Genomic DNA, 57,671 nt, shown 5'->3' on the forward strand with positions numbered 1-57,671 from the left:
GTATTCTTTTTAATGCGTCAGCCCTGCTCACTAGAGTGATACGTTCGTATCACTCTAGTGAAGAGATGTCTTCACTGGAGTGATGTAATCTCCTCACTGGAGTGAAGAGGTTGGTGTGCCTCAGACTTTTATGCGGACAAAGGCTTGTCTTTTACGGAAAATCCTTATTTTTGTCGGTGAAACTTGGGGATAGTTGACCTCCTCTTTGCGCGAATGCGTTTATGACTACAATTTGTAAATAATTAATGATATGATGAAACATTTGTTTGTTGCCACGGTATTGGCGGGAAGTCTGTGTGCCGCACCCTTTGCCTATGCGCAGGAGCGCCTTCCCGAATACCTTCAGGCTGAAAAGTTTACCAAATCCAAACTCGACCACATGCTGTTTTCTACAACGGTCGATCCGCATTGGTTTCAGAAGGGCGATTCTTTCTGGTTTACCTATAAGACCAGTGAAGGCACGTTCTGGTATGTAGTGAATCCCTCGGCTCGCTCGAAAGAATTGCTTTTCGACCGTGAGCAGCTTGCCTCCGAGCTGACGGCAATCATGCACGATCCTTTTGAGGCTCGCCAGCTCCCTATCCGCAACTTGAAGGCAAAGGAGGACGGGCGCACCTTTACGTTTGAAGTGGTGTCTTCGCAAGACGAGAAGCCGGAAAAAGGAAAGAAGTCCGGCAAGAAGGAAAAGAAGGTATATTATTTCTCGTATGATTACCCGACTCGCAAGCTGACCCATCTGGAAAAGGCGGAAAAAGAACCGAAGAGGCTGGGATGGGCGTCGGTTTCTCCGGATGAAAAGACGGTGGTTTACGCCAAAGACTGCAACCTTTACCGGATGAGCATTGAGGACTACCGCAAGGCGCAGAAGGACGAAAAGGACAGCACCATCGTTGAAGTGCAGCTTACCAAGGACGGTACTCCCGATTTCGGCTATGGAATCCCTTACAGCATGTTGAACACTGATACGTTGTGCAACGGAAAGCGCAGGGGTGTGTGGGGTGCCTGGTCGCCCGATTCGCGGTATTATGTGACCATCGTTCTTGACCAGACTGATGTGAAGCCTCTGTGGGTTATCAACTCTGTTGCCGAGCCGCGCCCTACGCTCGAAACTTATAAGTATGAGATGCCTGGCGAAACGGGCATGCCCGAATATCATCTGTATCTGTTTGACATGCAGAACAACACGCGGAAGGAAATCAAGACATCGGCCTGGAAGAACCAGTCGCTCGACCTTTCGTTCAAGCCTCGTGAACAGAAGCAGCGCGACAAGGAGTTCGCTCCCTCGGTGTGGCAGGGCGACAACAACCGTTTCTTCCTCACCCGCAGCAGCCGCGACCTGCACCGCATAGACGTGTGCACCTATACGGTCGGGCAGGATTCGATTGTGCCGATCGTGGAAGAACGCATGAACACTTATCAGGAAACCCGTCCGATTGAGGTGTTCAACGGAGGCAAGGAGTTCATTCAGTGGAGCGAACGCGACGGATGGGCGCATCTGTATCTGTATGATGACAAGGGAAACCTGAAGAACCGCATCACTTCGGGACCTTGGCACGTAGAGCGTGTGCTGAAGGTGGACGAGGCGACACGCACCGTTTATTTCATCGCAAACGGGCGCGAGAAGGATGAGAATCCGTATTATGAGCACCTCTATAAAGTGAATGCTGACGGAAGCGGACTGAAGCTGCTGACGAAAGGAGATTATTTTCATCAGGTGAAGGCCGATGATGACGCCCGTTTCTTTGTTGACAACTATTCGCGGGTAAATACCGTTCCCTGCGCCGATCTGATTGACCGGAACGGAAACAAGGTGATGACTATTCAGGAAAGTGACTTTTCGCAGCTTAAGCTCGCCGGGTATCAATTCCCCGAACTGTTCAAGGTGAAAGCGGCTGATGGAGTGACTGACCTGTATGGAGTGATGTACAAGCCGTTCGACTTCGACTCGACCAAAGTTTATCCGATTATCGACTACGTATATCCGGGCCCGCAGGTTGAGGCGGTTTATTACCCGTTCACCCGCATGAGTGTGCGTACCGACCGTTTGGCGCAGGCTGGTTTCATCGTGATATCCGTAGGCCAGCGCGGAGGTCATCCCAGCCGTTCGAAATGGTATCATAATTACGGCTACGGCAATATGCGCGATTATCCGCTGGCCGATCATAAGGCAGCCGTAGAGCAGCTTGCTGCACGTTACTCCTTTATTGACATCGACCGAGTCGGCATCCACGGACATTCGGGAGGCGGCTTCATGTCGACCGCAGCCATCTGCCAGTATCCGGACTTCTATAAGGCAGCCGTTTCGTGTGCCGGAAACCATGACAACCGCATCTATAACCGCTGGTGGAGCGAAACCCATCATGGAGTGAAGGAAGAGATCTCGGAGAAAGGGGATACTACCTTTGCTTACCGTATCGCCACCAATCCGGATATTGTGAAGCAGCTGAAGGGACATCTGATGCTTGTGCACGGTGATATAGACAATAATGTGCATCCCGGGAATACGATTCGCGTGGTCAATGCCCTGATCCGTGCCAACAAGCGTTTCGACATGCTGATTCTTCCCGGCCAGCGTCACGGATTCGGCGACATGGATGAATATTTCTATTGGAGGATGGTAGACTTCTTCTCAGAGCATCTGAAAGGGAAAAAAGAAACTTCGGTTGACATACCGCGGAGGTAACGGCCATCGCAGTATGTTTATATGACAAGGGCTTGCGGTTCATGACGGAATTCAGTTTCCTGAATGTGCTGCAAGCCTTTTTTCTTCGGGCAGGTGCATAAAAAAAGCGAGGTTCAGATTCATGAACATCGCCGACATCCTAAAGAACCCCCTTTACGGGTTCTTTTCATCTTTTGTCTAGTCATTTTTGTTTGTGTTATCCTTTTATCAATCTCTTCTTTACCAAGAGAAAAAACAATTAATCTTTGAAAACTTTACTTCTTTGTTACCTTAATCTAATACCTTTAAAACCTTAAATTAATACCTAAATGTAAATTGCTTTTTACCTTAAAAATATTAATATAAATCTAATACCTGATTTTTTATCTTTTTACCTTCTGGTTTCACAACCACATTGCAAATGTACGTTATTTTCTTTATATGGCAAGCATTTGGTAGCTGTTTTTTGGTGATTTGCTTGTTTTCATGACATAAATCAAGAAAACATGTGCTTGTCTGGCTTCTGGCTGCTTCTGGAGCGTGTGCGATAACGGAATTTCTCATGAAATGCAGCGGCTGAAAATGTCCATTCTCCTGTATGTGTCAAATGGGTAACTTCAGCCGTGTCATTTGGCTGTTATTGTTAAATCTGTATCCGGATGCTCCCGCTTGTTCTTACAGGCGCATGCCGTTTATTCTCAGCACACGCTGGTTGCTGCTTCCCTTGAACTCCAGATGCGGCGAGTATTGTTCTTCGATGAACCGGCCGTCTACCAATACGTCGATGTGTTTCAGGAGCGGGCTCCGCAAAGGGTCGTTCTGTATTTCTTCCAGCGTATATCCCGTATAGCACCAGATGTTCATGCCGGTCTGCTGCTTGACTGCTTTCAGCACTTCGGCAAATTCCTGGGGATTGAAGAAGGGGTCTCCCCCGGTGAATGTCACTCCGTCCAGCAGCGGGTTGGAGTTTATTTCGCTGATAAACTTTTGCAGAACTTTCCCGGTGAGCGGGAATCCGGCGGCCGGATTCCATGATTCGGGGTTGTGGCAGCCTTTGCAGCGGTGAGAGCATCCGGCAAGATAGATGGAATACCGGATGCCTTCACCGTCGACAATCGTTTCGGGATAGGTGTACAGGTAGTGCAGCATTCTTATGAATGTTTTACTCTGTCGCTTTCTTCTGCCCGCTTTGCCGAGTTCCAGCTGTTCAGGTCACCGGTAAGATAGCCGGTGATGCGGCGCATGCGGAGTATGTTGTCGCTGTTGCATACGGGGCATTTGCTGTAAATCACTCCTTTGTATCCGCAATTGTGGCATGTGTCTACCGGGTGGTTGATTGAGCCGTATCCGATCTGTTCGTCGTGCATTGCTTTGACGATTTTCACGATGGCTCTGACATTCTTCTGCGCTTCGCCGTCCAGTTCTACGTAGGTAATGTGCCCTCCGCGTGTCAGTGCATGAAAAGGTGCTTCGCATTTGATCTTTTCAATGATGCTGATCGGCTCCTTTACATCCACATGGAACGAATTTACATAATAGTCGCGGTCGTTCACTCCCTCGATAATGCCATATTTCCGTTTGTCCATGCGGGTGAAGCGCCCGGACAGTCCTTCGGCGGGAGTGGCGAGTACGGAATAATTCAGGCGGTATTTCTGCTTGTATTCGTCGGCCACCTTGTTCATTTCCTCTACCGCTTCGTAAAGCGTGTCCCATGCTTTCCTGCAATGCCCGTGCCCCTGTCCGTACAGTGCGGCCATAGCGTTGTGCCCGCCGATAAAGCCGATTCCCAGCGTGCCTTGATTCAACACGTCGCCTACTTCATCGTTGGGATTCAGTCTGCCTCCTCCTTTCCATACGTCGTTGCTCATCATAAAGGGGAATTGGCGTGCCAGCGCTGTACGCTGGTACTGGTAGCGCGCGTAGAGTTGTTCTGCGATGAATCTTGACATTCTGTTGACGGCCTGCAGGAACAGTTCTTTCGCCTTTTTTTCCTTGTCTTCTCTGTCTGTTGACAGTAATTCCGCCTGACGGACAGCTTCGATGGCCAGGCGCGGAAGGTTCATGGTTGTGAAAGAAAGGTTTCCCCGCCCGAGCGAAGTCTTTTCGCCGTTGATGTTTTCAAAGACACGTGTGCGGCATCCCATTGTCGCCAGTTCATAGCGGTAGCGTTTGGGGTCGTCTGCCTTCCATTTTTCGTTTTTGTTGAATGGCGTGTCAAGAAACATGAAGTTGGGAAACAGTGCCTTGGCCGTGGTGCGGCAAGCCTTCAGAAAAAGGTCGAAGTTGGGTGTTTCAAACTTTATTTTTCCTTCTATGGCTGCGTCGAGATCCTGCATGGCAAGGTTATAGTCGGCTTCGGAATACGAAACCCCGTCCTTTACCTTGAAAATCTGGATAGGAAATACCGGCACTTCGCCTTGGTTTCCAAGTCCTTCTGTGGTAGCTTTCAGCAGTTCCTCCATGACCATGCGTCCTTCTGCCGAAGTGTCTGTCCCGTAATTGATGGAACTGAACACCACCTGGTTTCCTCCACGCGAGTGCATGGTGTTTAGGTTGTGTATGAATCCTTCCATCGCCTGATGGGTTTCTTTCCGTGTCTGTTGGAGTGAACGGTGCAGCAGATGTTCCAGCTCTTCCATTGAAACCGTTATCCCGGCAGATTCGAGCGTGTGGAGCAGCGCGGACCTGGATTGTCTGTCGGGCTCAACTGTGGTGAGCAGTTCGCCTGCGATGGCATGAAGTTTCTTCTCGTCGTGCTCCGTTCCTTTCATCTCCAGGAAAAACGAAAGGTTGGCCGCCACGGCTTTCTGGAAAGATTTCAGCACGCCTTTCGCCATGAAGAAGTCAAAGGCGGGGATTGCCTGGCCGCCATGCTGCTCGTTCTGGTTTGTCTGGAATATGATAGTAGCCAGCGTTGCATAGCTTTGAATTGACTGAGGTGTGCGGATACTGCCGTTTTTGGTGTGGAAGCCCCTTTCAAACAGATCGTCCAGGTCGTATTGGATGCATGTGGTCGTTTTGGTCGGATAATAGTCGAGGTCATGTATGTGAATGTCCCCGTTCCGGTGGGCTTCCGCATACTGTGACGGCAGCAAATATTTGTATGTATAATCCTTGGTGATTTCTGATGCGAATGTCATCATTTGTCCGGCGGGCGTATGGCTCGACATGTTGGCGTTGCTCAGGTTCACGTCATTTTTGTCGATGGCCACGATGCCGTCCATGATGTGTTTGATTTGTGTTTTCCGCTCACGTTCGGTGTTTCTCCATTGGCGGTAGATGATGTACTTTTTTGCCACTTCAGGCTGGTCCTTCATCAGTTCGGTTTCTACCATGTCCTGGATTTCTTCCACTCCGATGGTAGGCTTTGCGATGCGTTTCACCACGTTGCGGGTGATTGATTCGATTTGTTTTTCCCGGTTTTCCATTCCGGTCGCCAGAAATGCCTTTCTGATGGCGTTGCTGATTTTGTCGCTCGAAAAGTCTTCCCGCTTTCCGTCGCGCTTGATGATACAGGTTCCGACTGTGTTCATTTTTTTCTGTTTTTAGTTGATGTACAATAGTTGTTTTCTTGAAGGCAGGTCTTCTGACTGATCTTTCCCCTATGGCGCCTTCCCGGTCTGTCAGACCAGTGGCTGTGGTTTACGTGCCAAGGTTCGTTAAGAATTACAGCAGCGGGTACTGTCGCCGATTCGCACGGCGTTCCCTTTTGAAACGTTTCCGCTACCTTCGGAAAACGAGTCAAAGATAAGAATAAAAAAGAACACTTTGAAAATCGAAAATTTCGTTTCTGTCTAAATTTGGGAAACTTTATCGGAGTAAAAATGCTTTGTGGTATGTTGTATAACGGTTATTTGGGTAACTGTAATTTATAATGATTTTCTTGTTTTGAAATATTGAACAAACTTCTTATGACTTATTCGTCTGATTTCTTCGGCTTCGGATCCGGGAGATTCACGGGTGTCAGACCCATTTTTTTTGCTTTCTCCAGCATGTAATTGAAGGCGGCGTCATGCTCGTTGGGTATTACTCCGTCAAGTATCGCATCTTTAATGGAACTTTTCAGGCTTCCGATCTCCCGGCAAGGCTGCAAGTTGAACACATGCATGATTTCACTCCCGTCTACTGGCGGCTGGAAGTTGCGGATGCGGTCTTTTTCTTCAAGGTCTTTGAGTTTCTGGCGCACCAGCCTGAAGTTGTCGAGGAAACGTTGTTTGCGTGCCTCGTTTTTTGATGTGATATCTGCTTCGCACAGCATCATCAGGTCGTCAATGTCATCTCCGGCCTCGAAAAGCAGGCGTCGTACGGCCGAGTCGGTCACTTCCTCATCGGCAATTACAATCGGACGCATGTGAAGCCCTACCAGTTTCTGCACGTATTTCATTTTCTCGTTCATCGGGAGTTTCATCTTGCGGAAGAGTTCGGGAACCATTTTTTCTCCGATGAAGTTATGGTTGTGGAACGTCCATCCGTTTTTCGGATCCCAGCGTTTGGTGCGTGGTTTTCCGATGTCGTGGAGGAGAGTGGCCCATCGCAGCCATAAGTCGTTGCTTACTTTTGCGATATTGTCCACCACTTCCAGCGTGTGGTAGAAGTTGTCTTTGTGAGCCCGTCCGTTGCGTATCTCTACGCCTTGCAGCGCAACAAATTCTGGGAAGATAAGTTCCAGCAGGCCGCAGCGGTCCAGGTCGATGAATCCTTTTGAAGGAATGGGAGAAAGCAGGATTTTGTTCAGTTCGTCGGCTATCCGTTCGCGCGAGATGATTTTGATGCGCTCTTTGTTGCGTTCAAGCGCATTGAATGTTTCGTCATCGATATAGAAGTTCAGTTGGGTGGCAAAACGGATGCAGCGCATCATCCGCAGCGGATCGTCGCTGAAAGTGATGTCCGGGTCGAGCGGCGTGCGGATGGTGCGTTCCTTCAAATCCTTGAGTCCGTTGAACGGATCTACAAGTTCGCCAAAACGCGCCTTGTTCATGCATACAGCCATGGCGTTGATGGTGAAGTCTCTCCGGTTCTGGTCGTCTTCCAGTGTTCCGTTCTCTACCACCGGCTTCCGGCTGTCGTGGCTGTATGATTCTTTGCGCGCTCCTACAAATTCCACTTCCGTGTCCCGGTATTTTACCTGCGCTGTTCCGAAGTTCTTGAAGACAGACACTTTGGCTCCGCGTCCCAGCTTCTGGCCGAAAGCCTGCGCCATGCTGATTCCGCTGCCCACCACCACAATGTCAATATCTTTGGACGGGCGGTTGAGAAAAATGTCGCGCACGTACCCTCCCACGATGTAGCATTCCAGTTGCAGCTCATCGGCAGTTTCAGATATCAGTTTGAATATTTTGTCCGTAAAGTGTTCTTTAAGTTCCATCTGTCTGTCTTTTGAATTCGGGCTGCAAAGTTAGACATTTTTTTTGAAAGGTGGAAGCCGCAGGTGTTCAATGGAGCGCGGGAAACAGAAATGCTTTTGAATGATTTTGTCTGATGTTTGTTCGGTTTTTGCTGAAAATTTGTATTTTTGCTTGATATATAAAGGCTGGATTATATGAGAAAGACATGTTTATTGGTTTTGCCGTTGGCTCTGATGCTGGCGGGCTGCGGCAGCGATGAGAAAAAAGCTGATGCGCTGTACAGGCGCGCCGAGGCATCGTATGCCGGAGGCAACTACAGTCAGGCCAAATTGCAGATTGACAGCATACGCAATCTTTATCCGAAAGCTTTCGAGGCGAGAAAGGCCGGCATCAGGCTTATGCAGCAGGTTGATCTGGCAGAACAGCGGAAGACGCTGGCCTATCTCGACAGCATGATGGCCGTCAAGAAGGCTTCACTTGATTCGATTGTCGGAAAATTTGTATTGGAAAAGGATACGGCCTATCAGGAAATAGGCAACTATTTTTATCCTACGCAGGTGGTAGAGAAGAATATCGGGCGGACTTTTCTTCGCGGCCAGGTCAGTGAAGCGGGTGAAATGTCGTTAACTTCCATTTATTGTGCCGGGGGCAACATTCATCATACGGCTGTAAAGGTGAGTGTGGGAGATAATTTCGCGCAAACTCCTCCTTCGAGCGACAGTTACGAAACAACCGATTTGGGAAGACCCGTCGAGAAGGCTGATTACAAACAGGGCAGTGACGGAGGTGTGATTGCTTTCATTGCGGCCAACAGTGACAAGAAATCCATGCGTCTGGAGTTTATAGGCGACCGTAGCTATACCACCACGATGTATGCCAATGACATCAAAGCCATTGCCGAGTTGAGCGGTCTGGCGCGGGTATTGTCAAGTATTGAGGAGATAAAGAAAGAGCAGAAAGAAGCGAACCTGAAAATCCGCTTCGTTACCCGAAAGATGCAGGAAAGCGCCGCTGGTGATTAAAGCGGCGCAGAAAGTTCGTCAAGCGTTTTCCCCTCGAAGGCGCAGATGGCTTTCTTGTAGCTTAAAGGAATATCTACGGGTTCTTTTGTCGCGATGTCGTAGCCGACAAGTACGGTACGGCATTGGCATTTCAGCACGCCGCTGGCCTGGTTGATGGCGCGCTGGAGGAGCGTGAAGCTCTTGTGCCCCAAATGAATTACGGCAGTTTCTATAATCAGCTTGTCGGAAAAGAATACGGGAGCCAGAAAGTCTGCGTTTATGTTGGCCACAACCACGCTGAAATCCTGCCATTCTTTCTCTCCGAACACTTCCCGGAAATAGGAAGTCTTTGCCAGATCGTAAAGTGAAAAATAGACGGAGTTGTTCATATGTCCGTACTGATCCACATCACTGAACCGGATCTGAACGGGGGTTACGTGCTTAAATTGGACATCTTGTTCCATAGTATAACTTTTTGTTAGTGCTTTTCGGTTTTTATATTTTCCAAATATATATCTTTTTTGTTGAAAAATGCCAGCGTTGATGGATATTTTTTTACTTTTGTCTGTCATTATCTGATGAAAGTTCAAAAACAGTTTTAAATATGGAACATAAATTTAGCAAAGAAACGCTCTGCGTGCAGGGCGGTTGGACTCCCAAAAACGGTGAGCCTCGTGTGTTGCCCATTTATCAGAGCACCACATTCAAATACGACAGCAGCGAACAGATGGCACGTTTGTTTGATCTGGAAGACAGCGGATATTTTTATACCCGTCTGCAGAATCCTACGAACGATGCGGTAGCCTCCAAAATAGCGGCGCTTGAAGGAGGCATAGGCGCAATGCTTACTTCGTCGGGGCAGGCCGCCAATTTCTATGCGGTATTTAATATCTGTGAGGCGGGCGGGCACTTTGTCTGTTCTTCGACCATTTACGGCGGCACATTCAATTTGTTTGCCGTGACAATGAAGAAGCTGGGCATCGATTGTACGTTTGTTGATGCGGATGCTCCTGAAGAGGAAATTGACAAGGCTTTCCGTGAAAACACGAAGTGTCTGTTTGGTGAAACGATTTCCAATCCGAGCATCAATGTGCTGGATATTGAGAAGTTTGCACGGATTGCGCACAAGCACGGAGTGCCTCTGATTGTGGACAATACGTTTGCCACACCAATCAATTGCCGTCCGTTTGAGTGGGGGGCAGATATCGTGACGCATTCAACGACCAAATATATGGACGGACATGCCACTTGCGTGGGAGGTGCTGTTGTTGACAGCGGAAATTTTGACTGGGAGGCTTATGCGGACAAGTTCCCGGGACTGACTCGTCCTGATGAGTCGTATCATGGGCTTACTTATACCAAAGCGTTTGGCAAGATGGCTTATCTGACTAAAGCTACCGCTCAGCTGATGCGTGACCTCGGTTCGATTCAGTCACCCGAAAATTCGTTCCTGCTGAATCTGGGACTGGAAACGTTGCATCTGCGCATGCAGCGTCATTGTGAAAATGCGCAGAAGGTTGCCGAATGGCTGGAAGCCAATCCGAAAGTGAAATGGGTGCATTATAGTGGACTGAAGAGCAACAAATATTATGCGCTTGCCCAAAAATATATGCCTAACGGTTCATGCGGCGTAATAGCATTCGGCCTTCAGGGAACCCGAGAGGATGCCATCCGGTTTATGGACCACCTGAAGATGATTTGCATTGTGACTCATGTGGCAGACGCGCGTACTTGTGTGCTTCATCCTGCCAGCCATACACACCGCCAGCTTTCGGACGAACAGTTGATTGAGGCCGGCGTGGCTCCCGACCTGATTCGTCTGTCGGTAGGCATTGAGAATGTGAATGATATTATAGCTGACCTGGAGCAGGCTATGGAGCAAATATAGTTGCTGTCCGGGTTTGTCCAGAATGGAAAGTAAAGCACGAGGTTCACAGAGAGGTGAAATGACAGAAACTCTGTGGCTTCGTGCTTTGTTTTTCAGAATGAGCAGAAAAATGTTACCAGAAACGGGACGCTGAAATCAACCAGAAAGCCGTGAAAAATCGACACGACAACAAACTCTTGCCCGGCGCTGCGGGTAATGATGGGGAGTGTGGTGTCCATTGTTGTAGCTCCTCCGGCAGATATGGGAGCCAGGTTGCCGAACCAGCGCACCAGTAGCGGAGCGCAGAGCAAAGTTATCATTTCGCGCATGATGTTTGAAAGCAAGGCTACGGTGCCCAGTTCCGGCCCTTTATATTCGGTGATGAAGATGCTGGATAAAGAGTAGTAGCCGAATCCCGAACCGATTGCCATACAGTCGGCCGCACTCCGTTCCGGCAGAATCAGGCTTGTCAGTGCAGAAGCAGCCAGTGTGCCGAGTATCGTCATGATCGGAAGGAAGGCAAGCCGCGGGTTGAGCGAACGGAAGTTGTTGAGCGTCTGCGGGTTGTTTCCTACGCTGAGCCCTACGCTGAACATCAGTGCGCAAAGCGCATAGAAACTGATGTCGCTTTGGGTTATGTCTATGGGGCATAGATGGAAAAGTCCGGCCAGTACCCCGATTGTGAAAAATCCGACAATAATCAGGCTTCCTTTCATTTCGCAGATTCTTTTTTCCTTGTTTTGTTAAGCCGGGCCCATAGTATTTTGGCTGCGATGCAGCTTCCTGCTACGGCTGCCACTGTAATGACAAACGCTTCGATGCCCAATGTGCCCAGGCCTTGTATGATTTTTTCATTTTCTCCCACTTCTATTCCGAGCAGGAACAGCAGTATCCAGATGAGCACTGTAATGATTCGGTTGAGTTGCGGCAGCTGACGGTTGCGGAGCAAGAAACCGAGGCACATCCCCCCGAGCATGAATCCGATGACTGTAAACATTTCTTATAGCGTTGAATGGTGCATGCACAAAAACACAGAAACACCCGCCGCACAATCTTCATTCCCGAAGCTTTGGCTTTGTGTTTCTGCGTTTTGGTTGAGATCGTAAAATCTGAGATTACTTAAACGACTTTTGGTAGATGTTCAAAACCTCCTCATCCGTCAGCGGACGCGGGTCGAGCGTGAAGAGTGCTCCCATCGTATCCCTTGCGTTCTGTACCATCTTGGGGAAGTCTTCCATTTTGATTCCCCAGTCGCTGAGCTTCAGCTCGTGTACTTTGCATTCCTTCTGCATGCGTACCAGCGCATCGATGAAATCGCTCGGGCGGTTGCTCTTCAGCTGGGTCATCACTTCCGCCATCTTCATGTAGCGTTTCATGCAGTCGTTCCGGAATGTTTCGAAGTAAGCTTCGCTGATAGCGATGAGGCCGGCTCCATGAGGCAGTTGCGGATAATAAGCACTCATGGCGTGCTCCATGGAATGTTCCGACGTGCAGCTTGAGGTTGATTCAACCAGTCCTGCCAGCGTGCTTGCCCAAGCCACTTTGGCGCGCGCTTTTATGTTGCGCCCGTCAGCTACGGCTACAGGCAGGTATTTGTATAGCAGGCGGATGGCTTCCAGGGCATACAGATCGCTTATCGGTGTCGAGCAGTTGGCGATGAAGCCTTCTGCTGCGTGGAAGAAAGCGTCGAATCCTTGATATGCCGTAAGGTGCGGAGGTATGGAAAGCATCAGCTCCGGATCGATGATTGACAGGGCGGGGTAGGTCAGTTCGCTGCCGAATCCGATTTTCTCTTTTGTGTCTTCGTTGGTGATGACGCTCCAAGGGTCAGCTTCCGTTCCGGTTCCGGCGGTTGTGGGAATGGCTACAACAGGCAGCGCTTTGCTGACCGGCCGTCCTTTCCCTGTGCCGGCAGGTATATAGTCCCAATAGTCGCCCGGATTGCATGCCATCACGGCTATGGCTTTTGCCGAATCGATGCTGCTTCCTCCGCCCAGTCCGACTATGAAGTCGCATTTTTCGTCCTTGCAGAGCGCTGCCGCCTCCATGACATGCTTTTTGGTGGGATTGGGAAGTATCTTGTTGAAAACAACCGATTCGGTTTCATTCTCTTTCAGCAGTTCGATGACCTTGTCCAGGTAACCGTATTTTTTCATGGATGTGCCTGAAGAGATGACAATCAAAGCTTTCTTTCCGGGGAGCTTTTCCGTTGCCAGCCTCTTTATTTCTCCGCATCCGAACACGATGCGTGTCGGGATGTACAAACTGAATACCGGATTTGTGTTCATAATGCTTAATGTTTAAAGTTTGTTTATTCAAATGTACGAAAAGAAACGCATAAACCGTGGTGAATAGTGTTAAAAATAATGATACCTCCCATTACTTGGCCGAGAGCGGTTGGCCGACGAAACGCGGACGCGCGAAAGGCTTGCCGCTCAAGGTTGTCCGGCTGGATACGGCACGCTGCCGCGACTGTTTGGTCTGCAGGTCAAAAGTCACGAATGTGTCGAAGTCGGGCGAAGTGTCTGTGCCGTCTTTCATCACCCGGTCATAGATCGCTTTTCGTGACGGCGCGTTGAATCCGGCGTTGTTTTCGTTCATCATGCTGTTTTCTGTGGGGCGGTAAGCACCGTAAGCATACGTGCAGGCACCTTCAAAGATACCCAGTCCCTCATCGCCGTAGTTTTCGTTTTCAAGGAACTGATGCCAGAGTACCTCGCTTCTATCGTCTGTGAAGTCCACATTCTGTGCCCATCCGTATTGCGACTGGAGGTTCTGGATCTGTTCTTTTTCTGCCTTCGGGATCGAATTGCTGTAAGCGTATTCATCTTCGAGTTTTGCGAATCCATGTCCTACGGCTTCATGAACAAGCACTTCTCTGAAATGCTCGCTTTCAAGGCTGTCTATCACCGGGCAGTAAGCGATGGCGAAATCCGTCATATCAGGGTTGGTGAAGCCGTAATAGGTAGTTCCGGCATATTGGTTTGTGTTCAGAATGACTACAGCGAGAACCTTGTCATAATCGATGTCCTTGACACAGTGCGTATAGCTGATGACTGCAAAGCTTTCGCCCGTGATGAGCGTGCTCCCGCCCCCTTCCAGGCTGCATCCGAAAGCTGTTTCATAGCCGCTCCCGAAGATATTGTTTTTTGATACGGCGGTTACCGTATACACGTCAAAATAGTCTTTCAGCGATGTGAAAGGTTCTTCCGTGAAAAGATTTTCATAGGCCTTTTCCATGGTCTGGTCGTAAGTCCCGTTGCTTATCTCCGCATCAATGAAGCCGTCGCCCATCAGCACGATAGGAATCCCGTTCCCTATTGTTGCCGACTGCAGCGTCTTTACCTTTCCGTCTTCAGAATAGTCGGTTGACTCGCTTCCGGTGCTTCCTTCCTGGATGATAGTGACTGTGGCCAGGATTATCTGCTGCCTGCTTTCTTCTTTTACAAAGTATAATGAGCAGACGCGGCTCTGCACTGCCGGGTTCGGGTCGACATTCAATGTCAATGTGTATTGGGTGAGCGCGCGTGAATCGGAATCTTGGTTGATCCATGAACTGTTGCCGATAATCATCAGTTTGTCGGCACTGATGGACGTGGAGAATTCGATGTTCAGTTCGCCCCCTTCCGAGTCTATCTGATATACGTTTTGCGTCAAGTGCACGTAGTCGGAAGTTTCCTGCCTGATGGTAATTGTCCGGCTGAGTCCTTCCGAAGTCAGTATCAGTGAAGCAATGCGGCTTTCATCCGAGTCGTTTTCCGTGAGGGCCATGATGGTGATCGCGTTTGTTCCGGCGGTACCCTCTGTCGCCGAAATGGTCAGCCAGTCGGCTGAAACCTCGGCTTGCCAGTTGAGTTCGCTGGTAAAGCTGATTGTGGACAGGGAGCCGGCTTCCGATGCCAATACGATATCTTCCGTGATGCTGAAAGAAAATCCGGGTTTTACGTCGTCTTCGGAGCATGAAGTGAATGCTATGGCAATAGCGATAGCAATGAGCTGGATGGCAGAATGCAGGTATTTCATTGTCGTATAATTAAGTCTGCCCAAATGTAGGAAATATTCGTGAATTGCGGAATGTTTTTGACTGCTGTTTGATAAAAAAATGCGTCGGTCGGATTCGGGAGCTTTTATTCGGATTCTGCTTTCTCCCTCAAGCCAAATCGCGTGTGTGGCCGCATGTTTTATGTTTTCAAAGTCTGGAATGTGCATTCCACGTTTTGGAACGTATATTCCACAGTGTGGAACATGCATTCCACAACGTGGAACGTAGAATGTATCCCGGATTCGTGAAAAAAATGGCGGGCCGGACGGGAAAACAGATGGGCGGAAGCGAAAAAAATCCGGAGCCTTGGCCGCGCCCGCTCCGGATTGTAGTCACGAAAGGTGAGTGATGTTGCGTGCTCATTGCTGTTTCTTGTAGCTTATGATAGCCCACCCGTAAAAAGTTACGGCAAATGCGGAGAGTATGCCGAGTTGGGGCAGGATGTCCGTCAGACCGCTTCCTTTCAGATAAACCATGCGCATGACTTCCATGAAATGGCGCAGCGGATTGGCGTATGTGATGACCTGTGCCCATTCAGGCATACTGCTGATGGGGGTGAAAAGGCCGCTCATCAGAATGAAGATCAGCATGCAGAACCACATAACGAACATGGCCTGCTGCATGGTGGCGGAATAGTTGGATATGACGAGCCCCAGCCCCGAAACCACAAAGATGAACACCAGAGCGGCGAGATAGATGTTCAGCAGGTTGCCTGCCGGTGTCAGGCCGTAAACCGCCCACGCCAGCGCCATGCACAGGCTCAGGACGATGAACCCGATCAGCCAGTAGGGCAGGAGCTTTGCCAGAATAAAGGTGAAGCGGCTGACGGGGGTGACGTTGATCTGTTCGATTGTTCCTGCTTCTTTTTCGCCCACAACGTTTAGTGCCGGAAGAAACCCGCACAGCAGGACAAGCACCATCGTCATCATTGCCGGAACCATAAACACTTTGTATTCCAGGTGGGGGTTGAAAAGGTAGCGCACGGAACTTTGGGATGGCTGCGACTGCAGAATCTGGGTGAGATAGACATTTCCCAGTCCGCCTTTGGTTCCGTTTACAGCATTCACTGCAATCAGTGCAGAGGCGTCGCGGCCGTTTATGATGTCTTTCTCAAAGTCGCGCGGGATTTCGAGAAGTATGTCTGCCTTGTCTTTCTCTATCAGTTCTATGCCTTTCCTGTAAGTGGAAGGAAAACCAGTCAGAACAAAGTAGCGTGACGCTTCAATCCGGTGCGTCAGCCGTTCGGATGTCGTACTGCGGTCGTGGTCGATCAAGGCGATGCGCAAATCTTCTATTTCGAGCGTAGCGGCCCATGGAAGAACCAGCATGATCATGCACGGGAATACCAGAATCAGTTTCGGCAGAAAGCTGTTGCGTTTCAGTTGGCGGAATTCTTTTTCTATCAGATAGCGTAACATCATAGTCGTTCTCCTTTCTTTTAGTCCAGGCGGTTGTTGAATTTGCGTGCGGTGAGAACTGTCAGCGCGATGCCCATGGCCAGAAGTATGCAGGTTTCTTGCCAGACGTAGCCGAACGGTACTCCTTCGATCATGAGCTTCCGTACAATGTCAACATACCATCGTGCCGGAATCAGGCAGGAAATGGCTTGCAGTATGGCTGGCATGCTTTCTATCGGGAAGATGATGCCGGACAGCACGATGGTTGGAATCATCATGACCATGCCCGACAGAAGCATGGCCGCTACTTGAGTCCGCACGATGCAGGAGATGAGCAGTCCCAAAGCCAGGGACACGAAGATGAAGAGCAGCGATACGCCCAATAACGCTCCCAGGTTTCCTGCGACAGGCACATGCAGCACGAAGACTGAAAGCAGCAGGATGGTGGTCAGATTCACGACCGACAGCACAAAGTAAGGTACAGCTTTCGAGAGGATGACAAACAGCGGATTCATCGGAGATACCAGCAGCACTTCCATCGTGCCGGTTTCCTTTTCCCGTACAATCGAGATCGAAGTCATCATGGCGCATATCAGCATCAGAATAAGCCCCATCACTCCGGGCACAAAATTGTATGCGCTCTTCATCTGAGGGTTATACAGCAGTTTGGTTGACAGCTTCAGGCCGCCGGACTGCCGGATGACAGACTGGGCCGATGCGATGACTCCTTGCGCATATGAACTTCGGGTTATCGCCTGGTTAGGGTCTGTCGCGTCGGCAATCAGCTGGATTGATTCGGAGTCAAAGCGCATCCGGTTCATGTCGCTCGGGAAAATGACCGCAAGGTCTATCCGGTTGCGCAGGAACAGCTCTTCGACTTCCTTCATTGAATAGACTCTGTAGCGCACCTCAAAATATTCGCTTGCGTCCAGGTGGTCGATGATGCGCCGGGTGTCTGAGTCGACGGAAGGAGCCAGCACTGCCGTCTTCACGTTTTTTACTTCGGTAGAGATGGCAAATCCGAACAGTATGATCTGTACGATGGGCATCCCTATGAGAATCAGCATCGTGCGGCGGTCGCGCAGGATGTGGTGGAATTCCTTTATGACAAAAGCGAGAAACTGTTTCATCTTTCGTGTTTTTGCTGTTTATTTCTGTTTCCTTGCCAGTTTTTGAAACACTTCGTCCATGTTGCTTGCCTGGAAACGGGCTTGTAAGGCTTGGGGAGTGTCAAGCGCCTTGATTTGTCCGTCTACCATCATGGAAATCCTTCCGCAATATTCGGCTTCGTCCATGTAGTGTGTCGTGACGAAAATCGTGATGCCCTGATCGGCTGCCTGATAGATCAGTTCCCAGAACTGCCGGCGTGTGGCAGGGTCTACTCCTCCAGTCGGTTCGTCAAGAAAAACGAGCTGCGGGCGGTGGAATATCGCTACGGAAAAGGCAAGCCTCTGTTTCCATCCCAGCGGGAGATCTTTCACCAGCGCTTTCCGGCTTTCGTCCAGTCCGATGCGCTGGAGCGTTTCATCCGCCCGTTTTCTGATTTCTTTGTCCGGTATGCCATAAATGCCTCCGAACAGACGGAGGTTTTCTTCTACGGTCAAATCTTCGTAAAGAGAAAATTTCTGGCTCATATATCCGATGTGCTTCTTGACCTCTTCGCTTTGCGTGCCGACATCATAGCCCAGCACTTCGGCTCTGCCTTCGGTCGGGACGCTCAGTCCGCAAAGAATGCGCATGGCTGTTGTCTTTCCGGCACCGTTGGCTCCTAAGAAGCCGAATATTTCTCCTTGCTTCACCTCAAACGAAATATGGTCTACGGCTGTAAAATTGCCGAACCTTTTCACCAGTTTTTCCACGCGGATAACGGCCGGCCTGCCTTCCGGATCTTGTTTCCTTGAGAGTCCGGGCGGACAGAGTATTTCTTTGAAACGTTCGAGAATGATTTCCGGTGCGTCGGTTCCCTGTATGCTTCCTTCGCGGATAAAGGCAATCCGGTCGCACTGCCGCGCCTCGTCCATGAACGGCGTGGATACCACGATGGTCACTCCCCGTTGTTTCAGACGTTTGAGCATCTGCCAGAATTCTTTTCTTGAAACCGGGTCCACGCCGGTTGTAGGTTCATCAAGGAACAGAATCTCCGGGTTGTGCACCAATGCGCAGCAGAGAGCCAGCTTCTGCTTCATACCTCCCGATAAGGCACCGGCACGGCGGTCGCGAAATGGAGCTATCTGCTCATAAATCTCCCGGATTTGCCCGTAGTTCTCTTCAACGGTTGTCTGAAATACCGTGGCGAAGAAGTTCAGGTTTTCTTCTACGGTGAGGTCTTGATACAGAGAGAAACGTCCGGGCATATAGCCGACACTTCTGCGTATCTGCTTGTAATTGTCCGTTATGTCGAATCCGTTCACAGCAGCTTTCCCTTTGTCCGCCTTTATCAGGGTGGTCAGTATCCGGAACAGGGTGGTCTTGCCTGACCCGTCCGGACCGATGAGGCCGAAAATCTCTCCTTTCCGCACGCTGAGTGAAACGTCGGTCAGGGCTGCTGTATTGCCGTAGCTTTTATACAGGTGGCTTGTTTCGAGGATGAAAGGACTGTCCATGCCGTTAAAACTTTACTTCTCCGTACATTCCCAGTTTGATGACGCCGTCGTTTCTTACCGCGATTTTCACGGCATACACCTGGTTTGCCCTTTCATCGTCAGTCAGAATGGTTTTGGGGGTAAACTCCGCTTCGTCGGCAATCCATGAAACCGTGCCTTCGTATTCTTTTCGCTGCTTGTCGCCGAAATCGGCAAAGACCTTTGCTTTTGCTCCAATTTTTATTTTTTCAAGCTGGGTGGAAGTGACGTATGCGCGTAAAAACACATACTGCATGTCGGCTATCTTAAACAGCGGTTTCCCGACTGATGCCAGTTCGCCCGGTTCGGCGTATTTGGCGAGTATCGTACCGTCAATCGGTGACAGGATGTGGCATTTCTTGAGCTGGTCCTCGATTTGCGCCACTTGTATGGCTACGGAAGAGCTTTGTTCGTTCAGGCTTGCCGTGCTGTTGTGCAGCGTGGACAGTTGGGCTTCCAACTGCTTGTTCAGCACAGCCAGTTGGGAATCCCAGTCGTCCAGCTGTTTGCGGTTTGCCGCGTTTGCTTCCAGCAGCTTTTTCACTCTTAGTCTTTCGCGTTCGGCTGTAGCGATCTGTTCTTTGGTGGCAGCTATCTGCTTGCGTATGTCGGGCCGTTGGCTGTCCACCGATTTCCGGCTGGCTGTCAGTTGCAGTTTTTTCAGATGAAGCTGCACGGTATCAATAACTCCCACTTCTTCTCCCTGTTTCAGTATGCGCCCTTCTTCCGCATTGAGGAAGAAGAGTTTTCCGTTGTTTTCTGCTGATACGATGATTTCGGTTGCCTCAAACGTACCGGTCGCGTCGTAATCTTGGTCAGACTGGCAGGCGGTTGCTGCCAACATGCTTGCCAGAAAAAATAGCTGGATGCGTTTCATAACAGTTCAATATTTAGGTATGGTTCTTTTTCAAAAAAGGTTGGTTTGTCAGTTTGTCAGATGCTTGAGCTCGTATTGCGCTTTCAGCAGTTCGATTTTGCGGACTGCCAGATCTTGCTTCGCCAGGCTCTCGCGCGTCAGTTCACGGAGCATGTCGGTAACGGACATTGTGCCGTTGGCCACTTTCGCTTCGGAAGCCTTGCGGATATTGGTGCGCAGCTTCACGATTTCTTCGTCGCTTTCCATCTGGCGTTGCAGTGTGGCTATGTTCCCTTTCTCCTCGGTCAGTTTCAGCCGGGTGTTGAAGAGAAACAGTTCACGGTCGTTTGCGATTTGTTTTCTGCGTGTTTCCAGTTTGCGTTTGTCGTCCTTCAGTGTATAAAGACTTCCGAAGTTCCAGTTCATGCGGGCACCTACAATATAATAAGGCGAGAATTTGTCTTCCAGCATGTTCAGTCCGGGATTGCCGTATCCTCCTTGGGCGAACAGGCTGAACTTAGGCATGAATCCGGTGCGCAGCCGCTGCCGTTCTACATCAATCGTATGTCCTTGTGCTGCATATAAAGCCAGTTCGGGACGATTGATCAGTTCGCCGGCATTCAGTTCCGGCGTTTCGGGCACAGCCAGTTGCGTGTCGTTTCCTAATTCTTTTCCTGTAAGCATAGCCAGCATTTGCAGATACGCCTTCCGGCTGTTGTTCAGCTTGATGCGCTGTTGGTCTGTTTGCAGGATTTCCACCTTTACGGCATCGATGTCTGCATCGTTCGCTATCCCGTTGTCCCTGTAGGCGGTTACATTGCGCAAGTTCCGTTCAAGGTCGTCGCTCAGCAAACGGTTTTGCTTGAGCTGTTCGTCGATCAGCAGAATGCCGAAGAACACTTGGTTTACCCTTTCGTTGAGTGCATACATGCTTACGTCCGTTTGCTTTAATGCTTCATCGGTGGCGGCTTCAGTCTGTTTCTTTCTGTTTTTTATTTCTCCTCCGTCCCAAATGTTCTGGCTTATTTCCACCGTTACCTGATACTGGTCTTTCGACACTCCGTGGAAGTCAATGTCTGGCACCTCGAACGGCAAGGTAGTCGCATCACTCTGATATGTAGCTTTTCCTCCGAGTGAAATCTGCGGAAGGTTTCCTTTGGCGGCATTTGAAAGGCTGTATTCTTCCGACATTTCGATCAGTCTGTACTGGCGGACCAGCGGATAATTGGCTTGTGCGTCCTGCCGGCATTGTTCCAGAGTCAGTTGGGCAAACGCATGTGTCAGTCCCTGAAGGCAAAACAGCAGTGTGAGAAATCGTTTCATAGCTTTCATTCTTTTGTTTAATGCAAAGGTAGTGTTTCCGGAGTTATGCAAAGGTCCTAGAATTTGCTCTGTATGTTCCGATTGTCCGAATTTACGAATAAATCCCTTAATAAGCAAGGCAGATTATTATCTTTGCATGCAATAAGTATGGAAAATATGAGAAGGAAAGAATTGCGTGACTTAGGGCTTCAACAAGTGATAGAGCTGCAGATGATTCCTTATAATGTGGAGCGTTACATTTCCTCGGACTTTGGATTGGTCCTTTCTGTGAAAGGCATGTCTGATATCACTGAAAAGATTTTTGTTCCCGAACAGCCTTACAGGCTGACCGAAGGACGCATTGTGTATATGCGTTCGGGTTATGTGCGTGTACGCATGAATCTGATAGAGGCAAGGCTTGACGCCCATCAGTTGCGGGTCGTTTCGCCTGGAGCAGTGATAGAGTTTGTGGAATATTCTCCCGATTGTGATTTGACGATGCTTGCCTTTTCTTCCGGTTTCATGGAAGGCTGGCAGAAAGAGAACCTGCTTTCAGCCTATATCCAAGGGAGGGTGAACCTGCAGCTTGCCCTTGATGCAAAGTCGGAGCATCGTCTGGAAAGCATATTCCAGTTGATGTGGGATGTGCTGCATGATGAGCCTTTGTCCCGTGAAACGATGCAGGCCTTGATTTCTGTTCTGTTCCGTCAGATTGAGTGTTTCCAGGGAAAGGGGCAGAAAGAAGTGAAGCGGACTACCCGGCAGGAGCAGCTGTTCGCCCGTTTTATCAGTCTGGTCAACCGTTATGCCGTGAGTGAAAGGAATGTGTCGTTTTATGCAGGAAAACTGTATGTCACTCCCCGTTATTTGTGTACGCTGATCCGTGAAACCAGCGGGCGCACGGTGATGGATTGGGTGAATGATGCGGTGTTGCTTGAGGCGAAACTGATGCTTTGCCATACGGATAAGCTGGTGTATCAGATTGCTGATGAATTGTATTTTCCGAACCCTTCGTTTTTCTGCAAGTTCTTCCGGCGCATGACCGGGAAGACTCCGAACCAGTACAGGCAAGGACGCAGGTGATTTTGCTGTTTAGTGAACTTTTTCTGGTCAAAGTCATTTTTATTATGTATATTCGGAACAGATAGCGAATGGCATGTTATCAGCATACATTATATTATATAGCATATGAAAAAGAAAATGATTTTGGGAATGCTCGGCGCGTTGGCTGTATTTTTGCCGGCCGGCAACATTGCAGCCTGTACAGGCATTTCGCTTGCGGCATCTGACAGCAGCCGTGTGGTAGCCCGCACCATTGAATGGGGAGGAAGCGACTTGAACAGCCAGTATGTGATCGTTCCGCGCGGATATGTGCAGCAGTCATATATCCCCGGAGGTGTGGCAGGCGGAAAGAAGTTTTCAGCCCGTTACGGCTATGTGGGACTTGCTGTAGAGCAAAAGGAGTTTGTGGCGGAAGGACTGAACGAAGCGGGACTTTCGGCCGGGCTGTTCTATCTCCCCGGTTACGGCGGATATGTGGCATACGATGCGTCTGAGAAGGCGGAAAGTATTGCAGATCTTCAACTTGTTTCTTATATATTGGCCACGTGTGCTACCGTGGACGAAGTGAAAAAGGCTGTCGGTGATGTCCGTGTGGTTGCCATTGATCCGCGTGCTTCTACCGTACACTGGCGCTTTGTCGAGCCATCCGGGAGGCAACTGGTATTGGAAATTGTTGACGGCAAGTGCCGTTTTTATGAGAACAAGCTTGGCGTGCTGACCAATTCGCCGGATTTTGAGTGGCAGCTGACCAATCTCAATAATTATGTCAACCTTTTTCCGGGCACGGCTCCGGCTCAACGTCTGGGAAACTTGAGCCTGAAGTCATTCGGTGCCGGAAGCGGATTTCTCGGAATTCCGGGTGATGTGACGCCTCCGTCACGTTTTGTCCGTGCAGCATTTTACCAGTCGACAGCTCCGTTGCAGAAAACCGGTGAAGACGCTGTCTTGCAGTGCTTTCAGATATTGAATAATTTTGACATCCCTGTCGGTATAGAAACAGCCGCTGGAGAAGTGGCGGCCGATATTCCGAGTGCCACTCAATGGACATCTGCTACGGATGTGACTCATCGTGTCATCTATTTCCGTACCATGCATAACAGTGCCATACGCCGCATTGACCTGAAAGGAATTGATTTCTCGAAGGTCGGGTATAAGGCTGTGCCTTTGGATATGGTTAAGCGTCAGCCGATTATTGATGTTTTATGAAATACTATAGAAAAATGAAACGTTGGTTCTTGTTTTTGCTGGCGGGCGGACTGTTCTGCACCGTCGGTTGTACGGCTTCGGTTAAAGTGATATATCCGAGCCGCAGTTATGTGACAGAAAAAAGACATCTTGGTGATGTGAAAACCATTATGCTTGTTTCGTCCGTTGATGTGGAGTATTACCAGACAAAGGGAAAGCTTTATGCGGAAATCTTTGCCTCTGATAATGTCCTGCCCGAGGTGCTGGTCGAAGAATCGGGCGGCACATTGACGGTAGGATACAAGCGTTCTGTTTCCTTTCGGGGTGAAAACCGCTGCAAGGTGAAAGTCTATGCTCCTTCTGCTACGGTTTTTGAAACGAACGCTTCGGGAGATATCAGCATTCCGGGCGGACTGCATACGAACCGGGCTGTCATATTACATGTGAATGCCAGCGGCGACATTGATCTGTCGTCCGTTGTCTGCCAGTCACTGAAGGCGGAAGTGAATGCCAGCGGTGACATTCAGATTCAAAGCGTAAAATGCGACAGGGCGGATGGTATGGTCAATGCCAGTGGGGATCTTAATATTAAAAGGCTGGATTGTACGCGGGCCAATCTGGAAGTGAATGCTTCGGGCGACTGTGAGGTAGAAGGCCGTTGCCGGACCGTGCGGCTTATGAACAATGCTTCGGGCGACATTGATGCGGAAAATCTGAGAGCTGTGGATGTGACAGCGGAAAACAACGGCTCGGGCGACATCAGTTGCCATGCGTCCGAAAGTCTGGATGCTGTGAATAGAGGGAGCGGAGATATCAGCTATGCGGGCAGCCCGAAGCAGGTGAGGAAAGAAGGGAAACACATTGACAGGGACTGATGTTATGGATATTCTTCTGATCATATTGGGCGTTATCTGTTTGATAACCGCAATTTTGGGAACTGTGCTTCCGGTTCTTCCCGGACCGCCGATTGCGTATGTAGGAATGATACTGTTCCATCTTACCGGCCGTATCCAGTTTACGCCCACTCAACTGATTGTCTGGGCGGTATTGGTTGTGCTGGTCCAGGTGCTTGATTACGTGATACCGATGCTGGGCAGCAAATATGCCGGCGGAACGAAATGGGGAAGCTGGGGATGTGTGATAGGAACAGTAGTCGGTTTGTTTTTCTCGCCTTGGGGAATTGTCTTGGGACCTTTTCTTGGAGCGGTGGCCGGCGAACTGTTGGGTGACAAGGATTTGAAGTATGCGTTGAAGTCGGGCTTAGGTTCGTTGCTTGGTTTTCTTTTCGGCACAATCGTGAAACTTATGCTTTGCGGCTATTTCATCTGGCAGTTTATTGCTGCGTTTTGAGCCGTCTGACGGTGAGAGTTTTTTTATTGGCGCAGACTGTTGCAGGCATTTTCTCTTTTGTCGGCAGCAGTCTGTTTTTTATTGTATGGGAGGGACAGCCGTTTGTAATTGGAAAGAAATATTTGTAAATATTTTGTATCCCACTCTTAATTGCATTGTCTTGCTCTGTTGATAAGGATGTAACAGCATACCTCTTTCTTTGCGTAAAATTAATCAAAAGAGGTTATTAATGGAGAAAAACAATTTTTTCAGGAAAAAGAGTTTGTCGGGTAAGAAAGTTGTGGCGGCATTGTTGCTGGGCGCATGTTGTTCTGCAGCTTATGCCGATGAGGACAGGGTTATTACCGGAAAGGTGCTGGACAGCAGCGGTGTCGGACTTCCCGGAGTAACGATTTTGCAGAAGAACACTTCTAATGGAACTGTTGCGGATATGGACGGTAACTTTTCATTGTCTGTATCCGATCCAGCATCAGCTTCTTTAATCGTATCTTTTGTAGGTTATGATACACAGGAGATACTGGTCAAGGATAAGGGATTTATTGCGGTGACACTGACGGAAGATGTGCAGGCTTTGGATGAAGTGGTGGTTACGGCATTAGGAATCAAGCGAGAAAAGAAATCGCTGGGATATGCCCAGCAGGTTGTTGACGGGAATGAGATGAATGTAGGCAATGACGCGAACGTGCTGAACAAGCTGGCGGGAAAGGTTGCCGGTGTGCAGATGATAGCCGGCAGCTCCGGTGCGGGTTCTTCTACGAGGGTTGTTATTCGTGGCGAATCTTCTTTGTCAAACAATAACCAGCCTCTGTATGTCGTTGATGGAGTTCCTGTCAATAACAATATATACTCCAATCTTGCCGGTACGCCGCAGGAGATTGATTATGGAAACGGTGCCGGCGAACTGAATGCTGACGATATTGAAAGCATATCCGTGTTGAAAGGAGCCAATGCCGCCGCTCTGTATGGTTCGCGTGCCGCCAATGGAGTGGTGCTGATAACGACCAAATCCGGAAAGACGAAGAACAAGTTCCAGATAGCCGTCAATTCGACCACTACTTTTGAGATGGTTTCCCGTCTGCCAAAGTATCAGAACAGTTACAGTCAGGGACTTGATGGAGAGTTTGAATACTGGGACGGCAATAACGGCCATGGCACTCAAGATCATCAGGATCAGAGCTGGGGACGTCCTCTTGACGGAAGTCTTGTGGCACAGTTTGACTCTCCTTCTGTCGGTGCTGACGGTACGGTTTATCGTGGCGGTGATGTCTTGGGGCGTAACGGCGCGTCTATCCAGCCTACTCCGCTGGTTCCTCATCCGGATAATGTAAGGGACTTTTTTGAAACAGGTGTCACGCTGAACAACAATATCGCGCTGAGCGCAAGCAATGACAAGGGCGACATACGTGTTTCCTATACCAATCTGTACAGTATGGGCGTAATTCCGAATGTAGATCTGCGGCGGAATACGGTAAGTATAAATACGGGCTATAAATTTACAGAAAAGTTTTCGGTGAAAGCAAGCGCTTCTTACATGAATGCAGCCAGCACCAACCGTCCGAGCCTGGGATACGGCCCGGAGAATCCGATGTATACATTCACATGGTTCGGCCGGCAGGTTGATATCAATAGCCTGCGCGAGTACTGGCAGCGCGGTTATGAGGGAAGGCAGCAGTTCCACTTTAACTCGGGATGGAACGACAATCCTTTTTTCACGATGTATGAAAACACGAACGGGTATGACAAAAACCGCATGTTCGGCAATGTGATGCTTGCTTATGATTTCCTTCCGAACCTGAAGCTGACGGCACGTACGGGAATCGATTTCTTTTACGATCTGCGCCAGAGCAAGCGTGCCTATAGCAGCAAGAGTTTTCCGACCGGAGCGTACAAGCGTGAAAATGTATTCTTCTCAGAATGGAATACGGATATCCTGTTGCAGTGGAACAAAAGGTTCAAGGAGGTATGGCGTACGGATCTGACCGCGGGAGTGAACTCAATGGTTCAGAAGAACTCATATGACTATAGCTTTGCCGACGGGCTTTCCATTCCGGGGGTATATAACTTGGGCAATGCCGCTTCAAATGTTGCGGTGATACAGCGGGACAGCAAGAAGCGAATAAACAGCGTGCTGTTTACGGGGCAGTTGTCTTATCGTGATTATCTGTTCTTGAATGTGACGGCACGTAACGACTGGTCCAGTGCGCTGACCCGGTCGGACGGTGCGGGACATAATTCTTATTTTTATCCTTCCATATCTGCCAGTGCCGTGCTGAGCGATATCTGGAGGCTTCCCAAAAAGATTACATACTGGTCGGTCAGAGGCGGATATGCAGAGGTGGGAAGTGATACAGAGCCTTACCGTCTGGAAAATACTTATTCATACAGCAGCAAGTACGGTTCTCAGTCGGGGGTCACAATGCCTTCAACGCTGTCTAACACGGATCTGAAGCCCGAGCGTATGCACTCTTATGAAATAGGGACGGACTTCCGCATGTTCGATAACCGGTTGGGTCTTGACTTGACTTATTATAATACGTTGAACACCAATCAGATTGTGCAGATACCTATATCTGCTACTTCCGGATACGATACGCGCTACATTAATGCGGGTGAAATCCGTAACTACGGATTTGAGGCTACCTTGTCGTATACGCCGGTAAAGACGCAGACCGGCTTCCAATGGGACGGAACCATCAATTTCTCCATGAACAAGAGCCGTGTGGAGGAAATCAGCGATGAATATGATCAGTATGTATATTCTTGGGCAGCCATTTACTCGGATGAAGATGCGCGCGTGTATGCGATAGCAAAAGAAGGCGAGCCTATGGGCAATCTGTATGGTACAGGATTGAGGCATACCGACGACGGCAAGCTGATTGTAGACGCTACCGGGTTGCCGGTGGCAGACCAGACGCTTGTGAAGCTGGGCAATTATAATCCGGATTTCATTATGGGATTTTATAACAAGTTCTCCTATAAAGGCTTTACTTTCGACTTTCTGATCGACTGGCATCAGGGAGGTGTGTTCGTTGCCAGATCATTTGGCATGGGCATGGAGTCTGGTGTGCTTGACAGAACAGAATACCGCAACGATGCCGGCATGGTGATTGACGGAGTTGTGTGGGATGAAGCGCAGAATGCTTATGTCAAGAATACGACTCCGGTAAGCCCTCGTGATTATTACAGAAACTTGTACCGGCGTTACCACGAAACCCAGTCTACTTTCAGTGCGACTTATGTGAAGCTGCGTGAAGTGAAGCTTGCATACAGCTTCCCGTCAAAATGGTTCGTGCATACTCCTATAAAGAGCCTGGGGCTGGCTGTGGTTGCCCGTAATCTGTTTATGTGGACAAAAGACCAGGACTATGTAGATCCGGAGTCTATTACTTACGAGGGCAGCTCGTCTACGCCCGGAGTGGAAGAGATGGCTTATCCCTCTACCAGAAGCATCGGTTTTAATGTGAATGTCGTATTTTAATTGTTAGGTTGCATATATGAAAAATAAGATAAAGATAGGATTTGTTTCGTTGGCTGTCTTCTGTGCGACAGCATGTACCTCTGATTTCGGTTCGATAAATACGGATCCGAACAATCCGACGAGTGTCACTCCGGATCTGTTGCTGACACCTTTGCTGCACACGCTGACTCAGAGGCAGTTCAATTATGGCGACGGAGCCGGGCTGGCACATTATGTTTCGCGCACGAACTACAACGAAACGGACCAGTATGCGTTTGGTACGAATGAAAGCACATGGTCAGACTATTATCTTCAGTTGAACAATATCAGTGAAATGATCCGGCTTTCCGAAGAAACCGGCCGCCCTTCTTGCGTGGCGATTGGATACATACTGAAAGCCTTTGTGGCTTCTCAACTGACGGACATGTGGGGAGATGTGCCTTACTTTGAGGCTACCCAGGGAAGCGAGAATATTACTCCGGCCTATGATACGCAGGAAGACATCTATACGGCAGAAGGCGGAATCATCAGCCTTCTGAAAGAGGCGGACGAACTACTGGCCGGGAATACGGACGTGCTTCCGTCTGATCTGGTCTATGAAGGCGACCGCGACAAGTGGCGCAAGTTCGGAAACTCATTGCGGCTGCGTTATCTGATGCGTATCAGCAACCGGATCGGCGACTGCACAATGGATATCAGGTCTGAAATCGCCTCCGTTATGGCGTTGCCGTTGATGGAGTCGAACGACGACAATATGCTTCTGCCGTTCTTGTCGGGAAATCCTAACATGTGTCCTATTTACGACATGCGTGCCGGCAATTTTGAATACACGCGGATGAGCAAGGAAATCCAGGCAATGTGGGACAATTATCAGGATCCGCGCGTTCCGGTATGGTTTGCCCCTTCTACGAATTCCGCTTCAACGTCATCTCCGGTTTATGCGGGAGTTGAATCGGGATGCTCTTCGACTACGCTTACGGAAATCGGATATTCACAGGCGGATGTGTCTATGTTGGGAAGCTATTACCGTGACGCTCCCGACGCATGTGATGCTGTGCTGATGAACTGTTCGGAGGTCAAGTTTCTGGAGGCTGAGGCCATAGCCAGAGGCTATGTTGCCGGAGATGCGCGCCAGGCTTACGAAGACGGCATCAGGCTGTCGATGGAATATTATGGGGTTGATATGCCGGCAAGTTACCTCGCTCAGCCCGGGGTGGCCTACAGTGATGCTGATGCAGACGAGGCTGTCAGGCAAATCATGCTGCAGAAGTGGATGTGCATGTTCTTTGTCGGTTATGAAGCCTGGTTTGATTTTCTGCGTACAGGACTGCCTGAGCAGACTCCTGTGCTTGACAACCGCAATCCGACGGCTGCCGGTGAGATTCCTTCGCGTTTCTATTATCCGGAAGACGAGCAAGCCTTGAACATGAATAATTACCAGGAGGCTGTTGACAGGCAAGGAGGAACAGATGATATAAACAGTAAATTGTGGTGGGAAAAATAATGAGAACGATGAAAATGCATAGAACGGTTTTTACAATGGCGCTGGCCTGCCTTTGGGCTGCTTCGGCCGGTGCCGCAATGGTGAAAGGAACGGTTAAGTCGGGGGATAGAGGCCTTGGAGAAGTGCTTGTGACAGACGGATTCGCGTTTGTCGTGACAGATTCGAAAGGGAACTATCAGATTGATTTGAACGAGAAGGCGGAGTTTGTTTATTTGCTGACTCCCAAAGGATACGTGGCTGATTTCAGCACAGGAGTGCCCCAGTTTTATCAGCGGGTGGATCCGTCCAAAAAGAATTATGACTTTAATCTTCAAAAGATGGAAGGAGATCCCGACCGCTTTGCCATGATTACGATGGCAGATACCCAGCTTGATACCGAATCGGATGTGAAGCGTCTGATGGCGGAAACTCTTCCGGATGTTCAGGCTACATTGCAGCAGTACGGCGGCGTGCAGAAAGCGGGCATTCTTTTGGGTGACATCTCCTGGGACAATTATGTGCAGAATGACGCATATAAGGATTTTGTCCGCAAGCTGGGGATTCCGGTGTATCCGGTTATAGGCAATCATGATTTTGACAAGTACATGACGCCGTCGCCGGACGCTGACTTTGCCCATATTTATAAAGAGAATTTCGGCCCCTTGTATTACGCTTTTCAATTGGGGGATGTGTATTACATTGTATTGAACAATATGAAATATTTCGGCAACAAGCGCTACAAGACTACGCTTGAGCTGGAAGATCAGATGAAGTGGCTGGAGCTTTTGCTGGGGTGTGTGCTGCAGCAGGACAAGCAGGTTGTTGTTGCGATGCATGCTCCGCTGAAACCTTCTCCCGAGGCTCCGCTGATCGAAGGAGGAGAAAAACTGAAGCGTATGCTGATGAACAAGTTTCATGCGACGGTCGTTTCCGGACACTTTCACCGCAATTCAACTACGGATATTGGTGCAGGGATTATGGAGCATAACTTAGGAGCCGTATGCGGCACGTGGTGGAGCTGTGATGTATGCAGCGACGGCACTCCCAACGGCTACCAGGTGTTTGAAGGAAACGGAGCGCAAGTGTCCTCTTATTATAAGTCGACGGGAAAAGACCGAAGCTGTCAGCTCAAGCTGTATGCAAAAGGGCGGGTTATGGACCGGCCGGATGCAGTGGTGGCCAAGGTGTGGAACTGGAATTCCAATTGGAGAGTGCGTTGGTATGAAGACGGAGTGCTGAAAGGAGATATGTCGCAGTTCTATTCGTTCGACCCTGATTATCTGGAGCATTTGGACGGACGCAGAGCCGTGGCCGATTATACTCCGGCAAGGACCAATCATTATTTTTCGGCTCTTCCTTCTGAGGCGGCTAAAGAGATAAAGGTGGAAGCGGTAGACGAGTTCGGCAATGTGTATTCCGAAACGATCGCTTTGTAGTGGGCACGCTGTGTCAAAATGAAAGCAGGTTTTCATTTTGACACAGCTTCTGTTTTTTACTGTCAGATTGACTTGATGAATCTGGCGGGAACGCCTCCAACGATGACATTTGCCGGAACATCTTTAGTGACAACGGCTCCGGCTGCAACGATGGCATTGTCGCCGATGGTCACTCCCTGCAGGATGGTTGCGTTTGAACCTATCCACACATTCTTCCCCAAAGTGATGGGAGCGGGATAAGTATAGATGCGGTCTTCGGGGGCTGTGCCGTGATTGAGGGTTGCGAACACCACATTGTGTCCTATCTGGCAGCCGTCGCCTATGGTCACTCCTCCATGATCCTGAAAGTGGCAGCAGGCGTTTATAAACACATTCTGCCCGATGTGAATGTTTTTGCCGAAGTCGGTGTAAAACGGCGGGAATACGCGCAGGGTAGGATTGACCGGCTGTCCGAACAGCTCGGCCAGCATTTCTCTCACTTCATCCGGCGTATAGTAGCTGGTGTTCAGCTTGAATGTGATCTTTCTTGCTTCGTTGCTCATTTCATTCATAAACAGAAAAATTTCTTCCGTATTCAGGGGCTTTCCTGTTTTCACGTATGCGAGGAAATCGTTCAGTGTCATATCTTTTCTCTTTCTTGTTGGTTTGGCTGCAAAGTTAGCCAAGTTAGCCGGTATGTCCTGTAGATATATTACGGAAATTGGTGTCTTAATTACGGCTTTTGCAGCATGTTGTGTACATATTACGGAGATTATAACCGTTATTCCGTTTTTTTCAGGCAAGATGTTCCGGTTCATGATTTATTCTTTAAATTTGTGGAAATAAAAAGTGATTGTTATGGAAGCAGATGTAATCAAACTTGACAAGGTTGAACAATACAATGACCTGTTCGGACTGGAAACGCTTCATCCGCTTGTCAGTGTGGTTGATTTGAAGGAGTCTACCCGGTATCCCACACATTTTATTATCAATTATGGCGTGTATGCGCTTTATCTGAAGGATATCAAGTGCGGGGACATCCGTTACGGAAAGCAGAAGTATGATTATCAGGACGGCACTGTGGTGAGCTTCGCTCCGGGGCAGGTGGCTGAGGTGGAAATGCTCGACGGCATGAAGCCGATGGCGACGGGGCTGCTGTTTCATCCCGACCTGATCCGAGGCACGTCGCTTGGCGAGAATATCAGGCAGTATTCTTTCTTTTCCTATTCTTCGGCGGAAGCTCTTCATTTGTCGGAAACGGAAAAGGAAATATTCACCGACTGTCTGCATAAAATCAAGCTCGAGCTTCTGCGTCCCATCGACAAGCACAGCAAAAGGCTGATATCGAGAAATATCGAGCTGCTGCTTGATTATTGCATGAGGTTTTACGAAAGGCAGTTCATTACCCGCAGGGAGGCGAACAGGGATGTGCTGACCAAGTTCGAGGCCTTGCTCGATGCCTATTTCATGGAGAACATGCCAGAGCGGAACGGACTTCCGACGGTGAGGTATTTTGCCGATAAAGTCTGTCTGTCGCCGAACTATTTTGGCGACCTTATAAAGAAAGAAACGGGGAAAACAGCTCAGGAGTATATCCAGAACAAGATTATGGATGTGGCAAAACAGCAGATTGTTGGTACGGACAAGACCGTGAGCCAGATAGCCTATGAGCTGGGCTTTCAGTATTCGCAGCATTTTAACCGCATTTTCAAGAAAAATGTGGGATGCACGCCCAATGAATACAGGAAGGTGCAGCATGTGTGAGGCTGTAGGAAACCATCCTTCACTGTAAAAAACGGTGCTTTTGCTTTGTGGCATTCTTTATCTTCAGGTTAGAGATACAGATCTCCAGCCTGGAGATACATGTCTTTAGCCTAAAGATGCATATCTCCAGCGTGGAGATGAACTTTTTAAAGGGCAGGCGGATTTTTCCGCCAGGCAGGAAGAGTATGCCTTGCGCCCAGCCCGAAGTGGAGTGCCGGACAGATTGCCGGATCCGCTCTCTTCCGGGAAAAACAGCATGTTTCTAAATGAATGCGGATTCCGCTAAACCGATGACAAAATGTTTTGAATAGTTTCCGAGGTACAGATTAAGGCCAAAGGAAAAAATCGAATTTGAAAAGGGCGGTTATGGTCTTTCACGGCGGTGCATATTTCATCGGATTGTCACATCAATGCAACAATTAAGGGGATTGAAAGCGATGGTTCAAAAAATATTTTCAATTTATTTTCTTATAAGCAAAACTTTTTATAAATTAACTGCAAATTTTCAAAGAAAATTCGGCGTAATAGTGGTAGAAGCTAGAAAACGAAAAAACATTTTGCAAACGTTATACAAACAAAACTAACTTTATGAACAGACTTACGGTATGGGGAGGCGTATTTGCCTTGTTAATTCTCCAGGCTTGTGACAACGGGACTCCGGAGAGGATGCAGACGGACAACAGCGTGACGGACAAAGTGACTTTCACGTCTTCCATTGAGAACAATTCCGCATCGAGAGCGTATGATGGAAAGTGGGAAAAGAATGACAGAATCGGAGTGTTTATGCTGAACAATGCAGACGGAACGCCTATTGAAAGCAACGTACCTTATATTACTTCTTCCGGCGATGGCAATTTTGTGGGGGATGGTGATTTCATCCGTTTCCCGGAAGAAGGAACTGTTGTGGATTTTGTAGCCTGCTATCCCTATAAAGCTGATTTGGCAGATGGACTTTCTTATTCGGTTGATGTAAGTGACCAGAGCAGCCAGAAGGCCATTGACCTGATGGTTTCGAACAATCTGATCGGGCGCGATCTCACTAATCAGGCTACGGGAAATAACCTGCAGTTTACGCATGTGCTCTCAAAACTGGTGCTGAACCTGCGCTCTGCAGATAACGGTTCGCTTCAGGGACTGAAGGTTTATGTGCTGGGGACGAAGGTTCGGGCTTCTGTGGGCCTGAAGGACAAGAAACAGACAGAGCCGGAGGGCGAAGCGCAAGATATACTTATGTATACGAATGATGATTGTACGCAGGCGGAAGCGGTGCTTGTGCCTCAGACAATCGGCGGGAAACTGAAGCTGCGTCTGGAAATCAACGGAAAGAGCAAGGAAGTGGAAACCGGCATCGAAGGCGGACTGGTTGCAGGCAACAAATACATCTACAGCTTGACGGTAAGCAATACGGGAGGTCAAATCGTTACAGACCCGGAGGCTGAATATACGCGCTGGTTTGAAACTCCGGTAATTACCGAATCGCAGCTTGCACAGAGCAACATCAGATACATCACCCATTATGGTCCGGACGACGAGAAAGTGCGCAACTACAGCATGTTGTACGACACGGAACTGAAGATTGCCTATTGGGTGGCCTATCCGTTGTGTTCCTACTACACGGAAGGAAGCGGAAAACGCACTGACGACTGGGGATTCGATCCTGCAATCTCTTCAAGTTTGCAGGCAGATTTGAAGAAAGGATTTAGCGGATTCGACCGCGGGCACCAGCTTCCGAGTGCCGACCGTGTCCGCAGCAATCGGATGAATGCGACTACTTTCTATTATACGAACATGACTCCGCAAATCGGGCAGAAATTCAACCAGACTATTTGGGCTGATTTGGAAGAAGCGGTGAGAGGATGGAGCAGCGGTATTGACACGCTTTTTGTGGTGACGGGTGCCATGCCTACCACGCAGACAGATACACACATCACCTATACGAGAGACAATAGCGGAAACAATGTGGCTGTACCCAAATATTATTTCAAGGCATTGGCCCGGAGAATCTCTTCTACTGGAAGCTACCAGACAATTGCATTCAAGATGGACCAGAAAACTTATTCTGACAGAGATTATAAGAAATATGCCTTAAGCGTCAATGAACTGGAAGAAATCACAGGCTTTACTTTCTTCCCCAACATCGATGATCAGTATAAAAACAGTTCAAGTGTATGGTGAAAAATACTCTCCGCTCTTGGCTTTTTGCAACGAACAGAATAACCCCTAAAATAAACGAGTTATGAAACTGAGTAATTTATTCTATCTGGGCGCGTTTTCCGCCTTGGTTCTTACCGGATGTAAGAGCAATGATGACAACAGTGAATGGATGGGAAGTGACGGTATCGTCTTTACTTCTCAGATTGAAGGAGTGACTTCAAGAGTATCAGGCGCTTCATGGGATGAAAACGATGAGGTCGGCATCTTTATGACCACTGCTGAAGAAGAATATTCAAACTACAAGTATCTGGCAAAAACAGACGGCTCTCTGGTGGCTGACGGGCAAGTATTGAAGTATCCGGCAAGCGGTGCGTCAAGCTTCATCGCTTATTATCCGTATACGACTTCGCTCAGCGGGAAGATATATGCGGTTAATGTCAGTGACCAGAGTGACCCGAAAAAGATTGACCTGCTCTATTCGAACAATGCTACCGGCATTCAGCCCAACGATCAGGTTGTTCTTAGATTCCAGCATAAGCTGAGTCAGATTGTGCTTAATATTCAGAAGGAAGGCGATCTCGACATCAATGGAATGGCGATAAAGGTTTCCGGAATGAATACAACGGCCAACTTTGACCTGAATGACGGAACATTAACAGCAACAGACAGCAAGGCGGATTTCAATATGAACGTGCAGACGGAAGGGAATACGGGAACGGCTGAGGCCATTGTCATTCCGGCTGCTGACTTGACTGGCGCAACGCTGACTTTCACGCTGGCTGATGGCAAGAACTTTGCATGGACTGTCGATTCGCCGGAAGCAGACGAAAGCTTCAAGGCCGGCACCAAGTATATCTATACAGCTACTATATCCAACACCAACGGACAGCCTGCGGTTGAAATGGGCAAGGCTACGATCGAAGACTGGACTGAACAGGCCGGAGGCAATATCAATGTAGATATGGGAGAAGGTGAAGATCCGCAGCCGGGAGAAGAGTTCGTGGCTTTGGATGAATCGTTTGCTGCTGGTCCAGGTTCGTTCAGCATCGAAAATAAGAATCTGCCAAGTGAACTTACTTATATTTGGAGCAATGATGACAGATATTCTTGCATGAAAGCAAGTGCATACCTTAATAACACAAATTACGCAACTGAAGGATGGCTTGTTTCTTCTGAGATTGACCTGACAACTGCAACGACAGCTACACTAAGCTTTGAGCATGCTATCAATCACAACAAAGAAGGGAATATGAGTGACAACCACATTGTTGCAGTATCTGTAGACAATGGAAGCAGTTGGACTCCGTTAAGTGGTGTTTCGTATCCTGAATCTAACAGCTGGACTTTTATTTCAAGTGGAAACGTTGATCTTTCAGCGTATGCAGGTCAAAAAATCAAGCTTGCTTTCCAATACAAGAGTTCGTCAACATCTGCATCTACATGGGAAGTCAAAAACGTGAAGATTGTTGCTAACGGCAACGGCGGAACAGTTGATCCAGATCCGGATCCGGAACCGACCCCAGGTGAAAGTGATTTGTTCATTTCTGAATATGCAGAAGGGGCAGGTTTAAACAAGTATCTTGAGCTTTATAATCCAACGGATGAAACTATAGACCTTTCCAATTATACATTGGCTATGAAGAATTATTCAGGATCTTCGGATTACTTGAAACCAAGTGGAGAGAAGAAAATCGTTTTATCGGGAAGTTTGGCTCCAAAGACCACTATAGTTTATAAGCATTCTGATGCTGCGCTTGAAGTTCCAAGTGCCGTTGAACTTAGCGATGATGTTATGAATTTTAATGGTAACGATCCTATATTGTTATATAAAAATGATGTGATCATTGACCGTTTAGGCGATGAAACGACAGGAGAAGTTTTCGGTGTAGATGTAACACTTCGCAGAAAGACTTCAGTGACTGGGCCATCTGCTACATATGATCCTAATCAGTGGGAAAAATTGGAAAAAGGAGATGTCAGTGGGTTTGGCAGCTTCTGATGCTATATAACATTCTAAAAAATGAGGCTGTATCAGAATCGGAAGTGACTGTCAAAAAATAATGTCATTCTGAGCGAAGCGAAGAATCTCGTGTGCATCTGTTTATGTTTCCGAGATCCTTCACTGCGTTCAGGATGACAAAATGAATGATTATTTTCATTTTGACATACCCTCTTTCAGAGTTGCAATCTGGAATAATAATATTCGTAAAATTACTGAACAGATTTGATTAAACGATGATGTAGGCCAATGCTTGGCAAACTGAAATTGAAAATAAAAAAACAACGAATTATGAAACAAAAATTACTGTTCTTCATGGCATTCCTGTTGCCCTGCCTGCTCTTTGCACAAAGCAGATACAGCGTAAAGGGTAATGTAATCGGAGCAGTGAGCAACGATCCTGTTCCGGGAGTCATTGTGACCGTTACGGAACATGACATTCAGGTAACGACCGATGCAGACGGAAGATTTACTCTCCGGAACATGCAGCCCGGAAAATACGTGCTCCATTTAAACTCCGTAATGATTACTCCGAAAAGTGTGACCATCGAAGTGAATGATCTGGGCGATACGGAACTCGACCCGATCCGTGTGACTGAACTCAACGCCAACGAAGACATCTCAATGATCGGAATCATTGATGCGGAGATGGTGGACGATGATGTGGAAAGCGCTTCGCAGGATGTCAGCTCTACAGTAATCCTCTCGAACGACATTTTCTTGAACCGCACCGCTTATCAACTGTCACCGGGACGATTCTCGCCCAGAGGATACAACAGCACCAAAGAACTGAAATACATCAACGGTGTGGAATTCAACGATCAGAACCGGGGCGTGTTCAATTATGCTTCAATCGGCGCTTTGAACGACATGACACGCAACGGTGACGTAACCAACTTCACCGCGCCTTCGCGCTTTACTTTTGGGGCGTTGGGAGGAGCAGAAAACATAGACATGCGCGCCTCAAGCTATACGCCGGGCGGCAAACTGACGCTAAGCTATACGAACAGAAACTATTATCTCCGCGGCATGTTCACCTATTCAACGGGAGTGAACGACAACGGATGGGCTGTCACTGCTTCTGTGGGAGGAAGATATTCGCATGAAGGAAACATTGACGGAACATTCTACAACAATGTTTCACTGGCACTTTCGGCCGAAAAGCAATGGGAAGGCGGAAAACACAGCCTGTCGATGGTGGCCTTCGTTTCGCCCGTACAGCGCGGGCAGCAGGGAAGCTCTTACCGCGAAGTGTATGAACTGACAGACAACTATCTGTATAATCCGAACTGGGGGTATCAGAACGGCAAGAAAAGGAATGCGAGAGTGGTGACGGCATTCGACCCGACAGCAATCATTTCGCATGTCTGGAAGATAAACGACAACATGCGTCTGACAACCGGTATCGGAGCGCATTACCAGCGCTATGGAAATACAGCATTGAACTGGTATAACGGACCGGATCCGCGTCCGGACTACTACCGTTATCTCCCGTCTTACTTCGAGAACGAAAGCGTGCAGATGCTTTATCGGGATTTGTGGAGAAGCGGCGATCCGAGCTTTACCCAACTGAACTGGGACAACATGTATCTGGCTAATGCCAACAATCTGCGTAACGGAAACGGTGCGGCCATCTATATGGTGGAAGAAAGACGCAGCGACCTTTTTGAAACTTCGCTCAACTCGACACTGAACGCGCGCTTCGGAAGACATCTGAATCTGACTGCCGGAGTAGGCGCACGGTTTACTCAATCGCGCCAGTTCAAGACGGTAGATGATTTGCTGGGAGCCGAATACGTGCTGGATATCGACAAGTTCTCCGAGCAGGACTTTTCTGGCGACCATGACAAAATTCAGAACGACCTGCTGCGCCCGGACCGGAAAGTGTATGAAGGCGGTATCTTTGGCTATAACTTCAATCTGAACATTTATTCGGTGAATGCGTGGGTAGTGAACCAGTATACTTCGCGTCACTGGGATTACTATTATGGGATGAAACTGACCTATACCAATTTCCAGCGTGACGGAAAAATGATGAACGGACGTTATCCTGACGATTCGTACGGAAAGGGTGCCAACCACTCGTTTACCGACATCATGCTGAAAGGCGGTCTGACCTATAAATTCAACGGACGCCACATGCTGACAGCCAACGTCAGCTACGGAAGCGAGGCTCCGCTGCCCTATGATGCCTATATTTCACCGCGTATCACCGACCGCACCATCAGTAACATAGAAAGCGGGCGTGTGTTCTCGGCTGACTTGAACTATATATTCTCCATGCCGAAGTTTGCGGGACGTATCGGTGTGTTCCAGACTAATTTCTATGATCAGATGGAACGTAACAGCTATTACGACGGAATTGAAGGGACCTTCATCAATCACATCCTGTATGGCGTAAACCGTATTCATCGCGGATTTGAAGTGGGAGCGACCTACAAGCTGGACGACCATTGGAGTTTCGACCTGGCCGGTACTGTAGGCGAATACTATTACAGCAACAATCCGAACGGACTCAGACACTCCGAAAACGGCAAGGTAGTAGAAGAAGAAAAAGTGTATATGAAAGACGTATATGTAGGAGGAATGCCCCAGATAGCCGGAACTTTCGGAATCCGCTACTTCATCAACTACTGGTTCTTGGGAGCTAATGTAAACTGGTTTGCACGCAACTATATAGAGGCAGCTCCGCTTCGCCGGCAGGCTTCGAACTATGAAACCGTAAATCCGTACGATCCGGAAATGATGGAAGCTTATCGTAAGCTGACTACTCAGGAACGTTTCCCGTCGGCCTATACGATCGATCTTTCAGTAGGTAAGATCTTCTATCTGCGCAACCGCCAGTCTATCAACTTCAATTTGTCGGTGAACAACTTGCTGAACAAAGAGGATATCTGTACGGGAGGTTACGAGCAGGGCCGCTCGGATCTGGACTATCCGGACCGGTTTGGTGGAAAATACTATTATATGCAGGGAATCAACTGCTTCCTGAACGTAAGCTACCGCTTCTAACGATTCATATTACTAACGACAATAAAACTTATCATATATGAAACTTTTGAATAAATTCAGTTTATTGCTGCTTTCCGCTTCATTTGCATTTACTGCTTGCGAACGCGATTATGATGCACCTCCTTTGAGCGAACCGGAATATACCGGTCCGGCAGCAAATACAACCATAGCCGAATTGCGCGAATTAGGCGCGAGCGCAACCCAGGATGTACCGTTCGTTATCGCCGGAGATTTTGTTTTGAAGGCTACCGTAACAGGTAACGACGAATCGGGAAACATCTATAAAAAAATATACTTTCAGGATGAAACAAGTGCCATCGAGATGGAAGTTGACCAGAACAGCGTGTACAATTATTATCCGGTGGGACAGGTTGTTTATGTAAACTTGAAAGGATTGAGCATATCAGTGTATGGCGACGAGCAACAGTTGGGACATCCTGACGGTTATCTTTATCGTACCCCATGGGAAACATTTCAGGAGGTTGTGAGCAAAGACGGATGGGCTAATCCCGAAAACGCCAAACCTACAGTCATTGATGACATAAGTACGGTCAACACAAACGTTGACGGCTATAAGTTCAAGCTTGTCCAGTTTACGAATGTGTCTTTTGCAAACGGAGGTAAAAACATTTTCGCTCCGGAAAGTGGTTACGGTGAAGAGAATATCGTAGATAGTCATGGCAATACGCTGATGGTGCGCACCAGCAATTATGCTGATTTTGCCGGACAGACGCTCCCTGCAGGAAGAGGCAATGTAACTGGTATTTTGGGAAGATTCAACGGTACATGGCAGCTGACTCTCCGTTCGATCAATGATGTTGCTGACTTTACAGGAGAAAGCGCTGGCGATGGAGAACAGGGAGGTGAAACGGAAGAAAACGTTATCTTCAGTGAAACTTTCGGGACTCCGGAGAAGAGTGGCAGTTATTGGCCTTTATTTAAAGATTACAATGGGTTTGATAATCCGAAGGAGATGTTCGAAGACGAATCAGGAAAGGCTTCTGTGCGTATCGCAAACAATTACACGAACGTTTGGTATCCTACCGGTTCTGATATTAATATTAAGATAAAGGGCATCAATGCACAGGGACAAACTGTAGCTACTTTGGTATATGAAGCTGGAGCGAATGTATATGATGCTGGTGAAACTCAGGATCTGAACACGTTGAAAGTGCGTTGCAATGGAACTGAGCTGACTGTTCCAAGTAAAGTTGTTACCGGTGATGATAAGCAAGGCAATACGCCCTTCAAATTCACGTTTGAGAATGTAAATGTTTCTGACGATACTACCTTGGAGTTTTATACTACGTCCGCAGACAATACATACGGGCTTCGTTTGTATAATGTTAAGTTGTATACCGCAACAAGTGGTGGAGGCTCTCAAGGCGGCAATACCGGAGATGGAGGCACGCCTATAGAACCGATACCGACCAACAATTAAAATGTAATCTGATTATTTATGAACAAACGAATCATTTTATTGAGCCTGTTTGTGACATGTATTGCACTCAGCCTTTCTGCGCAGCAGAAAAGGCTGGGCGTATATGCCGCGGCATTCTATAACTTGGAAAATCTTTGGGATACGGAAGATGATCCGGACAACCCGGGGGATGATGAGTTCACTCCTAAAGGTCCGTACGAATGGACGGAAACAAAATACAGGCAGAAATTGAACAATGTGGCTAAAGTGATTTCTCAACTGGCGCTTGACTATTGCCCTGCCGGGCCGGCGATTATAGGTATTTCGGAGGTGGAGAACCGGAAGGTGGTCGAAGATTTGGTGAAGGCAGAGCCTGTTGCTTCGAGAAACTATCAGATCGTGCATTTCGAGTCGCCCGACCATCGGGGAATTGATGTGGCAGCACTTTATAACCCGCGTCTGTTCCGTTTCATTTCTGCTCAGAAATATCCGTTCAACAAACCGGATATGCCTGACTATCGTACGCGTGATATTCTTCTGGTAAACGGACTTCTGGCAGGGGAGCCTTTCCACTTGATTGTGAATCACTGGCCTTCGCGCTATGGCGGTGCCAAGTCTTCTCCGTTGCGGGAGTTTGCGGCAAGCATTGTCAAGCATATCGCTGATTCGCTTCATGCAGACAACCCGGAGGCGAAAGTCTTGATCGTCGGCGACTTGAATGATGATCCGAGCGACCCGAGCTGCAGCAAGGTTCTGGGTGCCAAGAAGAATAAGAAAGATGTGAAGCCGGATGGTTATTTCAACGCAACCTGGAAATTCTTCGATGAAGGCATCGGCTCGCTGTGTTATCAGGACAAATGGAACTTGTTTGACCAGCAGATCGTTTCGGGGAATCTGTTGGGCAAAGACCGCAGTACGCTGAAGTTCTGGAAATCGGAGATCTTTAACCGTTCGTTCCTTATCCAGCAGGAGGGCAAGTATAAAGGCTATCCGCTGAGAACCTTTTCGGGTACGACCTTCCAGAACGGATACAGTGACCATTTACCCACACTGACATATTTCATTAAAGAAATCCAATGACATTGACGGGCAAAGGCGGACGGGTGATGGAGAAACTGAATAAACGGCTTCGTTCACCCGTCCGCCTTTACTTTTTGATCAATATTCAAAAGTAATTCCCAATGTGGGAAGCACCGTTCCGCTTTCCTGTCTGATTGACTTCATTACGTAACGCTGCTCAGCCGACGGAGCAGATGGGTTTGCTATCTGCCCGGTGCTCATCAGTACATCCTGCTGGCGCAGCTTGCTCCCGGTGATGTTCTGTATGTCGATATAGAAGCCAAGCATATATTTCTTCAAGTAAAACGTTTTGTCTATGCGCACGTCAAGTTGTCCGAAAGCAGGCAGACGTTCCGAATTGTAGCGGCTATAGTCGAAGTAGGGCTTGCCCTGTGCGTTCCATGCCTCCACCAGCGATGACTTGTCCGTATCGTAAGGAGTGTAGGGAGAGCCGCCGATGCAGCATACTTTCATTCCTACGCTCCAGTTCTTCGGAAAGCTGTACGTGCCGCTTACGTTCAGAATAAAGCGGTTGTCCCATGCGGACGGCAGATAACTTCCTTCGTTGCCGGAGCGGAATTCGCTCTTGAACAGCGTAAATGAGGACGAAAGGTTCAGCCGGTTAGTGAGCAGCCATTTGAACATCATTTCAACCCCGTATGAACGTCCTTGAGCTTTCGACACGAGTTCTTCGTTGCCTATCACTCCATAGTCGTTCCCTTTGCAGGATAAAGGTATGCCGTCGGTTACGGAAAGAGGCATATTGCGGTATAATTTATAGAATCCTTCAACTGAAACTTCCATCGTTTCATTCGGGTTCCAGGTCAGTCCGATGCTTTCTTGCGAAACGGAAGTATAATCCAGATTGCGGTTGACATACTGCCCTTCATTTCCTTTGAATCCCAATGCCGTATATTGGGGAAGCTGGTAATATAATCCTACATGGCCGCTCAGAAAAAGTCCGTCAAGCAGCCGGTATGATACCGAGAGCCTGGGTGACATCTGGCGCCAGAGCTCTTTCATTCTGTCGCTGTAATTGTTCGCATCCGCCCGCAATCCCAATGATGCGGTGAAGCTTTCATCGGAGGAAATATAGTTCATTGACGCGAATAGTCCCCAGCGTAACAGGTTCAGGCTGGTATGATAGTCTGACAGATGCATTTGGTCGGTAAAAATCTTCTGGTAAGTAGTGTTCGTATAGTGCGACTGCCCCAGCTCCAGTCCGAAATTCAGTTTCCATACGTTCCATGCAGAAGTGTTCTCCAGCCGCAATTTTGTTTCCTGTTCTACAGAGCGCAGATTCAGTGTCAGGTTCTCTTCACTGCTTTCATCATTGTTCAGATACTTCAGGTTGCGGTTGTTCAGGTAGCTGTGGCTCAATGTGACCGTTTGCACATGATTGCCGGCATAATGCCGGTAGACTCCTCCCAGCGTAAAGGTTTCCTGTTCTATCTTCGGCAGATAGCTCAGCATGTATTCTGCATCCTCTCCGTCGATGCCCAGATTCAGTTTCATGCGGTCGATTCCTCCCAATCCCAGTACGGTCAGTTCATTCTGCGGATTGAAGCGGGTCTTGACTTTAAACGAAGCGTCGGTGTAGGCTGGAAGAAAAGGCAGGCCCAGCATTTTGAAAAGCATCTGCAAGTATGACTGCCGGACGGATACCAGATAGGAGGTACGTTCGCCGATGTGTCCGTTGGAACTCAGCGAAACTTCTGATGCTCCCAGCGTAGCCTTTATTGAATTATGCTCCATGTCACCGTCGCGCAGGCTGAAGTCGAGAACCGAGCTCAGCGCATTGCCTCGGTTGGCGGGGAAAGCTCCGCTGTAAAAGTTTACGTTGCGGATCAAGTCTGCGTCAATCAGCCCGACAGGCCCTCCTGATGCTCCTTGTGTGCTGAAATGATTGATGTTTGGAATCTCGACTCCATCGAGGTAGAAGCGGTTTTCTGAGGGGCCTCCTCCGCGTACGATCAGGTCGTTGCGATAGCCGATGGGGGAGAATGCTACACCCGGATAATTTTGTACCACGCGCGATATGTCCCGGTTGGCTCCCGGTGCCTTTTCTATCTCCTGCATTCCGATGATGCGGAGGCTGACCGGGCTTTCTGCCACCCGGCGGAAAGGAGAGGCCGTAACGGTGACCATATCCAGTGCTGCCGCTTCTTCATCCATCTCGATTAAAATATGAGGGGTGATGTGATTCACTCTGTATTCCGGAGTCACGGCTGTTTTGTAGCCTATCAATGAAGCCTGCAGGCTGTAGATTCCTGGAGGCACGTTTCTGATTTCAAAACTGCCGGAAGCATCGGTCGTGCCGCCGATTCCCAGTCCCATAACCAGAACGTTGACAAATTCGATCGGTTCGCGTGATTTCCGGTCGATTACGGTCCCGGCTATGCGGTAGTTGGCAGCCAGAAGCCGAAAGACGGGCAGAAGCAAAGTCAGGAACAGGGCTATTCGTTTGAAGGACATAGGCTTTGGAAGAGGTCGGTGAGAAGGTGTGCCAGGATTTAAGCGGGCCGGGCACAGGAAATATAAAGTTGCAGAGGAGAAAATAGCTGCCAGTCTGTGTCTTTACACTTGGATCTTTATCCTGTCACACCTTCTTCAGACACGATTGTAAACGGATTCTTGGTTCGTGCCGGATATTCCGGTTAAAGATTTTCTCTGATAGCCTTTGCAATGGCTTCAAATTCTTCCGGCTGGAGTTTCAGTTTGGGATTCGAGAACAGCATGTCTGATTCTTTCTGCATCGGAATCAGATGAATGTGAGCATGGGGAACCTCAAGTCCGATTACCGCTTCGCCTACCTTTCTGCAGGGGAAGGCCTTCTGGATTGCCAGTGCCACATGTTTTGCAAACACGTGCATCTCTCCCAGATCTTCATCAGAAAGGTCAAAAATGTAATCCACTTCCTGTTTCGGCACTACCAGCGTGTGGCCTTTGGCCAGTGGGTTGATGTCGAGGAAAGCATAAAATTTGTCGTTTTCGGCTACTTTGTAGCTGGGAATCTCACCTGCGATGATTTTGCTGAATATTGTTGCCATACCGTATGAAATTAAATAAGGCAAGCCTGCACGAAGCAGACCTGCCTTCTGTTAGAATGATATACCTGTTACTTCCAAGCTGATTTTGCCCTGGGGAATCGTGATTTCAGCGACATCGCCTACTTTCTTTCCCAGCAGCCCTTGCGCAATCGGAGTGTTCACCGAGATTTTACCTTGTTTCAGGTTTGCTTCGTTTTCAGACACGATTGTATACGCCATTTTCATTCCGGTCTTTACGTTCTTCAGTTCCACCCGGCTCAGAATCTGTACTGTATCTGTTTTCAGCTTTGAAGTGTCGATGATTTTTGCATCTCCGATAGTAGCTTTCAGCTGGTTGATTTTCATTTCAAGCATACTTTGCGCTTCTTTTGCTGCATCGTATTCTGCGTTTTCCGACAAGTCGCCCTTGTCACGCGCTTCCGCAATGGCAGCAATCACTTTCGGCCGTTCAACCGACTCAAGGTGTCTTAATTCGGCCACCAGTTGCTGGTAGCCTTCTTCTGACATATAAGCCATAATTTTTCCTCCTATATATTTCGTTAGTTAATAATTTCAGATAAAAGTAAAGGGCTGTTCCAAAATAGAACCACCTATCAAAAGTAAAGTCATTCTGAACGAAGAAAAGAAGACGGGCACTGAGAAAGACAACGCCCACCGTCTTCACTTTGTTCAGAATGACAATTTTGAATAGTCAGTAAAAATTTTGATACAGCCTCTTGGCTATAAACTCTTTGTATTTTCTGCAAAGATAAGCTTTTTTGTATTACGAACCAAATGCAGAGAGATATGCTTTACAACATATATGGAATATTAAAGAAGTTTCTTGATTTCCGTTTCCAGATCGGCGTTTTCCGGGAGCCGGAGGCTCAGTTCGTTATTACGGTTTATGAGGAAGCTTCCGGGAAGTTTGGTCAGACCGTATATGTTGATATACGATGAGTAGGGACCTTGCGGATCGCGGACGCAAATCCACGGCAGATTGTCGGCCGCGGTTTTCCAGAAATGCTCGTCCACGTCAAACGAAACCTGGTAAATTTCGAATCCCTGCGGCGCATACTTGTTGTAGAGTTCGCGCAAGGCAAGGTTGCGTACGCCGGAGGTGGCGGCGCCATAAGCCGTGAAGTCGAGGAGCACGACTTTTCCTTTCAGGTCTGTAAGGTGATGAAGCTTGCCGTTGATGTCTTTCAGCGGAACGTCTATGATGGATGTTTCCTGAATCTTGTCGGCCGGCAGGGCTATTTGTTCCTGCGCCGGCGTGCGCGTATTCTTCATCCCCTTAATTACCATGTTATAAAGGTTGCGCGAACGGTCGGCATGGGGATAAAGGTTGTTCAGGCTGGTAGCGACGGCCGCAAAGCATTTCACGTCGTCCTTGCTCGTCAGCGGGTCGAAAATCATGTAGCCGTTCAGCGTCTGGAACAATGCGAAGTAGGCGTATGACTTGTTGGGAGCCGCGAAAATATAGTTCCGGCGCACCTTTTCCTTATAGGCATTCACCATCCGCATCAAGCTGTCCTGAGCAATTCCGGCGGGCAGCCCCGACTGTCCTAATTTGTTGACAGCCTGCTGCAGTCCGGACTGCAGCAAAGCAAGTTCCTTTATTTTCAGGTTGTTTTCCGAACCTTCAATCTGATAGTCTGTGGAGAAGCCGTTGTAATCGGCCTTCACCGTTACCGTTTCAATGGAATCTACCGAAAAATTGATAATCTGGTTGTCTATGCGCAGGCGATAGAATTCCGGAGATTCGGGGCGGTTGCCTTTGAAGCTGAAAGTTCCCTTGCTGCCGAGCTTGACAGAGTCGAGTTCAACAATACCTTCCAGACCGGTCTGCTCAAAATACAGCATTTTGTCATCGGCGCCAGTTACCGCACCTTCTACGAGGAAAGACGGATTCTGGTTGCAGCCAGCCAGAACGGCAGCTATCAAAGCTGCCACCATATAAGCACTTCTTTTCATTGACAGTTCTTTTTTAATTTTGCTGCAAAGTTACTTCTTTTCATGACTTCACAAAGTTTTTCCGCCACAAATCGATTTCACGCGCCTGCAAACCTTTTTCCGGGCAGGGAAGGGCCGCCGGGAAACGGCTCGTGGCTTTGAATAAAACGGCCGCTCGTCTTGCCCGGTTTGTCCCGTCATCTTTGCAGAGATGGCCTGTCTTTTTTTGAGGGTCTTTCGGTGGCGGAGAAAATGAGGAAACGTGATTCCGGTTTCAGAAAACGAACATATAAAAAACGTGTTGGCGGCAAAAGTTTTCACGGATAACGAGGGTGGTATACAATAAAATATCTATCTTTGCGCAGATTTTTGAAATAATATAAAAAAGTTTTTTATGATCAATCCTATTGTTAAGACGATCGAGTTGAGAGATGGAAGAACCATCACGCTCGAAACGGGAAAGCTTGCAAAACAGGCAGATGGTGCTGTTATGCTGCGCATGGGAAATACCATGCTGCTGGCTACTGTTTGTGCAGCAAAAGATGCAGTTCCCGGTACAGATTTCATGCCTCTCCAGGTAGAGTACAGAGAAAAATATTCCTCATTCGGACGTTTTCCGGGTGGCTTTACCAAACGTGAAGGAAAGGCTTCTGATTACGAAATCCTTACTTGTCGTCTGGTGGACCGTGCCTTGCGCCCGCTGTTCCCGGACAACTATCACGCAGAAGTATACGTGAACATCATTCTTTTCTCTGCCGACGGCGTTGACATGCCTGACGCACTGGCCGGACTTGCCGCTTCTGCTGCTTTGGCCGTATCCGACATCCCGTTCGGAGGCCCGATTTCAGAAGTGCGTGTAGCCCGCATCGACGGCAAATTCGTTATCGACCCTACTTTTGAAGAGTTGAAGCGTGCCGACATGGATATCATGGTTGCAGCAACTTACGATAATATCATGATGGTGGAAGGCGAAATGAAGGAAGTTTCAGAACAGGATCTGCTGGAAGCCATGAAGTTCGCTCACGAAGAAATCAAGATTCACTGCAAGGCGCAGATGGAACTGATGGAGGAAGCGGGCAAGACGGTGAAGCGCGAATACTGTCATGAAGAAAATGATGAAGATCTGCGCAAGGCCGTTCATGAAGCCTGCTATGCAAAGGCATATGCCGTAGCAGAGTCAGGCAACAAGAACAAGCACGAACGTGAAGATGCGTTTGCTGCCATCTGCGACGAATTCAAGGCTCAGTTCACAGAAGAAGAGCTGGAAGAAAAAGGCCCTATGATCGACCGCTACTACCATGATGTGGAAAAAGAGGCTATGCGCCGTTGCATCCTTGACGAAGGAAAACGTCTGGACGGACGTGCCACTACTGACATACGTCCGATATGGTGCGAAGTAAGTCCGCTGCCCGGTCCTCACGGCTCGTCAATCTTCACCCGCGGTGAAACTCAGTCGTTGAGTACCGTGACGCTGGGAACAAAGCTCGACGAGAAGATCATTGACGATGTGCTTGACCAGCACAAGGAGCGTTTCTTGCTGCACTATAACTTTCCGCCGTTCTCAACCGGTGAGGCAAAAGCGCAGCGCGGTGTAGGCCGCCGCGAAATCGGTCACGGCCATCTGGCATGGCGTGCGCTGAAAGGACAGATTCCCGCAGACTATCCGTACTGTGTGCGTGTGGTTTCAGATATTCTCGAGTCAAACGGTTCGTCTTCTATGGCTACCGTATGTGCCGGAACACTGGCCCTGATGGATGCCGGTGTGCCTATCAAGAAGCCGGTATCAGGTATTGCAATGGGATTGATCAAGAATGCCGGAGAAGACAAGTATGCGGTGCTTTCAGACATCTTGGGAGATGAAGACCACTTGGGAGATATGGACTTTAAGGTGACAGGTACCCGCGACGGTATCACCGCTACACAGATGGATATCAAATGCGACGGACTTACGTATGACATTCTTGAAAAAGCACTGTTGCAGGCAAAGCAGGGACGCGAATACATTCTCGGCAAATTGACCGACTGCATCGCCGAACCTCGCGCCGAACTGAAGCCTCATGCTCCGCGTATCGAAACGATGACCATTCCGAAAGAATTCATCGGAGCCGTAATCGGCCCGGGCGGAAAGATTATTCAGGGTATGCAGGAGGAAACCGGAGCTACCATTACGATAGAAGAAACCGACGGTGTGGGACGCATTGAAATCGCCGGAAACAACAAGACGAGCATTGATGACGCAATTCGCCTTATCAAGAATATTGTTGCTGTTCCCGAAGTGGGCGAAACCTATAAAGGCAAGGTGCGCTCTGTAATGCCTTACGGAGCATTTGTTGAGTTCCTGCCTGGAAAAGACGGCTTGCTCCACATTTCTGAAATCGACTGGAAGCGTTTTGAAACGATTGAAGAAACCGGACTGAAAGAAGGCGATGAAATCGACGTGAAGCTGATGGATATCGATCCGAAAACTGGCAAATTCAAATTGTCGCACAAGGCTCTGCTTCCCAAACCGGAAGGTGTGGAAAACGGAAACGGCAAAGGCGAAGGACGCGGAAAGCGCGAACGTCGTCCGCACAACAATCCGAAAGAATAAATGCAGCTTAGCTTAAGCTTATTCACATAAAGAAAGTCCTGCTCTCTTCAATGGGGGCAGGACTTTTTTGTATGCTCGGTCTGATCTTATAGCCGTTATTTGCGCAAAATGCGTGTGGAGGCACTTGCGCGCCGGAGCATATAAAAGATCTCATCCGTAATGCGGCGTGTTGAGTTGTGGCGGGCGAGCGCGTAGTTGGCGCAGAGGTGGGAAAGGAGCGAACCCGCCAGAAACAGGAGGCCGGCAGTATGCAGTATGTTGCCCAGTCCCGCAAGAGGAGAAACGATTCCGCCGAATGCAAATCCGATAGCGCCCAACAGAGCCGAAGCTATCCCAGCGTTTGTCCGTTCGCAGTCCATTGCCAGTGCACTGGAGGCGGTGAATGTCATTCCTACCATGGCCAGCAGGCAGAAAGCCAGCGTTTCGTATATCCAGAAGTTGCATCCGAGGTAGAGTGCAACGAATAAAACAGTTGACAGAAGCAGCATGGCGGAACTTCCGAATCCAAGCGCATCTTTCATGTTGCGGAACCTTACAGCTACGGTAGACGATATGACCATTGCGATAGCATTGGCCCCGAAGCAAAGGCTGAATTCCATCGGACTCAGCCCATAGTGCTGCTGCATGATGAACGGGGCAGAAGCAATGTTGGCGAAGAGCACCCCCATGGTCAATCCGTATTGCAGGATGTAGCAGAGGTATTGCCTGTTGTGCGTCACGGTTCTGAAGCGTCGGAATACGTTGCTCCAGCGCATGGAGGCGCGTTGTTCGGAAGACAATGATTCGTTGAAATGGAAGCTTCCGGCAAGCAGAATGACTCCCAGAAAGAGCAGGAAGCAGAATATTCCATGCCATCCGCCGATTTCGGATAAAGTGCCTCCGGCAATGGGGGCGGCTACAGTAGCTATTCCGTTGATAGCCCCGATGATTGCCAGCATGGCTGCGAGTTCGTGTCCTGCATATTTGTCGGCTGCTATGGATCTGGATATAACTACGCCTCCGGCTCCGGCTATTCCTTGGACAAGCCGAAGCGCAACGAACTGCAAGATGGTTTCGGAAAGAATGCAGCCCGCGGTAGAAAGCAGGAAGAGAATCATGGCGGCAAGCAGAGAGGAACGCCTGCCGAATTTGTCGCTGACAGGACCGAATACAAGCTGTCCTGCAGCCAGTCCGATCATGCTGGCCGTCAGTCCCAATTGCACCATTGATGATGACGTGTTGAAATAGCCGGTCATTGCAGGCAGGGTAGGCAGGTACATGTCCATTACGAAAGGCCCGAATGCGCTCAGCATTCCTAAAAAGATTATGGTGAAGGTTCTTGAATTTTGTCTGCTCTTCATTGTCGTGCCGTTTTTTAATTCGCCTGCAAAATTAGGGCATTTCTATGGGATGGAATATTTCGGAATTTGTACAAAACATTTCATTTTAGGAACAATGTGGTGGAAATATATACAGGGCAGCGGATTATTGGCTATATTTGTGGGAAAAAACAGAATAAATCCATTTGGGGAATATAGCAGGATATGGATAATACACTTTTTCCGTCTGATACCTTAAATATTCATTACGAGGAAACCGATCTGCAGTTTCTTCGTTTAAAGCCTTGTCATTTTCAGTGTGGGATTTATATTATTTGTGTGCAGGGATATGCCCGCATGTCAACGGGTGTGCAGCAATATGAATTGGCCGGACAGACCGAACTGATTTTTCTGACGGGCACGTTGCTGCAGCTTCTTGAGGCTTCGGACGATTTCCGCGTCCGTTTGCTGATGTTTCCTCAAGAGGTTTTTCTGAAAGCTGTGCTGCCTATTGATACACCTTATTTTAATTATACGCATGAGCATCCTTGCTACCGGCATACGGCGGACGAACGCAGCCAGAAGACATGGAAAGAAATCAATCTTTGGATGGATATGGCAAAGATGCTGTTTACAGGCAGCACCTCGCAGTTCAGGCGGCAGCAGGAACATGATTATTTGCAGGGAATGCTGATGTGGCTGTTCAACACCATTCAGGAAAAGCTGGCGTTGAAGAACCAGTATAGCCGGAAGCAGGTCATCTGCCACAGATTCATGCAGCTGGTCAGAGAGCATGGGCGGCAAGAGCATCAAGTGTCGTTCTATGCCGAAAAGTTGTGCATAACTCCGCGCTATCTGCATCAGGTGACGATGCAGTATATGGATGGAAGGTCGCCGAAAGAGTTGATCGACGAACAGCTGACGGCTGAAATTAAAGTGCTGCTGAACCAGCCTGAACTGTCGGTTGCAGAAATAGCGGAGCGTTTGCATTTCGCGGACCAGTCGTACCTGACGCGATTCTTTAAAAAGAATACGGGCATGTCGCCCAAAGAATTTCGTTTGAAGTAGTTCCTTTGTTTTACGGCGGACAGAGTTAAATTATTTGCGTCTAGGTATGTCTGGAGATGATTTGGGAATAAAAAAGAAATCGGCCAAGTGTTGATGTTTAATTACTTAGCCGATTTGCTCGTACCCAGACCCGGGGTCGAACCGGGATGGATGTTACTCCACTGGTGTTTGAGACCAGCGCGTCTACCGATTCCGCCATCTGGGCATTCCATTGAATTGTGGCGCAAAGGTACGCCTTTTTTTCGAACCTGCAACAGTTTTCCCGAAAAATGGTCAAAAAAACTTATCTAACACTATTTTGGATCCTTTTGAGGGGCATTTATGGGGAAAAAAGATTATCTTAGCGTAAACTTTAACGCTATTATATTATTAACCATGAGTAATAATAATTTTTATTGTGTTATCATGGCTGGCGGAACGGGGCGGAGGTTCTGGCCGTATAGCCGGAAAGCATTGCCCAAGCAGTTTCTCGACTTTTTCGGAAGTGGACAGACCCTTATCCAGCAGACCTACGAAAGGTATAGGCAGATTGTTCTTCCGGAAAATATCTATATTTCAACTTATAAGGATTATAAGGATATTGTGCTTGAACTGCTTCCCGAGGTAAAGGAAAGTCAGCTTATTATTGAGGAGGAGCATAGGAATACGGCTCCGGCCATCGCATATGCATCACATGTCATTCAGAAGATGAATCCTGACGCAACGGTGATAATGGCTCCGTCGGATAATATGGTGCTCAAGCAGGAGGAATTCAAGCAGGCAGTGCTGAAAGGTATGGAGTTTGCGTCACATTCAGGTAAATTGATCGTGATGGGGATTAAGCCGACTTATCCGGAAACGGGATATGGATACATTCAGGTGTCTGAAGAGCGTGAGGGGGATTTTTGCAAAATCAAGACATTCATCGAAAAGCCGGCAAGGGAGTTTGCCGAGGTGTTTGTGCAGGGTAACGAATTTTTTTGGAACTCAGGGATTTTCATTTGGCACATTGATACGATATTGAAGGCTTTTCATGAAATGCTTTCGGATATATGTCCGCGTGTGGAATGCGACCGTCCGGATTTCAGCTCATGTCCCAACAGTTCTTTCGATACGAGTATTATGGAAAAGGTAGACAATGTATATGTGCAGCTTTGTGATTTCGGTTGGGCGGATATTGGCACGTGGGGTGCTCTTCACGATTTGTTGCCGAAAGATGAAGAACGTAATGTGGTTATCGACAGCAATACGATGCTTTACGGATGCAAGAACAATCTGATAATGATGCCGAAGGACAAGCTTGCAGTGATTCAGGATCTTGAAGGGTATCTGGTGGTTGAAAAAGACAATGTGCTTCTTATTTGCAGGAAAGACGACCAGAATGCTATCCGTAAATTTGTGAACGACGTTGAAATGCGTTTCGGAGAAAAATATTCCTGACAATGGATGAGATAGAAAGAGTCCGGGAAATGTCATTCCCGGATTTCTTTTTCCTGAAAGTCCTTCCTTCGCAGCACAAAGCTGTTGCTCAAGTATTTCTCTCGTACAATCTTGTTTTCGGCAAGTTCTTCGGGCGTGCCTTGGAAGAGGATTTTACCTTCGAACAGCAGGTAGGCCCGGTCGGTGATGCTCAGTGTTTCCTGTACGTTGTGGTCTGTAATCAGGATACCGATATTCTTGTCTTTCAGTCGCCACACAATGTGCTGGATGTCTTCTACGGCAATCGGGTCAACTCCGGCAAACGGTTCGTCAAGCATGATGAATTTAGGGTCGATGGCCAGGCAGCGGGCAATTTCCGTACGTCGGCGTTCGCCTCCCGAAAGCTGGTCGCCCAGATTCTTCCTTACTTTCTGTAGGCGGAATTCAGCGATCAAGCTTTCCAGTTTTTCTTTCTGATACTCCGGGCTTTTGTTTGTCAGTTCCAGCACGGAGGCTATATTGTCTTCCACACTCATCTTGCGGAACACTGAAGCCTCCTGCGCCAAATAGCCGATACCGATTTGGGCACGCTTGTATACCGGATAGGATGTGATGTCCTGATCGTTCAGATAAATGTGCCCTTCGTTTGGCACAATAAGTCCGGTTGTCATATAGAAAGACGTGGTTTTTCCTGCCCCATTGGGGCCTAACAGGCCTACGATTTCTCCCTGCTTCACATTGATCGACACGTGGCTTACTACCGTACGTTTGCCGTACTTCTTCACTAAGTTCTCTGTGCGCAATATCATCCGTCCGTCAGTCGGGAGTTCGAATGCTTCGGCTGTATGTGATTGGTTCTCTAGCTCTGCCATAATAGAATCGTTGAGTGCTGCAAAAGTAGTAAAATTATTGGGTTATATGGTCGTTCGGTAGAATTTCGTCTTATCTTTTATTATAATATAGCTAAAAAAGCGTACTTTTGTACCAAATATTATTCAAGCTTATGGTAAAGCCTATTACGAACTTTGGAAAATATCTTGTGCTGATGAGCCGGGTTTTTTCTCGTCCGGAGCGTTTCCGAATGTATTTTAAGCAATATGTCAATGAGATGGTGCAGCTTGGAATCAATTCCATCGGCATTGTCCTTCTGATCTCATTTTTTATCGGAGCGGTAATCTGCATTCAGATCAAGCTGAATATCGAGAGTCCGTGGATGCCCCGATTCGTGGTGGGATATACCACGCGAGAAATTCTGCTGCTGGAGTTTTCGTCTTCTATCATGTGTTTGATCCTTGCGGGAAAGGTGGGGTCGAACATTGCTTCCGAAATCGGGACAATGCGCGTTACCCAGCAGATTGACGCACTGGAGATAATGGGGATCAATTCGGCCTCTTACCTGATACTTCCCAAGATACTCGGCCTGATGACCATTATCCCGCTGCTGGTTACATTCAGCATATTTGCCGGAATTATCGGTGCCTTCTGTACGGCGTGGTTTGCCGGAATAATGAATGCGACTGACTTGCAGTACGGTTTGCAATATTGCTTTGTGGAATGGTATATCTGGTGCGGGTTTATCAAATCACTTTTCTTTGCTTTCATCATAGCCAGTGTGTCGGCCTATTTCGGCTACACGGTTGAAGGAGGCTCTATTGCGGTGGGAAAGGCCAGCACAGACTCGGTGGTGTCAAGCAGTGTGCTGATATTGTTTTCTGATTTGATACTTACACAATTGTTAATGGGATGATACAACTGAATTCTATATGCAAGTCGTTTGAGGGACGTACGGTTCTTGACGACATCGATTTCTCTTTCGATGATGGAAAGACTAACCTGATAATCGGTCAAAGCGGTTCGGGAAAGACAGTGCTGATGAAATGCATTGTCGGTCTGCTTACACCTGAAAATGGTGAGGTGCTTTATGACGGACGGGATCTGATTCATATGGGAAAGAAAGAGAAGCAGGCGCTTCGCCGGGAAATGGGGATGATTTTTCAGAGTGCAGCCTTGTTCGACTCGTTGTCTGTGCTGGAAAATGTGATGTTCCCTCTTGACATGTTTTCAACGGATACTTACCGTGACCGCGTGAAGCGTGCCCGGTTTTGTCTGGACCGTGTGAACCTGATAGATGCGCAGGATAAATATCCCGGAGAGATCAGCGGAGGCATGCAGAAGCGTGTGGCGATTGCCCGTGCCATAGCCTTGCAGCCGAAGTATCTTTTTTGCGATGAGCCAAATTCGGGGCTTGACCCCAAGACTTCGCTGGTTATCGACGACTTGATCCATGGCATCACGGTTGAATATAATATGACTACCATTATCAATACGCATGACATGAATTCGGTGATGGGGATAGGCGACAGCATTCTGTTCATCTATCAAGGCCGGAAAGAATGGGAAGGCACGAAGGATGACGTGTTTAATGCAACCAACGAGCGGTTGAACAATTTCATTTTTGCTTCCGACCTGCTGCGGAAGGTGAAGCAGGAAGAAAACAAGGCCAAATGACGGGATGCTTCCGACGCGAAAAAGGAGGGCGGAAAAACCTCTCCGGATGGGCGTTCGTTTTATGCAAGACATGCGCTCATCTTTCTTCAGATGAGCGGCCGTTTTTTGAAGAGGGCAGAGGAAATATGCGCAAGCGTGCGTTTTTCTTTTTTTTGCCTGACTTTTTGGTAATTGCCAGATTAAGCATTATTTTTGCAACCACTTTGTAGAAAATAAAAGAAACTAATAATTAAATAAATAAGTCGGAAATGAATATTTCATTGCAAAATGTTGACAAAGTAAGTGCTGTGCTTACTGCTCAGATTGAAAAAGCTGATTATCAGGCTCAGGTTGACAAATCCCTGAAGACTCTGCGTCAGAGAGTGAATATGCCCGGATTCCGTAAAGGTATGGTTCCGATGGGACTGATTAAAAAGCAGTATGGAACTTCTGTATTGATTGAAGAAGTTGACAAGCTGCTGCAAGAAAAAGTGGGCGAATATATCCGTGACAACAAGGTTAATATGCTGGGAACTCCGCTGCCGAAGGAAAACAACGTAAACTTCGCGACAGACGAGAACTTTGAATTCTCGTTCGATATAGCTCTGGCTCCTGAATTTGACCTGACGCTTTCGAAAGAGGATACCATCGATTATTATGATATCAATGTAACCGATGAAATGGTTGAACAGCAGGTGAAGATGTACACCCAGCGTACGGCCAAATATGAAAAAGTGGAAGAGTATCAGGATAACGACCTGCTGAAGGGTCTGTTGGCTGAACTTGATGAGAACGGCAATACAAAAGAGGGCGGCGTTCAGGTAGAAGGCGCTGTGATGATGCCTTCTTACATGAAGAACGATGAGCAGAAGGCTATCTTCAACGGAGTGAAAGTGAATACGGTGCTGGTGTTCAACCCTGCGGCTGCCTTCGACAACAATGAGGCCGAACTGGCTTCCTTGCTGAAGGTCAAGAAAGAAGAAGTTGCAAATCACAAAGGTAACTTCAGCTTCCAGATTGAAGAAATTACGCGTATGATTCCGGGCGACCTGAACCAGGAGCTGTTTGATCAGGTGCTGGGAGAAGGCAAGGCACATACGGAAGAAGAATTCCGTGCTCAAATTAAGGAAGTGATTGCCGGACAGTTTGCTGCCGACGCCGATTACAAGTTCTTGATCGATGTGCGCAACTATGCGATGAACAAGGTTGGCAAACTGGAATTTGCCGATGAACTGATGAAGCGCATCATGCTTGACAATAACAAAGACAAAGGTGAAGAGTTCGTTTCTCAGAACTACGACAAGAGCATCGAAGAGCTGACATGGCATTTGATTAAAGAAAAGCTGGTGGCTGCCAACAGCATTAAGGTTGAACAGAGCGATATCAGTGATA

At 48.3% G+C, this 57,671-nt stretch carries 42 protein-coding genes, 1 tRNA gene and 1 riboswitch (1 of these 44 running past the window's edge); of the genes, 22 read left to right on the forward strand and 21 right to left on the reverse strand.

The window, feature by feature from the left end; genetic code table 11:
- The first annotated feature begins 253 nt into the window (after positions 1-253).
- Entirely contained in the window at positions 254-2,683 is a 2,430-nt protein-coding gene (locus NW212_RS07020) for a DPP IV N-terminal domain-containing protein (RefSeq protein WP_375337963.1), read from the forward strand.
- A 654-nt stretch (positions 2,684-3,337) separates the two neighbouring features.
- On the opposite strand, the gene nrdG is transcribed toward NW212_RS07020, so the two are convergent.
- The 3 genes from nrdG to NW212_RS07035 form a co-directional block, all read right to left on the reverse strand.
- On the reverse strand, positions 3,338-3,808 hold the full coding sequence (gene nrdG, locus NW212_RS07025; RefSeq protein WP_258337992.1) for an anaerobic ribonucleoside-triphosphate reductase activating protein: 471 nt from the start codon (positions 3,806-3,808) through the stop codon (positions 3,338-3,340).
- 5 nt (positions 3,809-3,813) lie between these two features.
- Positions 3,814-6,195 carry an anaerobic ribonucleoside triphosphate reductase gene (locus tag NW212_RS07030; RefSeq protein WP_258337937.1) on the reverse strand — a complete coding sequence of 794 codons (2,382 nt, stop codon included), beginning with the start codon at positions 6,193-6,195 and terminating at the stop codon, positions 3,814-3,816.
- Positions 6,196-6,220: 25 nt separating this feature from the next.
- Positions 6,221-6,408: riboswitch (cobalamin riboswitch) on the reverse strand.
- Positions 6,409-6,578: 170 nt separating this feature from the next.
- Complete coding sequence (locus NW212_RS07035) at positions 6,579-8,027, reverse strand: CCA tRNA nucleotidyltransferase (protein ID WP_258337938.1); 1,449 nt, start codon at positions 8,025-8,027, stop codon at positions 6,579-6,581.
- A 174-nt stretch (positions 8,028-8,201) separates the two neighbouring features.
- Here NW212_RS07035 and NW212_RS07040 point away from each other — a divergent pair, with 174 nt between their 5' ends.
- Positions 8,202-9,029 (forward strand): hypothetical protein, encoded by an 828-nt coding sequence (locus tag NW212_RS07040; RefSeq protein ID WP_258337939.1) that lies wholly within the window; start codon positions 8,202-8,204, stop codon positions 9,027-9,029.
- Here the strand turns inward: NW212_RS07040 and NW212_RS07045 are convergent.
- Positions 9,026-9,472: a thioesterase family protein gene (locus NW212_RS07045; protein ID WP_353479566.1), complete on the reverse strand. Its 447-nt coding sequence runs from the start codon at positions 9,470-9,472 to the stop codon at positions 9,026-9,028. The genes NW212_RS07040 and NW212_RS07045 overlap by 4 nt on opposite strands.
- 140 nt (positions 9,473-9,612) lie before the next feature.
- Between NW212_RS07045 and NW212_RS07050 the strand changes: the two genes are divergently transcribed.
- Positions 9,613-10,896 (forward strand): O-acetylhomoserine aminocarboxypropyltransferase/cysteine synthase family protein, encoded by a 1,284-nt coding sequence (locus tag NW212_RS07050; RefSeq protein ID WP_258337941.1) that lies wholly within the window; start codon positions 9,613-9,615, stop codon positions 10,894-10,896.
- Positions 10,897-10,988: 92 nt separating this feature from the next.
- Here the strand turns inward: NW212_RS07050 and NW212_RS07055 are convergent, their stop codons facing one another.
- The 9 genes from NW212_RS07055 to NW212_RS07095 form a co-directional block, all read right to left on the reverse strand.
- Positions 10,989-11,591 (reverse strand): lysine exporter LysO family protein, encoded by a 603-nt coding sequence (locus NW212_RS07055; RefSeq protein WP_258337942.1) that lies wholly within the window; start codon positions 11,589-11,591, stop codon positions 10,989-10,991.
- Positions 11,588-11,872: a lysine exporter LysO family protein gene (locus NW212_RS07060; RefSeq protein WP_258337943.1), complete on the reverse strand. Its 285-nt coding sequence runs from the start codon at positions 11,870-11,872 to the stop codon at positions 11,588-11,590. Before NW212_RS07060 ends, NW212_RS07055 begins: the two co-directional genes overlap by 4 nt.
- A gap of 118 nt (positions 11,873-11,990) precedes the next feature.
- Positions 11,991-13,163 (reverse strand): iron-containing alcohol dehydrogenase, encoded by a 1,173-nt coding sequence (locus NW212_RS07065; protein ID WP_258337944.1) that lies wholly within the window; start codon positions 13,161-13,163, stop codon positions 11,991-11,993.
- Positions 13,164-13,254: 91 nt separating this feature from the next.
- Positions 13,255-14,898, reverse strand: a complete 1,644-nt coding sequence (locus NW212_RS07070) for a M64 family metallopeptidase (protein WP_258337945.1) — start codon at positions 14,896-14,898, stop codon at positions 13,255-13,257.
- Between the two features lie 378 nt (positions 14,899-15,276).
- Entirely contained in the window at positions 15,277-16,335 is a 1,059-nt protein-coding gene (locus NW212_RS07075; protein ID WP_258337993.1) for an ABC transporter permease, read from the reverse strand.
- A gap of 20 nt (positions 16,336-16,355) precedes the next feature.
- Positions 16,356-17,444, reverse strand: coding sequence for an ABC transporter permease (locus NW212_RS07080; RefSeq protein ID WP_258337946.1), 1,089 nt, complete (start codon positions 17,442-17,444; stop codon positions 16,356-16,358).
- An 18-nt stretch (positions 17,445-17,462) separates the two neighbouring features.
- A complete protein-coding gene (locus NW212_RS07085) occupies positions 17,463-18,917 on the reverse strand; it encodes an ATP-binding cassette domain-containing protein (protein WP_258337947.1) in 1,455 nt (484 codons plus the stop codon).
- Positions 18,918-18,921: 4 nt separating this feature from the next.
- Complete coding sequence (locus tag NW212_RS07090) at positions 18,922-19,812, reverse strand: HlyD family secretion protein (protein WP_375337961.1); 891 nt, start codon at positions 19,810-19,812, stop codon at positions 18,922-18,924.
- A 48-nt stretch (positions 19,813-19,860) separates the two neighbouring features.
- Positions 19,861-21,114: a TolC family protein gene (locus tag NW212_RS07095; RefSeq protein ID WP_258337948.1), complete on the reverse strand. Its 1,254-nt coding sequence runs from the start codon at positions 21,112-21,114 to the stop codon at positions 19,861-19,863.
- 156 nt (positions 21,115-21,270) lie between these two features.
- On the opposite strand from NW212_RS07095, the gene NW212_RS07100 reads away from it, so the two are divergent.
- The 7 genes from NW212_RS07100 (at position 21,271) to NW212_RS07130 (ending at position 31,066) form a co-directional block, all read left to right on the forward strand.
- Positions 21,271-22,176, forward strand: a complete 906-nt coding sequence (locus NW212_RS07100; protein ID WP_258337949.1) for a response regulator transcription factor — start codon at positions 21,271-21,273, stop codon at positions 22,174-22,176.
- Between the two features lie 105 nt (positions 22,177-22,281).
- Positions 22,282-23,361, forward strand: coding sequence for a linear amide C-N hydrolase (locus NW212_RS07105; protein WP_375337962.1), 1,080 nt, complete (start codon positions 22,282-22,284; stop codon positions 23,359-23,361).
- 14 nt (positions 23,362-23,375) lie between these two features.
- On the forward strand, positions 23,376-24,215 hold the full coding sequence (locus tag NW212_RS07110; RefSeq protein ID WP_258337950.1) for a DUF2807 domain-containing protein: 840 nt from the start codon (positions 23,376-23,378) through the stop codon (positions 24,213-24,215).
- A 4-nt stretch (positions 24,216-24,219) separates the two neighbouring features.
- Complete coding sequence (locus NW212_RS07115) at positions 24,220-24,690, forward strand: DUF456 domain-containing protein (protein WP_258337951.1); 471 nt, start codon at positions 24,220-24,222, stop codon at positions 24,688-24,690.
- A gap of 229 nt (positions 24,691-24,919) precedes the next feature.
- Entirely contained in the window at positions 24,920-28,168 is a 3,249-nt protein-coding gene (locus tag NW212_RS07120) for a SusC/RagA family TonB-linked outer membrane protein (protein ID WP_258337952.1), read from the forward strand.
- Between the two features lie 16 nt (positions 28,169-28,184).
- Entirely contained in the window at positions 28,185-29,651 is a 1,467-nt protein-coding gene (locus NW212_RS07125; RefSeq protein ID WP_258337953.1) for a SusD/RagB family nutrient-binding outer membrane lipoprotein, read from the forward strand.
- 8 nt (positions 29,652-29,659) lie between these two features.
- Positions 29,660-31,066, forward strand: coding sequence for a calcineurin-like phosphoesterase C-terminal domain-containing protein (locus tag NW212_RS07130; protein WP_258337954.1), 1,407 nt, complete (start codon positions 29,660-29,662; stop codon positions 31,064-31,066).
- A 62-nt stretch (positions 31,067-31,128) separates the two neighbouring features.
- Here NW212_RS07130 and NW212_RS07135 read toward each other — a convergent pair whose 3' ends face one another.
- Positions 31,129-31,689, reverse strand: a complete 561-nt coding sequence (locus tag NW212_RS07135; RefSeq protein ID WP_258337955.1) for a sugar O-acetyltransferase — start codon at positions 31,687-31,689, stop codon at positions 31,129-31,131.
- A 214-nt stretch (positions 31,690-31,903) separates the two neighbouring features.
- On the opposite strand from NW212_RS07135, the gene NW212_RS07140 reads away from it, so the two are divergent.
- The 6 genes from NW212_RS07140 to NW212_RS07165 all read left to right on the forward strand — a co-directional run bounded on the left by NW212_RS07140 (position 31,904) and on the right by NW212_RS07165 (position 42,474).
- On the forward strand, positions 31,904-32,809 hold the full coding sequence (locus NW212_RS07140; protein ID WP_258337956.1) for an AraC family transcriptional regulator: 906 nt from the start codon (positions 31,904-31,906) through the stop codon (positions 32,807-32,809).
- Positions 32,810-33,397: 588 nt separating this feature from the next.
- Positions 33,398-34,984 carry a DNA/RNA non-specific endonuclease gene (locus NW212_RS07145; RefSeq protein ID WP_258337957.1) on the forward strand — a complete coding sequence of 529 codons (1,587 nt, stop codon included), beginning with the start codon at positions 33,398-33,400 and terminating at the stop codon, positions 34,982-34,984.
- Positions 34,985-35,045: 61 nt separating this feature from the next.
- Positions 35,046-36,962: a fimbrillin family protein gene (locus tag NW212_RS07150; RefSeq protein WP_258337958.1), complete on the forward strand. Its 1,917-nt coding sequence runs from the start codon at positions 35,046-35,048 to the stop codon at positions 36,960-36,962.
- Positions 36,963-37,253: 291 nt separating this feature from the next.
- Positions 37,254-39,974, forward strand: coding sequence for a beta-sandwich domain-containing protein (locus NW212_RS07155; RefSeq protein WP_258337959.1), 2,721 nt, complete (start codon positions 37,254-37,256; stop codon positions 39,972-39,974).
- Positions 39,975-40,011: 37 nt separating this feature from the next.
- On the forward strand, positions 40,012-41,415 hold the full coding sequence (locus NW212_RS07160) for a DUF5689 domain-containing protein (protein ID WP_258337960.1): 1,404 nt from the start codon (positions 40,012-40,014) through the stop codon (positions 41,413-41,415).
- Positions 41,416-41,433: 18 nt separating this feature from the next.
- Positions 41,434-42,474, forward strand: a complete 1,041-nt coding sequence (locus tag NW212_RS07165; protein ID WP_258337961.1) for an endonuclease/exonuclease/phosphatase family protein — start codon at positions 41,434-41,436, stop codon at positions 42,472-42,474.
- A gap of 78 nt (positions 42,475-42,552) precedes the next feature.
- On the opposite strand, the gene NW212_RS07170 is transcribed toward NW212_RS07165, so the two are convergent.
- The 4 genes from NW212_RS07170 to NW212_RS07185 form a co-directional block, all read right to left on the reverse strand.
- Positions 42,553-44,928, reverse strand: a complete 2,376-nt coding sequence (locus tag NW212_RS07170; protein ID WP_258337962.1) for a TonB-dependent receptor — start codon at positions 44,926-44,928, stop codon at positions 42,553-42,555.
- A 182-nt stretch (positions 44,929-45,110) separates the two neighbouring features.
- On the reverse strand, positions 45,111-45,503 hold the full coding sequence (locus NW212_RS07175) for an HIT family protein (RefSeq protein WP_258337963.1): 393 nt from the start codon (positions 45,501-45,503) through the stop codon (positions 45,111-45,113).
- Between the two features lie 51 nt (positions 45,504-45,554).
- Entirely contained in the window at positions 45,555-46,019 is a 465-nt protein-coding gene (gene greA / locus NW212_RS07180) for a transcription elongation factor GreA (RefSeq protein WP_258337964.1), read from the reverse strand.
- A 294-nt stretch (positions 46,020-46,313) separates the two neighbouring features.
- Complete coding sequence (locus NW212_RS07185; RefSeq protein WP_258337965.1) at positions 46,314-47,459, reverse strand: TlpA disulfide reductase family protein; 1,146 nt, start codon at positions 47,457-47,459, stop codon at positions 46,314-46,316.
- Between the two features lie 373 nt (positions 47,460-47,832).
- Between NW212_RS07185 and pnp the strand changes: the two genes are divergently transcribed.
- Positions 47,833-50,028, forward strand: coding sequence for a polyribonucleotide nucleotidyltransferase (gene pnp / locus NW212_RS07190; protein ID WP_258337966.1), 2,196 nt, complete (start codon positions 47,833-47,835; stop codon positions 50,026-50,028).
- 95 nt (positions 50,029-50,123) lie between these two features.
- On the opposite strand, the gene NW212_RS07195 is transcribed toward pnp, so the two are convergent.
- Positions 50,124-51,368, reverse strand: coding sequence for a multidrug effflux MFS transporter (locus NW212_RS07195; protein WP_258337967.1), 1,245 nt, complete (start codon positions 51,366-51,368; stop codon positions 50,124-50,126).
- Positions 51,369-51,551: 183 nt separating this feature from the next.
- Here NW212_RS07195 and NW212_RS07200 point away from each other — a divergent pair, with 183 nt between their 5' ends.
- Complete coding sequence (locus NW212_RS07200; protein ID WP_258337968.1) at positions 51,552-52,394, forward strand: response regulator transcription factor; 843 nt, start codon at positions 51,552-51,554, stop codon at positions 52,392-52,394.
- 121 nt (positions 52,395-52,515) lie between these two features.
- Here NW212_RS07200 and NW212_RS07205 read toward each other — a convergent pair.
- A tRNA-Leu gene (locus NW212_RS07205) sits at positions 52,516-52,599 on the reverse strand.
- Between the two features lie 170 nt (positions 52,600-52,769).
- On the opposite strand from NW212_RS07205, the gene NW212_RS07210 reads away from it, so the two are divergent.
- Positions 52,770-53,813: a mannose-1-phosphate guanylyltransferase gene (locus NW212_RS07210; RefSeq protein ID WP_258337969.1), complete on the forward strand. Its 1,044-nt coding sequence runs from the start codon at positions 52,770-52,772 to the stop codon at positions 53,811-53,813.
- Positions 53,814-53,845: 32 nt separating this feature from the next.
- Here the strand turns inward: NW212_RS07210 and lptB are convergent, their stop codons facing one another.
- Complete coding sequence (lptB, locus tag NW212_RS07215; protein WP_258337970.1) at positions 53,846-54,664, reverse strand: LPS export ABC transporter ATP-binding protein; 819 nt, start codon at positions 54,662-54,664, stop codon at positions 53,846-53,848.
- Between the two features lie 131 nt (positions 54,665-54,795).
- Between lptB and NW212_RS07220 the strand changes: the two genes are divergently transcribed.
- The 3 genes from NW212_RS07220 to tig form a co-directional block, all read left to right on the forward strand.
- Positions 54,796-55,539 (forward strand): ABC transporter permease, encoded by a 744-nt coding sequence (locus tag NW212_RS07220; protein ID WP_258337971.1) that lies wholly within the window; start codon positions 54,796-54,798, stop codon positions 55,537-55,539.
- Positions 55,536-56,300: an ABC transporter ATP-binding protein gene (locus tag NW212_RS07225; RefSeq protein WP_258337972.1), complete on the forward strand. Its 765-nt coding sequence runs from the start codon at positions 55,536-55,538 to the stop codon at positions 56,298-56,300. Before NW212_RS07220 ends, NW212_RS07225 begins: the two co-directional genes overlap by 4 nt.
- Positions 56,301-56,548: 248 nt before the next feature.
- A protein-coding gene (gene tig / locus NW212_RS07230; RefSeq protein ID WP_258337973.1) for a trigger factor crosses the window boundary here: on the forward strand, positions 56,549-57,671 show its 5' portion. It continues 224 nt past the right edge of the window; only the first 1,123 of its 1,347 coding nucleotides appear in the window; its start codon is at positions 56,549-56,551; the stop codon falls past the right edge of the window.

Origin of the sequence: Bacteroides sp. ET225 (assembly GCF_024733745.1) — a bacterium.
GTDB classification, from domain to species: domain Bacteria; phylum Bacteroidota; class Bacteroidia; order Bacteroidales; family Bacteroidaceae; genus Phocaeicola; species Phocaeicola excrementipullorum.

What these genes read in the sequence shown, in the direction of transcription:
- NW212_RS07020 (WP_375337963.1), top strand. Translation starts at nt 254, where the DNA reads ATGAAACATTTGTTTGTTGCCACGGTATTGGCGGGAAGTCTGTGTGCC.
- NW212_RS07030 (WP_258337937.1), bottom strand. Translation starts at nt 6,195, where the DNA reads ATGAACACAGTCGGAACCTGTATCATCAAGCGCGACGGAAAGCGGGAA.
- NW212_RS07035 (WP_258337938.1), bottom strand. Translation starts at nt 8,027, where the DNA reads ATGGAACTTAAAGAACACTTTACGGACAAAATATTCAAACTGATATCT.
- NW212_RS07040 (WP_258337939.1), top strand. Translation starts at nt 8,202, where the DNA reads ATGAGAAAGACATGTTTATTGGTTTTGCCGTTGGCTCTGATGCTGGCG.
- NW212_RS07045 (WP_353479566.1), bottom strand. Translation starts at nt 9,472, where the DNA reads ATGGAACAAGATGTCCAATTTAAGCACGTAACCCCCGTTCAGATCCGG.
- NW212_RS07050 (WP_258337941.1), top strand. Translation starts at nt 9,613, where the DNA reads ATGGAACATAAATTTAGCAAAGAAACGCTCTGCGTGCAGGGCGGTTGG.
- NW212_RS07055 (WP_258337942.1), bottom strand. Translation starts at nt 11,591, where the DNA reads ATGAAAGGAAGCCTGATTATTGTCGGATTTTTCACAATCGGGGTACTG.
- NW212_RS07060 (WP_258337943.1), bottom strand. Translation starts at nt 11,872, where the DNA reads ATGTTTACAGTCATCGGATTCATGCTCGGGGGGATGTGCCTCGGTTTC.
- NW212_RS07065 (WP_258337944.1), bottom strand. Translation starts at nt 13,163, where the DNA reads ATGAACACAAATCCGGTATTCAGTTTGTACATCCCGACACGCATCGTG.
- NW212_RS07070 (WP_258337945.1), bottom strand. Translation starts at nt 14,898, where the DNA reads ATGAAATACCTGCATTCTGCCATCCAGCTCATTGCTATCGCTATTGCC.
- NW212_RS07075 (WP_258337993.1), bottom strand. Translation starts at nt 16,335, where the DNA reads ATGTTACGCTATCTGATAGAAAAAGAATTCCGCCAACTGAAACGCAAC.
- NW212_RS07080 (WP_258337946.1), bottom strand. Translation starts at nt 17,444, where the DNA reads ATGAAACAGTTTCTCGCTTTTGTCATAAAGGAATTCCACCACATCCTG.
- NW212_RS07085 (WP_258337947.1), bottom strand. Translation starts at nt 18,917, where the DNA reads ATGGACAGTCCTTTCATCCTCGAAACAAGCCACCTGTATAAAAGCTAC.
- NW212_RS07090 (WP_375337961.1), bottom strand. Translation starts at nt 19,812, where the DNA reads ATGAAACGCATCCAGCTATTTTTTCTGGCAAGCATGTTGGCAGCAACC.
- NW212_RS07095 (WP_258337948.1), bottom strand. Translation starts at nt 21,114, where the DNA reads ATGAAACGATTTCTCACACTGCTGTTTTGCCTTCAGGGACTGACACAT.
- NW212_RS07100 (WP_258337949.1), top strand. Translation starts at nt 21,271, where the DNA reads ATGAGAAGGAAAGAATTGCGTGACTTAGGGCTTCAACAAGTGATAGAG.
- NW212_RS07105 (WP_375337962.1), top strand. Translation starts at nt 22,282, where the DNA reads ATGAAAAAGAAAATGATTTTGGGAATGCTCGGCGCGTTGGCTGTATTT.
- NW212_RS07110 (WP_258337950.1), top strand. Translation starts at nt 23,376, where the DNA reads ATGAAACGTTGGTTCTTGTTTTTGCTGGCGGGCGGACTGTTCTGCACC.
- NW212_RS07115 (WP_258337951.1), top strand. Translation starts at nt 24,220, where the DNA reads ATGGATATTCTTCTGATCATATTGGGCGTTATCTGTTTGATAACCGCA.
- NW212_RS07120 (WP_258337952.1), top strand. Translation starts at nt 24,920, where the DNA reads ATGGAGAAAAACAATTTTTTCAGGAAAAAGAGTTTGTCGGGTAAGAAA.
- NW212_RS07125 (WP_258337953.1), top strand. Translation starts at nt 28,185, where the DNA reads ATGAAAAATAAGATAAAGATAGGATTTGTTTCGTTGGCTGTCTTCTGT.
- NW212_RS07130 (WP_258337954.1), top strand. Translation starts at nt 29,660, where the DNA reads ATGAAAATGCATAGAACGGTTTTTACAATGGCGCTGGCCTGCCTTTGG.
- NW212_RS07135 (WP_258337955.1), bottom strand. Translation starts at nt 31,689, where the DNA reads ATGACACTGAACGATTTCCTCGCATACGTGAAAACAGGAAAGCCCCTG.
- NW212_RS07140 (WP_258337956.1), top strand. Translation starts at nt 31,904, where the DNA reads ATGGAAGCAGATGTAATCAAACTTGACAAGGTTGAACAATACAATGAC.
- NW212_RS07145 (WP_258337957.1), top strand. Translation starts at nt 33,398, where the DNA reads ATGAACAGACTTACGGTATGGGGAGGCGTATTTGCCTTGTTAATTCTC.
- NW212_RS07150 (WP_258337958.1), top strand. Translation starts at nt 35,046, where the DNA reads ATGAAACTGAGTAATTTATTCTATCTGGGCGCGTTTTCCGCCTTGGTT.
- NW212_RS07155 (WP_258337959.1), top strand. Translation starts at nt 37,254, where the DNA reads ATGAAACAAAAATTACTGTTCTTCATGGCATTCCTGTTGCCCTGCCTG.
- NW212_RS07160 (WP_258337960.1), top strand. Translation starts at nt 40,012, where the DNA reads ATGAAACTTTTGAATAAATTCAGTTTATTGCTGCTTTCCGCTTCATTT.
- NW212_RS07165 (WP_258337961.1), top strand. Translation starts at nt 41,434, where the DNA reads ATGAACAAACGAATCATTTTATTGAGCCTGTTTGTGACATGTATTGCA.
- NW212_RS07170 (WP_258337962.1), bottom strand. Translation starts at nt 44,928, where the DNA reads ATGTCCTTCAAACGAATAGCCCTGTTCCTGACTTTGCTTCTGCCCGTC.
- NW212_RS07175 (WP_258337963.1), bottom strand. Translation starts at nt 45,503, where the DNA reads ATGGCAACAATATTCAGCAAAATCATCGCAGGTGAGATTCCCAGCTAC.
- greA (WP_258337964.1), bottom strand. Translation starts at nt 46,019, where the DNA reads ATGGCTTATATGTCAGAAGAAGGCTACCAGCAACTGGTGGCCGAATTA.
- NW212_RS07185 (WP_258337965.1), bottom strand. Translation starts at nt 47,459, where the DNA reads ATGAAAAGAAGTGCTTATATGGTGGCAGCTTTGATAGCTGCCGTTCTG.
- pnp (WP_258337966.1), top strand. Translation starts at nt 47,833, where the DNA reads ATGATCAATCCTATTGTTAAGACGATCGAGTTGAGAGATGGAAGAACC.
- NW212_RS07195 (WP_258337967.1), bottom strand. Translation starts at nt 51,368, where the DNA reads ATGAAGAGCAGACAAAATTCAAGAACCTTCACCATAATCTTTTTAGGA.
- NW212_RS07200 (WP_258337968.1), top strand. Translation starts at nt 51,552, where the DNA reads ATGGATAATACACTTTTTCCGTCTGATACCTTAAATATTCATTACGAG.
- NW212_RS07210 (WP_258337969.1), top strand. Translation starts at nt 52,770, where the DNA reads ATGAGTAATAATAATTTTTATTGTGTTATCATGGCTGGCGGAACGGGG.
- lptB (WP_258337970.1), bottom strand. Translation starts at nt 54,664, where the DNA reads ATGGCAGAGCTAGAGAACCAATCACATACAGCCGAAGCATTCGAACTC.
- NW212_RS07220 (WP_258337971.1), top strand. Translation starts at nt 54,796, where the DNA reads ATGGTAAAGCCTATTACGAACTTTGGAAAATATCTTGTGCTGATGAGC.
- NW212_RS07225 (WP_258337972.1), top strand. Translation starts at nt 55,536, where the DNA reads ATGATACAACTGAATTCTATATGCAAGTCGTTTGAGGGACGTACGGTT.